Origin of the sequence: Kocuria rosea subsp. polaris (assembly GCF_001483755.1) — a bacterium.
Taxonomy (GTDB): domain Bacteria; phylum Actinomycetota; class Actinomycetes; order Actinomycetales; family Micrococcaceae; genus Kocuria; species Kocuria cellulosilytica.
The window spans coordinates 111652-159100 of record NZ_LQBK01000042.1; the positions used below are offsets into that span (position 1 = coordinate 111652).

44 protein-coding genes (1 of these 44 cut by a window edge) are annotated in these 47449 nt (G+C 74.5%); 18 read left to right on the forward strand and 26 right to left on the reverse strand.

The window, feature by feature from the left end; all coding sequences use genetic code 11:
* The 9 genes from AVL61_RS17015 to AVL61_RS17055 form a co-directional block, all read right to left on the reverse strand.
* Window positions 1-1036, reverse strand: the 5' portion of a protein-coding gene (locus AVL61_RS17015; RefSeq protein ID WP_058875506.1) for an FAD-dependent oxidoreductase. The gene continues 392 nt to the left of window position 1, outside the view; only the first 1036 of its 1428 coding nucleotides appear in the window; it begins with the start codon at window positions 1034-1036; the stop codon falls past the left edge of the window.
* Between the two features lie 99 nt (window positions 1037-1135).
* Window positions 1136-2092: an ABC transporter permease gene (locus tag AVL61_RS17020; protein ID WP_058875507.1), complete on the reverse strand. Its 957-nt coding sequence runs from the start codon at window positions 2090-2092 to the stop codon at window positions 1136-1138.
* Window positions 2082-2846 (reverse strand): ABC transporter ATP-binding protein, encoded by a 765-nt coding sequence (locus AVL61_RS17025; RefSeq protein ID WP_408669433.1) that lies wholly within the window; start codon window positions 2844-2846, stop codon window positions 2082-2084. The genes AVL61_RS17020 and AVL61_RS17025 overlap by 11 nt, the downstream gene beginning before the upstream one ends.
* Window positions 2843-3988, reverse strand: coding sequence for an ABC transporter substrate-binding protein (locus tag AVL61_RS17030; RefSeq protein WP_058875508.1), 1146 nt, complete (start codon window positions 3986-3988; stop codon window positions 2843-2845). The genes AVL61_RS17025 and AVL61_RS17030 overlap by 4 nt, the downstream gene beginning before the upstream one ends.
* 1 nt (window position 3989) lies before the next feature.
* The gene (locus AVL61_RS17035; protein ID WP_058875509.1) at window positions 3990-5372 is read right to left on the reverse strand and encodes a sulfate adenylyltransferase subunit 1; all 1383 of its coding nucleotides are present in this window, start codon (window positions 5370-5372) and stop codon (window positions 3990-3992) included.
* A 2-nt stretch (window positions 5373-5374) separates the two neighbouring features.
* Entirely contained in the window at window positions 5375-6307 is a 933-nt protein-coding gene (gene cysD, locus AVL61_RS17040) for a sulfate adenylyltransferase subunit CysD (RefSeq protein ID WP_058875552.1), read from the reverse strand.
* Between the two features lie 26 nt (window positions 6308-6333).
* A complete protein-coding gene (locus AVL61_RS17045; RefSeq protein ID WP_058875510.1) occupies window positions 6334-7101 on the reverse strand; it encodes a phosphoadenylyl-sulfate reductase in 768 nt (255 codons plus the stop codon).
* On the reverse strand, window positions 7098-8792 hold the full coding sequence (locus AVL61_RS17050; RefSeq protein ID WP_058875511.1) for a nitrite/sulfite reductase: 1695 nt from the start codon (window positions 8790-8792) through the stop codon (window positions 7098-7100). Before AVL61_RS17050 ends, AVL61_RS17045 begins: the two co-directional genes overlap by 4 nt.
* 221 nt (window positions 8793-9013) lie before the next feature.
* Window positions 9014-9493 (reverse strand): YflT domain-containing protein, encoded by a 480-nt coding sequence (locus AVL61_RS17055; protein WP_058875512.1) that lies wholly within the window; start codon window positions 9491-9493, stop codon window positions 9014-9016.
* Between the two features lie 482 nt (window positions 9494-9975).
* On the opposite strand from AVL61_RS17055, the gene AVL61_RS17060 reads away from it, so the two are divergent.
* Window positions 9976-11445 (forward strand): NCS2 family permease, encoded by a 1470-nt coding sequence (locus tag AVL61_RS17060; RefSeq protein WP_058875513.1) that lies wholly within the window; start codon window positions 9976-9978, stop codon window positions 11443-11445.
* 177 nt (window positions 11446-11622) lie between these two features.
* A complete protein-coding gene (locus AVL61_RS17065) occupies window positions 11623-12012 on the forward strand; it encodes a YchJ family protein (RefSeq protein ID WP_058875514.1) in 390 nt (129 codons plus the stop codon).
* A 10-nt stretch (window positions 12013-12022) separates the two neighbouring features.
* Here AVL61_RS17065 and AVL61_RS17070 read toward each other — a convergent pair whose 3' ends face one another.
* The 3 genes from AVL61_RS17070 to AVL61_RS17080 all read right to left on the reverse strand — a co-directional run bounded on the left by AVL61_RS17070 (window position 12023) and on the right by AVL61_RS17080 (window position 14441).
* On the reverse strand, window positions 12023-12388 hold the full coding sequence (locus AVL61_RS17070; RefSeq protein ID WP_058875515.1) for a VOC family protein: 366 nt from the start codon (window positions 12386-12388) through the stop codon (window positions 12023-12025).
* A 9-nt stretch (window positions 12389-12397) separates the two neighbouring features.
* Window positions 12398-13261, reverse strand: coding sequence for an SDR family NAD(P)-dependent oxidoreductase (locus tag AVL61_RS17075; protein WP_058875516.1), 864 nt, complete (start codon window positions 13259-13261; stop codon window positions 12398-12400).
* 139 nt (window positions 13262-13400) lie between these two features.
* A complete protein-coding gene (locus AVL61_RS17080) occupies window positions 13401-14441 on the reverse strand; it encodes an AraC family transcriptional regulator (RefSeq protein ID WP_231738470.1) in 1041 nt (346 codons plus the stop codon).
* 55 nt (window positions 14442-14496) lie between these two features.
* On the opposite strand from AVL61_RS17080, the gene AVL61_RS17085 reads away from it, so the two are divergent.
* Entirely contained in the window at window positions 14497-16164 is a 1668-nt protein-coding gene (locus AVL61_RS17085; protein WP_231738471.1) for a flavin-containing monooxygenase, read from the forward strand.
* Window positions 16161-17126, forward strand: a complete 966-nt coding sequence (locus tag AVL61_RS17090; protein WP_058875517.1) for an alpha/beta fold hydrolase — start codon at window positions 16161-16163, stop codon at window positions 17124-17126. Before AVL61_RS17085 ends, AVL61_RS17090 begins: the two co-directional genes overlap by 4 nt.
* A 36-nt stretch (window positions 17127-17162) precedes the next feature.
* Here AVL61_RS17090 and cysE read toward each other — a convergent pair whose 3' ends face one another.
* Both cysE and AVL61_RS17100 read right to left on the reverse strand, forming a co-directional pair.
* Window positions 17163-17990 (reverse strand): serine O-acetyltransferase, encoded by an 828-nt coding sequence (cysE, locus tag AVL61_RS17095; protein ID WP_197412748.1) that lies wholly within the window; start codon window positions 17988-17990, stop codon window positions 17163-17165.
* Window positions 17991-18112: 122 nt separating this feature from the next.
* Window positions 18113-19054: an ABC transporter substrate-binding protein gene (locus AVL61_RS17100; RefSeq protein ID WP_058875519.1), complete on the reverse strand. Its 942-nt coding sequence runs from the start codon at window positions 19052-19054 to the stop codon at window positions 18113-18115.
* 273 nt (window positions 19055-19327) lie between these two features.
* Between AVL61_RS17100 and AVL61_RS17105 the strand changes: the two genes are divergently transcribed.
* The 4 genes from AVL61_RS17105 (at window position 19328) to egtC (ending at window position 23832) form a co-directional block, all read left to right on the forward strand.
* A complete protein-coding gene (locus tag AVL61_RS17105) occupies window positions 19328-20677 on the forward strand; it encodes a dihydrolipoyl dehydrogenase family protein (protein WP_058875520.1) in 1350 nt (449 codons plus the stop codon).
* 54 nt (window positions 20678-20731) lie between these two features.
* A complete protein-coding gene (locus tag AVL61_RS17110) occupies window positions 20732-21550 on the forward strand; it encodes an alpha/beta fold hydrolase (protein ID WP_197412749.1) in 819 nt (272 codons plus the stop codon).
* Window positions 21551-21650: 100 nt separating this feature from the next.
* Window positions 21651-23003 (forward strand): ergothioneine biosynthesis protein EgtB, encoded by a 1353-nt coding sequence (gene egtB, locus AVL61_RS17115; protein WP_058875521.1) that lies wholly within the window; start codon window positions 21651-21653, stop codon window positions 23001-23003.
* A 4-nt stretch (window positions 23004-23007) separates the two neighbouring features.
* On the forward strand, window positions 23008-23832 hold the full coding sequence (gene egtC / locus AVL61_RS17120) for an ergothioneine biosynthesis protein EgtC (RefSeq protein WP_082697271.1): 825 nt from the start codon (window positions 23008-23010) through the stop codon (window positions 23830-23832).
* On the opposite strand, the gene AVL61_RS17125 is transcribed toward egtC, so the two are convergent.
* Both AVL61_RS17125 and AVL61_RS17130 read right to left on the reverse strand, forming a co-directional pair.
* The gene (locus AVL61_RS17125) at window positions 23784-24947 is read right to left on the reverse strand and encodes an aminotransferase class V-fold PLP-dependent enzyme (protein ID WP_058875522.1); all 1164 of its coding nucleotides are present in this window, start codon (window positions 24945-24947) and stop codon (window positions 23784-23786) included. The genes egtC and AVL61_RS17125 overlap by 49 nt on opposite strands.
* A gap of 37 nt (window positions 24948-24984) precedes the next feature.
* Window positions 24985-25662: a haloacid dehalogenase type II gene (locus AVL61_RS17130; RefSeq protein WP_058875523.1), complete on the reverse strand. Its 678-nt coding sequence runs from the start codon at window positions 25660-25662 to the stop codon at window positions 24985-24987.
* 191 nt (window positions 25663-25853) lie between these two features.
* Between AVL61_RS17130 and AVL61_RS17135 the strand changes: the two genes are divergently transcribed.
* A complete protein-coding gene (locus tag AVL61_RS17135; protein ID WP_058875524.1) occupies window positions 25854-26417 on the forward strand; it encodes an NADPH-dependent FMN reductase in 564 nt (187 codons plus the stop codon).
* Between the two features lie 102 nt (window positions 26418-26519).
* Here AVL61_RS17135 and AVL61_RS17140 read toward each other — a convergent pair whose 3' ends face one another.
* The 4 genes from AVL61_RS17140 to AVL61_RS17155 all read right to left on the reverse strand — a co-directional run bounded on the left by AVL61_RS17140 (window position 26520) and on the right by AVL61_RS17155 (window position 28957).
* Entirely contained in the window at window positions 26520-27392 is an 873-nt protein-coding gene (locus AVL61_RS17140; protein WP_157571487.1) for a spermidine synthase, read from the reverse strand.
* Window positions 27389-27934, reverse strand: coding sequence for a GNAT family N-acetyltransferase (locus AVL61_RS18305; protein ID WP_082697272.1), 546 nt, complete (start codon window positions 27932-27934; stop codon window positions 27389-27391). The genes AVL61_RS17140 and AVL61_RS18305 overlap by 4 nt, the downstream gene beginning before the upstream one ends.
* Window positions 27931-28248, reverse strand: a complete 318-nt coding sequence (locus AVL61_RS17150) for a thiamine-binding protein (protein WP_058875526.1) — start codon at window positions 28246-28248, stop codon at window positions 27931-27933. Before AVL61_RS17150 ends, AVL61_RS18305 begins: the two co-directional genes overlap by 4 nt.
* Window positions 28249-28387: 139 nt before the next feature.
* Window positions 28388-28957 (reverse strand): rhodanese-like domain-containing protein, encoded by a 570-nt coding sequence (locus AVL61_RS17155; RefSeq protein ID WP_058875527.1) that lies wholly within the window; start codon window positions 28955-28957, stop codon window positions 28388-28390.
* A 125-nt stretch (window positions 28958-29082) separates the two neighbouring features.
* Between AVL61_RS17155 and AVL61_RS17160 the strand changes: the two genes are divergently transcribed.
* The 4 genes from AVL61_RS17160 to AVL61_RS17175 all read left to right on the forward strand — a co-directional run bounded on the left by AVL61_RS17160 (window position 29083) and on the right by AVL61_RS17175 (window position 33460).
* Window positions 29083-29340, forward strand: coding sequence for a metal-sensitive transcriptional regulator (locus AVL61_RS17160; RefSeq protein WP_058875528.1), 258 nt, complete (start codon window positions 29083-29085; stop codon window positions 29338-29340).
* 158 nt (window positions 29341-29498) lie between these two features.
* Window positions 29499-31592, forward strand: a complete 2094-nt coding sequence (pta, locus tag AVL61_RS17165; protein ID WP_058875529.1) for a phosphate acetyltransferase — start codon at window positions 29499-29501, stop codon at window positions 31590-31592.
* A gap of 58 nt (window positions 31593-31650) precedes the next feature.
* Window positions 31651-32808, forward strand: a complete 1158-nt coding sequence (locus tag AVL61_RS17170; protein ID WP_058875530.1) for an acetate/propionate family kinase — start codon at window positions 31651-31653, stop codon at window positions 32806-32808.
* A gap of 145 nt (window positions 32809-32953) precedes the next feature.
* Window positions 32954-33460 (forward strand): hypothetical protein, encoded by a 507-nt coding sequence (locus AVL61_RS17175; protein ID WP_157571488.1) that lies wholly within the window; start codon window positions 32954-32956, stop codon window positions 33458-33460.
* 66 nt (window positions 33461-33526) lie between these two features.
* Here the strand turns inward: AVL61_RS17175 and AVL61_RS17180 are convergent, their stop codons facing one another.
* From AVL61_RS17180 to AVL61_RS17190, 3 genes are read right to left on the reverse strand one after another with little or no spacing between them, the layout of a single operon-like run.
* Window positions 33527-34093 carry a MarR family winged helix-turn-helix transcriptional regulator gene (locus AVL61_RS17180; protein ID WP_331457136.1) on the reverse strand — a complete coding sequence of 189 codons (567 nt, stop codon included), beginning with the start codon at window positions 34091-34093 and terminating at the stop codon, window positions 33527-33529.
* On the reverse strand, window positions 34090-34773 hold the full coding sequence (locus tag AVL61_RS17185) for a CE1759 family FMN reductase (RefSeq protein WP_058875532.1): 684 nt from the start codon (window positions 34771-34773) through the stop codon (window positions 34090-34092). The genes AVL61_RS17180 and AVL61_RS17185 overlap by 4 nt, the downstream gene beginning before the upstream one ends.
* Window positions 34770-35957, reverse strand: coding sequence for an LLM class flavin-dependent oxidoreductase (locus AVL61_RS17190; protein ID WP_058875533.1), 1188 nt, complete (start codon window positions 35955-35957; stop codon window positions 34770-34772). The genes AVL61_RS17185 and AVL61_RS17190 overlap by 4 nt, the downstream gene beginning before the upstream one ends.
* A 127-nt stretch (window positions 35958-36084) precedes the next feature.
* On the opposite strand from AVL61_RS17190, the gene AVL61_RS17195 reads away from it, so the two are divergent.
* Window positions 36085-38496, forward strand: coding sequence for a glycoside hydrolase family 31 protein (locus AVL61_RS17195; protein ID WP_058875534.1), 2412 nt, complete (start codon window positions 36085-36087; stop codon window positions 38494-38496).
* Window positions 38497-38553: 57 nt separating this feature from the next.
* Here the strand turns inward: AVL61_RS17195 and AVL61_RS17200 are convergent, their stop codons facing one another.
* Together AVL61_RS17200 and AVL61_RS17205 are read right to left on the reverse strand one after the other, a co-directional pair.
* A complete protein-coding gene (locus AVL61_RS17200; protein WP_058875535.1) occupies window positions 38554-39114 on the reverse strand; it encodes a hypothetical protein in 561 nt (186 codons plus the stop codon).
* Window positions 39115-39212: 98 nt separating this feature from the next.
* On the reverse strand, window positions 39213-40250 hold the full coding sequence (locus AVL61_RS17205) for a zinc-binding dehydrogenase (RefSeq protein WP_058875536.1): 1038 nt from the start codon (window positions 40248-40250) through the stop codon (window positions 39213-39215).
* A gap of 140 nt (window positions 40251-40390) precedes the next feature.
* On the opposite strand from AVL61_RS17205, the gene AVL61_RS17210 reads away from it, so the two are divergent.
* From AVL61_RS17210 to AVL61_RS17220, 3 genes are all read left to right on the forward strand, one after another.
* On the forward strand, window positions 40391-40849 hold the full coding sequence (locus tag AVL61_RS17210) for an OsmC family protein (protein WP_058875537.1): 459 nt from the start codon (window positions 40391-40393) through the stop codon (window positions 40847-40849).
* A 126-nt stretch (window positions 40850-40975) separates the two neighbouring features.
* The gene (gene ppk2 / locus AVL61_RS17215; RefSeq protein ID WP_058875538.1) at window positions 40976-41911 is read left to right on the forward strand and encodes a polyphosphate kinase 2; all 936 of its coding nucleotides are present in this window, start codon (window positions 40976-40978) and stop codon (window positions 41909-41911) included.
* Window positions 41912-41962: 51 nt separating this feature from the next.
* A complete protein-coding gene (locus AVL61_RS17220) occupies window positions 41963-43747 on the forward strand; it encodes an ABC transporter ATP-binding protein (RefSeq protein WP_197412750.1) in 1785 nt (594 codons plus the stop codon).
* Between the two features lie 105 nt (window positions 43748-43852).
* Here the strand turns inward: AVL61_RS17220 and ppc are convergent, their stop codons facing one another.
* A complete protein-coding gene (gene ppc / locus AVL61_RS17225; protein ID WP_058875540.1) occupies window positions 43853-46669 on the reverse strand; it encodes a phosphoenolpyruvate carboxylase in 2817 nt (938 codons plus the stop codon).
* A 213-nt stretch (window positions 46670-46882) separates the two neighbouring features.
* Between ppc and AVL61_RS17230 the strand changes: the two genes are divergently transcribed.
* A complete protein-coding gene (locus tag AVL61_RS17230) occupies window positions 46883-47410 on the forward strand; it encodes a hypothetical protein (protein WP_157571489.1) in 528 nt (175 codons plus the stop codon).
* Window positions 47411-47449 lie beyond the last annotated feature (39 nt).

Below are 47449 nucleotides of genomic sequence, written 5' to 3' on the forward strand. Positions count from 1 at the left end.
GGATCACGCCGCGGCCGTCGTCGAACGGCAGCTCGGGCAGCCGGGAGCCCAGGTAGCCCACCGCGTGGTAGACGGCCTGCACCGGGTAGTCGACGTGCTCGCCGGTGCCGGACACCGAGCCGTCGCCGTTGAGCCGGGTCCGTTCCATGCGCAGGCCCGTGACCCGGCCGTCCTCCCCGAGCACCTCGCGGGGGCTCTGCAGGAAGTGCAGGTGCAGCCGGCGGGAGGCGGTCTTCGGGGCGTCGTCGGCCCGCCACTTCTCGAGCGTCTTGACCATGACCTTGACCTGGTTGTTCTCGGCGATCGCCTGCTCGGAGCCCTCGTCGTAGACGAAGTCCTCGTCGTAGACCACGATGTCGACGTCGCGCGACTTGGCGAGCTCGCGCAGCTCGAGGGGGGTGAACTTCACCTGGGCGGGTCCGCGGCGGCCGAAGATGTGCACGTCCGTGACCGGGGACGCCTTGAGCCCCTGGTAGACGTTGCCGGGGATCTCGGTGACGAGCATGTCGTCGGCGTGCTTGGAGAGCACGCGGGCGACGTCGAGGGCCACGTTGCCGTTGCCGATGACCGCGATCTCCCGGGCCTCGAGCGGCCAGGTGCGCGGGAAGTCCGGGTGGCCGTCGTACCAGGCCACGAACTCGGCGGCGCCGTGCACGCCCAACAGGTCGTTGCCGGGGATGTTCAGCGGGGCGTCATAGACGGCTCCGGTCGCGAAGATCACGGCGTCGTAGTGGGTGCCGAAGTCGGCCAGGGTCAGGTCCCGGCCGAACTCCACGTTGCCGAAGAAGCGGATGTCGCCGCGGCCCAGGATGGCGCGCAGCGCGGTGATGATGCCCTTGATGCGGGGGTGGTCGGGGGCCACGCCGTAGCGGATGAGGCCGAACGGGGTCGGGTAGCGGTCGAACAGGTCGATGCTGACCTCGAGCTCCCCGTTCTGCACGGGCTCGGACTTGGTCAGCATGTCCGCGGCGTAGATGCCGGCCGGGCCGGCGCCGATCACGGCGACGCGCAGGGGGCGGGTGGTGGTGTCAGCCACGTGGGTTCCTTTCGATTGCGCGCACGGCGTCCACCGCGCGCATCGTAGATCGGGTTCAAGGGTAGTGAATCAAGCGCAGAATCTCCTGGGTGGGCAGGGTCACGACCGGTGGCCGAGCAGCCCTCTCCCGCGCAGGAGACGCCGTTCCACGGGGTTGAAGAACAGCAGCTCCACGAGGATGCCGACGGCGAGGATCGCGAGCACCGCGACCATCACCACGGCCATGTTCGACACGGTCCGGCCCTGGGCGAGCAGGGAGCCGAGGCCGAAGCCGATGGAGCCGCCGATCGCGATGAGCTCGGCGCCCATGAGCGAGCGCCACGAGAACGCCCAGCCCTGCTTGAGCCCGGCCACGTAGCCGGGCAGGGCCGCGGGCAGCACGATCCGGCTCGCCATCGTCCAGCCCGAGGCGCCGAGCACGTGCCCGGCGCGGCGCAGCTGCGGCGGGATCTGGTCCACGCCCGCGAGCATCCCGTTGACGATGGACGGGACGGCGCCCATCAGCACCACGAAGTACACGGTGGCGTCGGAGAGCCCGAACCAGATGATCGCGGCGGGCACCCACGCCACGGACGGCAGCACCTGCAGCCCGGAGATGAGCGGGCCCACGGCGTTGCGCAGCCCCTGCCACTGCGCCACGAGCAGGCCCAGCGGGGTGGCGACGGCCACCGCGATCAGGAACCCGCTGACCCCGCGCCACAGGCTCGTGCCCAGGGCGCCCAGCACCGTGCCGTCGGAGAGCAGCGCGGCGGCCTGGCGGGCGACGTCGAGCGGGCCCGGCACCACGTCCGGGCGGGGGCCGAGGACGGCGACGAGCAGCTGCCACAGCAGCAGGGCGAACAGCAGCGCCACGAGCGGCGGCGCCACCTTGGTGCGCAGCACCTCGGCCCCCGACGTGCGGCGGGTGCGCTCGGTCTGCAGGGCGTCGAGCCCCGCGAGCTCGTCGGCGGCGGGACGCGCGCCGGCCGGGGCCGCGGGGGCCTGGGGGTGCGCGACGGCGGGGCGCGCCGCGGCCGGGCGGGCCGGGACGGCGGGTGCGGCGGTCTCAGGCGGCATGGCGGCTGATCTCCTCCCGGAGTCGTGCGGTGATCGTGCGGGTCAGCTCCCCGAGCGTGTCGTCGAGCGACTGGGCGTTGCCCTCGAAGCCGTAGGCGTCGGGGTCCTTCCACGGGCGGGTGTCCCACTCCTGGACGATCCGTCCCGGGCGGGAGGACATCAGCAGCACCCGCTGGCCCAGGCGCACGGCCTCGCCCACGTTGTGGGTGATGAACACGATCGTGCGGCCGGTGGCCCGCCAGATCCGCAGCAGCTCGTCGTGCAGCAGGTCCCGGGTGATGGCGTCCAGCGCGGAGAACGGCTCGTCCATGAGCAGCACCTCCCGCTCCTGGGCGAGGGCCCGGGCCAGGGCCGCGCGCTGGCGCATCCCGCCGGAGAGCTCGTGCGGGCGCTTCTCTCCGGCGTGGCCGAGCCGGACGAGCTCGAGCAGCTCGCGGGCCCGCTCCGGGCGCTCGGCCCGCGGCATGCCGCGCAGCTCGAGGGCCAGCTCCACGTTGCGGCGCGCGCTCAGCCACGGGAAGAGGGCGGCGTCCTGGAACATCAGGGCCGCGCCCTCGGCGGGGACGGTCACGGAGCCTCCGGTGGGCTCCTCGAGCCCCGCCACGATGTTGAGCAGCGTGGACTTCCCGCACCCGGAGGCGCCGAGCAGCGCCACGAACTGGCCCCGCTCCACCTCCAGGTCCACGTCCTCCAGGACCGGGCCGTCCGCGGGGCCGAAGCTCTTGCTCAGGCCCTCGAGCCGGATCGCCGTCACGGTGCCCCCTCCCCCGCCGCGGCGGACGGGCGCACCCGCGCCAGGAACCGCTCGTCCACGAGCCCCTCGAGCGAGGCGTCCTGGGTGGTGCCGGCCGCGACGCCGTCGGCGAGCAGGGCGGGGTAGGCCGCGGGGAGCGGGTCGACCGTCCACTCGAGGGCGTCGAGCGCGTCGATCAGCGTGGCCTGCGGCAGGGCCTCGGTGCCGGCCCGCACGAGCCCGGCGTTGAGGGTGCCGGCCACCTCCACGGGGTCGTCCTCGCGGGCCTCGAGCCAGTCCACGGAGCGCTGCAGGCCGCGGACGAGCCGCTCGACGGTCTGCGGGTGCCGCTCGAGGTAGTCCCGGCGCACCACGAGCACCGTGGTGGGGAACCGGCCGTCCGCCCACAGCTCCCGCTCGTCCACCAGGACGCGGGCGCCCTCCTCCTGGACGGCGCGGGTGGCCCAGGGCTGCGGCAGCCAGCCGCCGTCGATCTGGCCCTGCCGCAGCATCTGCAGGGCCTGCCCGTTGGGCATGGGGGTGATCGCGACGGAGCGCTCCCCGTCGCCGTCGACCTCGTAGCCCTGTCCGGCGAGCCACGTGCGCAGCGCGACGTCCTGGGTGCCCCCGAACTCGGGGGTCGCCAGGGTGCTCCCCGCGAGGTCGTCCGCGCCCGCGACGTCGCCGGTCACCACGAACTGGGCGCCGCCGGAGGCCGCGCCGGCCACGATCGTGAGGGACTCCCCGCCGGACTGCGCGTAGGAGTTGATCGCCGGGCTGGGGCCCACGAACGCGGCGTCCAGGGTCCCAGCGTTCATGGCCTCCACGGCGGTGGGCCCGCTGCCGAAGACCTGGGGGGACAGCTCGGTCCCGCCCAGCTCTCGGGCGAAGAGGCCCTCCTCGACCCCCACCAGGGCGGGCCCGTGCGTGAGGTTGCCGAAGTAGCCCAGCCGCAGCGCCCCGGCGTCGGAGGTCTCGACGGCGGCCTGCTCCCACGCCGCGAAGGTCCCGTCGGCGCGCAGCCACGTGGCGGCGGCCGTGAGGGCGGTCAGGAGCGCGAGGGCGGTCAGCACCAGCGGCCAGCCGGGACGGCGTGCCGCGGCGGGGCGTCCGCCGCGGCCGGCCGTCACCGTGGTGAGGTCCAGCGGCTGCTGCCGGCCCACCTCAGGCGTCCCGCACGAGCCCGGCGGCGAGCGTGTTGCCCGTGGCCGGGTCGACGACCAGGAAGGCGCCGGTGCGCCGCAGCCGGTCGTAGGCGTCGACGGGCAGCGGGGAGGCCAGCCGCAGCCGGACCCGCCCGATGTCGTTGAGCTCGAGGGTCGCCGCGTCCCGCAGCACGAGCTCCTCGAGGTCCAGCCGCCCCTCGAGCTCCGTGACCATGGCCTGGACCGTGGCCGCCCCGTGCTTGACGAGCACGCGGGCGCGGGGCTGCAGGGGCCGCGCGCCGAGCCACGCCACGGAGGCGACGAGGTCCTGGACGGGCTCCGGGAGCTCGTCGTCGGCGCTCGCGACGAGGTCGCCGCGGGCGATGTCGATGTCATCGGCCAGCCGCAGGGTCACGGACAGCGGCGCCGCGGCCTCCGTGAGCTGCTCGCCGGGCAGGGGCGCCCCCGGGGCGGGCGCGGTGCCCGCCACGTCGATGCCGGTGACCGTGGTGCGCCGGCCCGCGGGCAGGACCACGACCTCGTCCCCGACCGCGACGGTGCCCGAGGCGATCTGGCCCGCGTAGCCGCGGTAGTCCCGCAGCTGCTCGGCGTCCGCGCCCGGCGCCGTGCCGCCCTGCGGGCGGATGACGTACTGGACGGGGAAGCGGAAGGGGCGCGCGGTGCCGCGGCCGGACTCGTCCACCGTGGGCAGCTCCTCGAGCACCCGCAGCAGCGGCCGCCCGGAGTACCACGGGGTCCGTGCGGAGGGCTCCACCACGTTGTCGCCCTCGAGGGCGGAGACGGGCACCACGTGCACGTCCTCGACCCCCAGCCGGGCGGCGACGGCGGTGGCGTCCGCGGCGACCCGGTCGAAGACCTCCTGGTCGTAGTCGACGAGGTCGATCTTGTTCACGGCGACCACCACGTGCGGCACGCGCAGCAGGGACACGACGGCCAGGTGCCGGCGGGTCTGCTCGACCACGCCGTGCCGGGCGTCCACGAGCAGCACGACGGCGTCGGCCGTCGAGGCGCCCGTGACGGTGTTCTTCGTGTACTGCACGTGGCCGGGGCAGTCGGCGAGGATGAAGGAGCGGCGGTCCGTGGCGAAGTAGCGGTAGGCCACGTCGATGGTGATCCCCTGCTCCCGCTCGGCGCGCAGGCCGTCGGTGAGCAGGGCGAGGTCGAGCCGGCCCGTCCCGCCGCCGAAGCCGCGCTCGGCGGAGGTGCGGCCCACGGCCTCGAGCTGGTCGGCGAGGATCGCCTTGGCGTCGTGCAGCAGCCGGCCCACCAGGGTGGACTTGCCGTCGTCGACGGAGCCGGCGGTCGCGAAGCGGAACAGCGAGCCGGGGTCGATCGTGGGGAGGTGCTCGGCCGTCGGCGCGGCGGTGCTGGGGGAAGTCATGTCTAGAAGTACCCGTCCTTCTTGCGGTCCTCCATGGCGGCCTCGGAGATCCTGTCGTCCGCGCGGGTGGCCCCGCGCTCGGTGAGCGTGGACACGGCGACCTCGGCCACCACGTCCGCCACGGTCCGTGCCCCGGAGAGCACGGCGCCGGTGCAGGACATGTCCCCCACGGTGCGGTAGCGCACCGTCTGCCGCTCCACGGTCTCGGCCCCGGCCGGCGCCGAGAACTCGCCCACGGCCATCCACATCCCGTCCCGGCGGAAGACGTCCCGCTCGTGGGCGTAGTAGATGGGCGGCAGCTCGATGTTCTCGCGCTCGATGTAGCGCCAGATGTCGAGCTCGGTCCAGTTGCTGATGGGGAACGCCCGCACGTGCTGGCCGGGGGTGTGCCGGCCGTTGTAGAGGTTCCACAGCTCGGGGCGCTGGTTGCGGGGGTCCCACTGCCCGAACTCGTCGCGCAGGGACAGGATCCGCTCCTTCGCCCGGGCCTTGTCCTCGTCGCGGCGGCCGCCGCCGAACACGGCGTCGAACCGGTGCTCCGCGATGGCGTCCAGCAGCGGGAGGGTCTGCAGGGGGTTGCGGGTGCCGTCGGCGCGCTCGAGCAGCCGGCCGTCGTCGAGGTAGTCCTGCACGCTCGCCACGACCAGCCGCAGGCCGAGCCGCTCCACGGTGCGGTCCCGGAAGTCCAGGACCTCCGGGAAGTTGTGCCCGGTGTCCACGTGCAGCACGGGGAAGGGGATCCGTCCGGGCCAGAAGGCCTTGGCGGCCAGGTGCAGCATGACCACCGAGTCCTTGCCGCCCGAGAACAGCATGGCCGGGCGGTCGAACTCCGCCACGACCTCGCGCAGGATGTGGATGGACTCGGCCTCGAGCGCGTCGAGGCTGCTGTGCACGCCGGCCTCCGCGGGGGCCGGGGCGGTGGTCGGGGTGGTCACGTTCGCCTCCGTCGTGGTGGGTGCGCTCACAGGTGGATCCCGCACTCGATCTTGTCCTGGCCCGCCCAGCGGCCCGCGCGCGGGTCCTCGCCCGGGGCCGTGGGCCGCGTGCAGGGGGAGCAGCCGATGGAGAGGTAGCCCTCCGCCATCAGCGGGTTCGTGGGCACGCCGTGGTCCTGCGACCACTCGACGAGCTCGTCGAGGGTCCAGTGCACCATGGGGTTGACCTTGACGAGCTTGTGGGTCTCGTCGAAGGTCACCATCGGGGCGTTGGTGCGGGTCCAGGACTCGTCGCGGCGCACGCCGGTGAACCACACCTCGTAGCCCTCGAGGGACTTCTTCAGCGGCGCCACCTTGCGGATGGCGCAGCACAGGCCGGGGTCCCGGGCGAAGAGGTCCTTGCCGTGCTTCTCGTCCTGCTCGGCCACGGTGAGCTCCGGCAGGGCGTCCACCACGGTGATGTCGAGCATGTGCGCCACGGCGTCCCGGGTGCCGATGGTCTCCGGGAAGTGGTAGCCGGTCTCCAGGAAGAGCACGTCCACGCCGGGCAGCTGCTCGGCGACCAGGGCCGGGAGCACGGCGTCGGCCATCGAGCAGGCCACGGTCACGTTGCGGAGGTCGAAGTTCTCGGCCACCCAGCGGATGGCCTCCTCCGTGGAGGCCTCGCCCTCGGCCGGGACCCTGCCCTCGGCGTCGAGCTCGGCGTGCAGCGCGGCGGCGCCGGCCTCCGCGAGCGCGCGCAGCTGCTGCTCGTCGCGCAGGGCGGGGCGGGTGCCCGTGTCGGTGGTGGTCATGCGAGTTCACTCTCCTCGACCCGGCGGGTCCACTCGGCGAAGCTTTCGTCCTCGGTCCGCTGGGCCAGGAAGCGGCGGACCAGTCCCTCGACGTAGTCGGCGAGGTCGTCCTGGAACACCTTCAGCCCGCGCACGGTCCGGCCCAGCTCGGCCTCGGCCCGGTCGTCGTCGGCGAGCCCGCCGCCCAGGTGGACCTGGTAGCCGGGCTTCTGCCCGCCGTCCTCGGTGGGCAGCAGCTGGCCCTTGAGCCCGATGTCCGCGGTCTGGATGCGGGCGCACGAGTTGGGGCAGCCGTTGACGTGCATCGAGATGGGGTGGGGCAGCTCCACGCCGTCGAGCCGCCGCTCGAGCTCGTCGATGGTGTCCGAGGCGGTCTGCTTGGTCTCGACGATCGCGAGCTTGCAGTACTCGATGCCGGTGCACGCCACGGTCGAGCGGCGGAACGCCGAGGGCTTCGCCTGCAGGTCCAGGGCGTCGAGGTCCGCGACGGCGCTCTCGACGTCGGCCTCCGCGATGTCGAGCAGCACGAGCTTCTGGTGCGGGGTGGTGCGCAGCCGGTCGGAGCCGTACTTCGCCATGACGTCGGCCAGGGCCAGCAGCTTCGCCCCGGAGACGCGGCCCACGCGCGGGGCCACGCCGATGTAGAACCGGCCGTCCTTCTGCCGGTGCACGCCGATGTGGTCGCCCGGGGTGGCCGCCTTCTCCGGCGCGGGGCCGTCGGCGAGCTCGTAGCCGAGGTACTCGTCCTGGAGCACCTGCCGGAACTTCTCGGGTCCCCAGTCCTGGACCAGGAACTTCAGCCGGGCGCGGTTGCGCAGCCGCCGGTAGCCGTAGTCGCGGAAGATGCTCGTGACGCCCTTCCACACCGCGGGGGCCTGCTCCTCGGTCACGAAGGCGCCCAGGCGCTTGCCGAGGAACGGCACCACGGACAGGGCGCCGCCGACCCACAGGTCGTAGCCGGGGCCGAGCTCGGGGTGGACGACGCCCACGAACGCGCAGTCGTTGATCTCGTGCACCACGTCCAGGGACGGGTGGCCGGTGATCGCGGTCTTGTACTTGCGCGGCAGGTTGGAGAACTCCGGGGAGCCGATCCAGGTGGACTTGATCTGCTCGATCACCGGGGTGGGGTCGATGATCTCGTCCTCGGCGATCCCGGCGAGCGGGGAGCCCAGGATCACGCGCGGCACGTCGCCGCAGGCCTCGACCGTGTCCAGGCCGGCGTCCTCGAGCCGGCGCCAGATCTCCGGGACGTCCTCGACGCGGATCCAGTGGTACTGGATGTTCTGGCGGTCCGTGATGTCGGCCGAGTCCCGGGCGAAGTCCGCGGAGATCTGCCCGAGCACGCGCAGCTGCTCGCGGGTGAGGGCCCCGCCGTCGAGCCGGACGCGCATCATGAAGTACTCGTCCTCGATCTCGGCGTCGGACAGGGACCCGGTCTTCCCGCCGTCGATGCCCGGGCGGCGCTGGGTGTAGAGACCCCACCAGCGGAAGCGCCCGTGCAGGTCCTGCGGGTCGATCGACGCGAAGCCGTGCTTCGAGTAGATCTCCTCGATCCGGGTGCGCACGTTGAGCCCGTCGTCGGCCTGCTTGAAGACCTCGTTGGGGTTCAGGGGATCCCGGCCGTCGACCTTCCACTGCCCCTCGGGCTTCGGCTTCCGGGCAGCGCGGGGCGCGCGCGTCGTCTGTGTCATGGCGTCGATTGTTCGCGCGTCCGGCAGGACAGTCACGCCGATCGTCACAAACCGCCATGAACCGTCTCCCCTTGACACAGGGGTGGACAGGACGGCCGTCATGTGCCACGACATCGGGCCCCGGCCCCGCCCGGAGGGGCGGGGCCGGGGCCCGAGGGGCCGTCCGGCGCTGCGCTGTGCTGTACTGCGCCGCTGCGCCGTGCCGTGCCGTGGGCGGGGGCTCAGGCCGTGGGCCGCTCCCCGGCGAGGTGCGCCGCCGCGTCGTCGACGTGCTCGGCGTCGACCAGGACGTCGTAGGCGTCGGCCTCGAAGCCCTGGATGCTGCGGAAGTCCCGGCGCCCGCCGGTCGCCGCGTGGCCCACGAGGCCGAGGACCAGGCCCCAGACAGCGCCCAGGGCCACGCCCCACAGCACCACGCTCAGCCAGGCGCCCACGGCGAAGAGGCCGAGGAGCAGACCCACGAAGAGGCCGAGCCACGCGCCGGAGACCATGCCGTAGAGGGCGGCCTTCCCGTTGGTCATCCGCCCGGTGACCTGCTCGACCGAGCGCAGGCCGGTGCCCACCACCCGGACGTGCTCCACGGGGAACCCGGCGTCGGAGAGCGTGTCGACGATCTCCTGAGCCGCGTCGTAGGTGGGCACGCTGCGGAGGATCCGGTAGTTGCCGGAGGCGGTGGGAGGGATCGGTGAGGGCTGGCTCATGAGGTGTGCACTCCTTCGTGCGGCCGTGCCGCGCGGCGGTGCCGCCGGCCGGCCGCGGTGGTCGATTGGTCGGTGCGGGCGTGCGCCGCGGTTCGTGCGGAGCCCGCCACCACGTCAACGGGCTCCGTCCGGCCGGTGTTCCGCCGGAGCAGGGCCTCCCGGGCCGGTTCCCGGCGCGTGGCCCCGGTCCCCGGCCCGGGAGCCGGGGCGGCCCCGGCGCCGGGGTCGCCCGGCGGCCGGGTGCGCGCCCCGGTTCCGGCGGGACCGCGTCCCGGCTCGCGGCGGGTGTGCGTCCTGGCTTCCGGCGGGTCCGTGCCCCCGGCTCGCGGCGGGTGCGCGTCCCGTCCCGCGGCACGTTCCGGCCGGGACGCGCCCGGACGCGGGCAGGTAGTGTCGTCCCGGTGGCAACGGTGCCGCCGTCAGCCCGGGAGCGCCCCCTCGTGGAGTCCCGCTCCCTCCCGTCGAGTGCCTGAAGGACCACCATGGCATCCTCCGCTTCCGTCTCCACGGAGACTCCCTCCGGCCCGCCGCGCAACGGCCTGGACCGCTTCTTCAAGATCAGCGAGCGCGGCTCCTCGGTGACGAGCGAGGTCCGCGGCGGCGTGGCGACGTTCATCGCGATGAGCTACATCGTGGTGCTCAACCCGCTGATCCTCGGCTACGGACCGGACGGCGCCGGCAACGTCCTGGGCGGCGAGCGCGTCGCCGCGGTCACGGCGCTCGTCGCCGGGGTGCTGACCATCCTCATGGGCGTCGTGGCCCGCGCGCCCTTCGCGATCGCCACCGGCCTGGGCGTCAACGCGTTCCTCGCCGTGACGATCGTGACCACCCCGGAGCTCACGTGGCCGCAGGTGATGGGCCTGGTGGTGTGGGCGGGCCTGATCATGTTCGTCCTGGTCCTCACGGGCTTCCGCACCGCCGTGTTCAACGCCGTGCCGGCCTCTCTGAAGACCGCCATCGTGGTGGGCATCGGGCTGTTCATCGCCCTGATCGGCTTCGTGAACGCCGGCTTCGTGCGCCGCATCCCGGACGCCGCCGGCACCACCGTGCCCGTGCAGCTCGGCGACGGCGGGACGCTGCTCGGCTGGCCCATGCTGACGTTCGTGGTCGGCCTGCTGCTGACCGTGGCCCTCATCGTCCGCAACGTCCGCGGCGCCATCCTGATCGCCGTGGTCGCCACGACGGTCCTCGCCCACGTGCTCGAGGCGGTCGTCCCGTCCGGCTCCTCGGTGGACGCCCCCACCGGCTGGTCGCTGGTCGTGCCCGCGGCCCCCACCTCCTTCGTGGCGCTGCCGGACCTCTCCCTCGTGGGCTCGGCCGCCCCGCTCGAGGCGTTCCAGAGCCTCGGGGCGCTCGCCGCGGCGCTGCTGATCTTCACCATCCTGCTCTCGATCTTCTTCGACGCGATGGGCACGATGGTCGGGCTCTCCCAGCAGGCCGGGCTCGTGGGCCGCAACGGTCAGATCCAGAACGTGGACAAGATCCTGCTCGTGGACGCCGCGGGCGCGATCGCCGGCGGCGCGGGCTCGGTGTCCTCCAACCAGATCTTCGTGGAGTCCTCCACCGGCATCGCCGACGGCGCGCGCACCGGCCTGGCCAACGTGGTCACCGGCGTGCTGTTCCTGCTCGCCATGTTCATCACGCCGCTGGTCAACGTGGTGCCGTTCGAGGCCGTGGCCCCGGCCATGGTCGTGGTGGGCTTCCTCATGGCCAAGCAGGTCGTGCGCATCGAGTGGGACGACTGGGGCCTGTCCGTGCCGTCCTTCCTGACGTTCGCCGTCATGCCGTTCACCTACTCGATCGCGGACGGCATCGGCGCGGGCTTCGTCTCCTACGTCTTCATCCGGCTCGTGCAGGGCCGGGGCAAAGAGGTGCACCCGCTGATGTACGTGGTAGCGGCGGCGTTCGTGGTGTTCTTCGGCAAGGGCGTGGTCGAGGGCTGGATGGCCTGAGCGCCCCCCTCCCCTGCGCGACTCCTCCTGCGCGAGCCCTCCTGCGCGGGTACTCCTTCCGCGAGGTTGCGGACGACGGTGACCGGACGCGTTCCGGTGGCCGTCGTCCGCAACCTCGCGCCCCGGAGCGGGTCCGGGAGCGGGAGCGGGAGCGGGGCCGGTGAGAGGATCGGGGGCATGATCGACGACGACGCCCGCTGCCCCTGCGGCACCGGGGAGACCTACGGCGCGTGCTGCGGCCGCTTCCACGGCGGCCGCCCGGCGCCCACGGCGGAGCTGCTCATGCGCTCGCGGTTCAGCGCCTTCGCCGCCGGGGACGAGTCCTATCTGCTGGCCACGTGGCACCCGGCCACGCGCCCGGACGCGGTGGGCCTGGACCCCGCGCTGCGCTGGACCCGGCTGGACGTCCACGGGACCACGGGCGGCGGCCCCTTCGACGACGAGGACCGGGTGGACTTCACCGCCCACTGGCGCGGCGCGGGCGGCGCCCGGGGGACCCAGCGGGAGAGCTCCCGGTTCCGGCGCGAGGACGGCCGGTGGTACTACGTGGACGGAGTGGTCGCCTGAGCCCGCCGGGTCAGGCGTCCTCGGCATCGGCGAGCACGCAGAACTCGTTGCCCTCCGGATCGGCCAGCACCACCCAGGTCACCTCGGGGCCCTGCCCCACGTCCACGCGGCGGGCGCCGAGGGACTCCAGCCGCGCGACCTCCGCGTCCTGGTCGGTGTCCACCGCGCGCAGGTCGAGGTGCAGCCGGTTCTTGACCGTCCGGGGCTCGGGGACGAGCACGAAGTCGAGGTGCGGGCCGCGGCCCTCCGCGGGCACGATCCCCACGTAGCCCTCGGCCTCGCCGTGGACGACGTAGCCCAGGGCGGCGCACCAGAAGCGGGCGAGGGTCTCGGGGTCCCGGCAGTCGACGGCGACGGCGGACAGCGTGCTGGTCATGCGCCCAGCCTAGGCCCGGCGCCGCCGCCCGGGAAGGCGCTGCAGGAGCCGCGGCGCGTGCCGCAGGACCGGCCAGTAGGAGCCCGGCAGGAGCCGCGCCACGAGGTCCGGCAGCACGGCGCTGGGAGCCACGAGCAGCCGTCCGCGGCGCCGCTCCACCGCCCCCAGGATGTCGGCGGCCGCCCGCTCCGCCGGATAGATCAGCAGCCCCGCGAAGTCCTCGCGGTCCTTCCGGGCCCGCTCCTCGGGCACACCGGCCGGGGTGCGCGCGGTCTCGGCGATCCGGGTCCGGACCCCGCCGGGGTGGACCACGGTGACCCCCACCCGGCCCGCCAGCTCGTGGCGCAGGCCCTCGCTGAACCCGCGCAGGGCGTACTTGCTCGCGGAGTACGCCACCTGCCCGGGCGGGGCGATGAGGCCGAACAGGCTGGAGAGGTTGACCAGGTGGCTGCCGGGGGCGGCGAGCAGGGCGGGCAGCAGCTCGCGGGTGAGCACCACGGGCGCCCGGAAGTTGATGTCCATGAGCCAGTCGAACTCCTCGGCGGAGACCTGCTCGAAGGTCCCGCCCAGGCCCACCCCCGCGTTGTTGACCAGCAGGTCGATCCGCGGGTGCTCGGCGCGGATCCGCCCGGCCACGCCCGGCAGCGCGGACAGCTCGGCCAGGTCGGCGAGGACCGTGCGCACCGGCAGGTCCGGGTGCCCGGCGCGGACCGCCCCGGCGACTCGCTCGAGTCCCGCCGCGTCCCGGTCGAGGAGCACCAGGTGGGTGCCGCGGGCGGCGAGGCCGTGGGCGAGCTGCTCGCCGATGCCGGAGGCGGCGCCGGTGAGCACCGCGGTGGCGCCGGGGAAACGGAAGGGTGCGGACGGGGACACGGGCTGCTCCTGGGGTCGTGGCGGGGGCCGGGACGGGGTCGTGGCGCGGGGCGGGCGCGGGGCCCGCTGTCCAGTGTGGGGGCGGACCCGCGCCGCCGCTTGACCCTCCGCGACAGGAAGTTGACGTCCTGCGACACCGTCAGGCGGCCCGGACGCCCCGGCGGCGGACGTCCCGCGGCGGGGCGCCCCACCATCGGCGGGCGCACCGGGTGAGGGCCGAGGACTCCGAGAGCCCGACCAGCCCGGCGATCTGGCCGAGGGGGACGTCGGTGCTGGTGAGCCAGCGCAGGGCGGCGCTGCGCCGGGTCTCGTCGAGCACGGCGCCGAAGGTGGTGCCCTCCTCGGCGAGCCGGCGCTGCAGGGTGCGGGGGTGCAGGTCCAGCGCCCGGGCCACGGCCTCGATCTCCGGGGCCGCGGTGCCGAGCAGCTGCACCAGCACGCCGCGGACCCGGGGCGCCCACGCGGAGCCGGCCCCGGGGAGCTGGGTGTCGAGGAAGGCGAGCGCCACCTGCCGCACCCCGGCGTCCCCGTGCAGCGGCCGGGCGAGCGTGCTCGTGGGCAGGCGCAGGAGGACCTCGGGGCGGCCGGTGCGCACGGGCGCCCCGAAGAACTCCTCGTAGGCCCGCAGCGGCGCCGCCGGCCGGTGGGCCAGCTCGACCGTGCGCAGCCCGTAGCGGCCTCCCACCAGGGAGGTCAGGGCCCGGTGCAGCAGGCCCAGGCCGAGGTCGGTGCCCTGGGGGCTGCCCCGCCCGGGGTCCCGGGCGGACGCGGCGGACCCGCCGTAGCGCACCGCCGTCACCCCGCGGGCGCCGTAGGGGTCCTGCACCAGCGCCAGCTCGAGGGACGGGGCGTGGACGAACAGGTAGCGGGAGGTGCACTCGAGGGCGTCGCGGACCGTCTCCGAGTGGCGGGCGGCGAGGGCGAGCGGGCCGAGCACGCCCGGGTCCTGCCGGGCGGCGACCCGCAGCCCCAGGTCGGGACAGCCCAGCTCCCGGGCGGCGGTCTCGAGCACCCGTCCCACGGCCCGCTCCGGCACCAGGAGGTCGTCGGTGTCCAGGGCGGCGCGGGGCAGGCCGGCGGCGTCGGCCAGGGCCTCGGCGCTGCCGCCGAGCTCCGCGACCGCGGCGCGGAAGCCGCGCAGACCCGCGGACCGGATGACCGTCATGTCGCCCAGGGTCAAGCATCTGTCGTCCAGCGTCAAGTCTTCCCCCAGGGCGCCGGGTGATCCTGGAACCATGCCAGCACCTTCCACGGCCGGAGGGATCCCCGGCGGGATCCCCGGCGCCATCCCCGCCGAGCCCCTCCGCGACGCCTCCGGCGACTCCCCCGAGAACTCCCGGGGGAGCTCCCGCGGGAACTTCCCCGGTGACCGCTCCGGCGACTCCCCCGGTGACCGTTCCGGCGGGACCGACCACCGGGACGTCGTCGTCGTCGGGGCCGGCCTGTCCGGCATCGGCGCCGCCTACCGCCTGCAGACCGAGTGCCCCGAGCTGTCCTGCGCGGTGCTGGAGGCGCGGGACGACCTGGGCGGGACCTGGGACCTGTTCCGCTACCCGGGCGTGCGCTCCGACTCCGACATGTTCACCCTCGGCTACTCCTTCAAGCCGTGGCGGGACCCGCAGTCCATCGCCGACGGACCGTCGATCCTCGCGTACATCCACGAGACGGCGCAGGAGTTCGGCATCGACCGGATCCTGCGCCTGCGCACCAGGGTGGTCTCCGCCGACTGGTCCGGGGCCGAGCAGCGCTGGACCCTCGGCCTCGAGGTCCGCGACGAGGACGGGGCCGTGCACGAGCGCACCATGACGTGCTCGTTCCTGTACTCGTGCGCCGGCTACTACGACTACGACCGCGGCCACGACCCCGTGCTGCCGGGCCTGGAGGACTTCCGGGGCCGGGTGGTGCACCCCCAGTTCTGGCCCGAGGACCTGGACTGGACGGGCCGGCGCGTGCTGGTGGTCGGCAGCGGCGCCACCGCGGTGACCCTGGTGCCGGCCATGGCCGCCGAGGCCGCGAGCGTCACGATGCTGCAGCGCTCCCCCACGTGGATCAGCGCCGTGCCCGGGCGCGACCGGCGGGCCGACGCGCTGCGCCGGGTCCTGCCCGCGGGACTCGCCCACCGGGCAGTCCGGGCCAAGAACATCCTGTTCAGCACGGCCGTGTACCAGTTCTGCCGCCGCCGCCCGGCCGCGGCCCGGCAGTTCTTCACGTCCCGGGCCGCACGGATGCTCGGCTCGGAGGAGCTCGTGGCCGAGCACTTCACCCCGTCCTACGACCCCTGGGACCAGCGGCTGTGCGCGGTGCCCGACGCGGACCTGTTCAAGGCCCTGCGGAAGGGGCGGGCGGAGGTCGTCACGGACACGATCGACACGTTCGTGCCGGAGGGCGTCCGGCTGAGCGGCGGCCGGGTGCTCGAGGCCGACCTCGTGGTCACCGCCACGGGTCTGCGGCTGCTTCCCTTCGGCGGGATCGTCCTGACCGTGGACGGGACGCCGGTGGAGCTGTCCGAGCAGTTCGTGTGGAACGGGGCGATGCTCACCGGCGTGCCGAACTTCGCGCTGTGCATCGGCTACACCAACGCGTCCTGGACCCTGCGCGCCGACCTCACCCACCGCCTGGTGTGCAAGGTGCTGCGGCACCTGCGGCGCCACGACGCCGGGGCCGTGGTGCCCCGCGCGCGCCGGGAGATGGCCGAGCACCCGCTGCTCGACCTCAGCTCCGGCTACGTCCGGCGCGCGATCGACGCGTTCCCGCGCCAGGGCGACCGGCACCCGTGGCGGGTGCGGCAGAACTACCTGCTGGACTCCGCGACCACGCTGCGCACCCCGCTGTCCCGGACCCTCGACCTCGTCCCCCGCACCGCGGCCCGCCGCGGTGCCCGCCCCCAGGAGGCCCGCGCATGACCGGCCGGCACACCCCGCGCCCGGCGGCGGACGCCGCTCCCGCGGACGCCCCCGCCGGGGACGTCCCGGCCGGGGCGCCGCACACCACGACGACGACGGTGCAGGTCGCCGGACGCCCCGTGCGCATCCGCCGCTCCGGCGCGGCGGAGGCCCCGCCGGTCGTGCTGCTGCACGGCATCGGCCGCAGCCTGGAGGACTGGGCGGCCGCCCACGAGCTGCTGGCGCGGGACCACCGCGTGCTCAGCATGGACCTGCCCGGCTTCGGGCTCACCCCCGCCGGCCCGGAGAAGCCGGGGCTCGGGACGTTCGCCCGCGCCGTGGTCGGCGTGCTCGACGCGCTCGGCGAGGACCGGCCGGTGCACCTCATGGGCAACTCCCTGGGCGGCGCCGTGGCCATGACCGTGGCCGCCGAGCACCCCGAGCGGGTCGCGGGGCTGCTGCTCGCCAACAGCGCCGGGTTCGGCCGGGAGGCCAACGTCTCCGCCCTGCCCATGGTGTGGGCCGCCCTGTCGCGGCTGCCGGTGGTGGGCCGCCGCTTCCGCCCGCTCGCGCGGGCCGCCGCAGTGCGCTCGAACCAGAGCTGCTTCTTCGACCCCGCCCTGGCCACCCCGGAGCTGCTCCGGCACGCGGCGCTGGTGGGCTCCCAGCCGGACTTCCGGGCCACGTTCCTGGGCACCTACCGCAGCATCGGCCTGCCGGTGGTCGGAGTGCTGCCGGGGTGGCGGCGGGCCCTCCTGGAGCGGGTGCGGGCGTCGGGCCTGCCCGTGCTCGTGGTGTGGGGCGACTCGGACGCCGTGCTGCCCGCCCACCACGCCGAGGCTGCGGCCGCGGCCCTGCCGGAGGCCCGGCTGCACGTCTTCCCGGAGACCGGCCACATGCCCCAGATCGAGCGGACCGAGGAGCTGGTGGCGCTGGCCCGGGAGTTCGTGGCCTCGGTCGAGCAGGCTCGCGCCGCCCGCTGACCCCGCCGGGCGCCCCGGCCCCGGCTCATGCAGCCGTCAGATCTCGTAGTCGAGGGACTGGTCCATCGACTCGGCGGGCGGTTCACCGGCCCGGCACCGGACGACACGGGCGGGCACCCCCACCGCCGTGGTCCCCGCCGGGACGGGGGCGAGCACCACGCTGCCCGCGCCGACCTTCGCCCCGTCGCCGACGGCCACGTTGCCGAGCACCTTGGCCCCGGCGGACAGGAGCACCCCCGAGCCGATCTTGGGGTGGCGGTCCCCGGTCTGCTTGCCCGTGCCCCCGAGCGTCACGTTCTGCAGGATCGAGACGTCGTCGCCGACCACCGCGGTCTCGCCGATGACCACCCCGGTCGCGTGGTCGATGAAGACCCCCGACCCGATGGCGGCGCCGGGGTGGATGTCCATCGAGAAGACCTCCGAGACCCTGCTCTGCAGGAACATGGCCGCCAGCGGGCGCTGCCGGTGCCAGAGGTGGTGCGCCACCCGGTGCACCTGCAGCCCGAGGAACCCCTTGGCGAAGAGGTAGGGGACCAGCACGCTGGGGTACGCGGGATTGCGGGCCACGCTGGCCAGCAGGTCCACGGCCGCGCTCTCCGCGATGGCCGGCTCCGCGGCGAGCGCCTCCGTGAACAGCACCACGAGGTCCTCGCGGGTCACGTGCTCGTCGGCGATCCGGTGGGCCATGAGCCCGGACAGGCTCTGCTCGAACGAGTCGCACTCCGCGACGACGGCCCGCATCAGGCCCTCGAGGCTGGGCTCCTGCGGGGACGCCGCGCTCTCCCGGAGCATCTCCCACACCGCGGACACGCCGAGTCGTTCCTTCATCTGCTGCATCGTTGCTTCCTTTCCGTGCTCGCTCACGCTGGCTTCCTCTCCGTCCTCGTTCCGGACCCGATCCGGCGCGGGGTCCCGGGGTCGTGGGCCCGGGTCGGTGTCCGCGGGCCTGCTCCGTGCGTGGGCCCGATCCGTCCGTGGGCCCGATCTCAGTACCCGTTGGCGGAGAGCCACTCCTCGGCCGCCTCGGCCGGGTTGACCTGGTCCTGGCCGCTGACCTTGCGGTTCAGCTCGATGAGGTCCTCCGTGCTGAGCTTGCCGGACAGCTCGTTGAGGGCGTCCACCGCCTCCTGGGGCAGCCGGTCCTCGGCCGTCAGGGGCACCACCTGCTGGGCGATGAAGTTGTTCTCCGGGTCCTCCAGCACCACGAGGTCGTTCTCCACGATCGAGGGGGTGGTGCTGAAGATGTCGGCGACGTCCGCGTTGCCGTCGAGCAGCGCCTGGAGGGTCAGGGGGCCGCCGCCGTCGTTGATCGGCTCGAAGGACTTCGGCACGCACCCGTAGTTCTGCTCGAGGCCGTCGAGGCCGTAGGCCCGCTCGGCGAACTCGGGGGTGGCCGCGAGCACCAGCTGGTCGCAGACCGCCGCCAGGTCGGCGATGCTCGTCAGCCCGTACTGCTCGGCGGTCTCCGGGGTGACCACCAGGGTGTCCTTGTTCTGCGCCTCGGCCGGCTCCAGCACGGTGAGCCCCTCGGGAAGAGCGTCCGGCAGGGCGTCCATGATCTCCTCGGCGGAGCTCGCGGTGGCCTCCGGGTCCGCGAAGAGCAGCAGGTTGCCGGAGTAGTCGGGGATCACGTCCACGGCCCCGTCCCGGACCGCGCCGACGTAGGCCTCGCGGGAGCCGATGCCGAGGTTCATCTCGGTGTCGACCCCGGCGGACTCCAGCGCCCCGGCGTAGAGGTGGGCCAGGATCTCGTTCTCCGGGAAGTCCGCCGAGCCCACGGTCACGGTCCCGGTGGCGCCGTCCTCGGAGCCCTCGTCCCCGGCGAGGGGGTCGCCGCCGCCTCCGCAGGCGGTGAGGCCCAGGAGCAGGGCGGCGCCCAGCACGGGTCCGGCGGCACGGCGGGTGCGGGAGGGGGAAGCTGCGGTCATGGTCGTTCTCCTGGCGGTCGGTGGTCGGGTGGCGAGCCGGCCGTGGGGATCCTCCCTCTGCCGCGCGGCCAGTATATGGGCGCTCCCGGGACCGGGGGCGGTCCCGCCCGGCCGTCCGCTCCCCTGGACCTCCGCGGGGAAAGGTGCACACTGGGGTCGGGCCTGCCGCCACGGCGCTCCCACGGCGCGCACCCCCCGGGACCCAGAAGTTCGATCCAGGAATCCCAGCGCGGAACCCGAGCAGGGATCCGGGCAGGAAGAAGAGGTACAGACATGAGCGAGCACTTCGACGTGGCCGTGCTGGGCATGGGCCCCGGCGGTGAGGTCGCGGCCGGCCGGCTCATCGCGGCCGGGCAGAAGGTCGCGGTCCTCGAGCGGGAACTGATCGGCGGGGAGTGCGCCTACTGGGCGTGCATCCCGTCCAAGACGGTCCTGCGGCCCGTGGAGGCCCGCACCGAGGTGCGGCGGACCCCCGGGATGTCCGGCCCGGAGCCGGACTGGGCCGGGGCCCGCGAGTACCGCGACGTCATGGCCCGGCACCTGGACGACTCCGCCCAGGCCGAGAGCTACGCCGAGCAGGGCGCCACCGTGATCCGCGGAGCAGCACGGATCACCGGTCCGGGCCGGATCCGGGTGGGCGAGCGGGAGATCACCGCCGAGCACATCGTCGTCGCCACCGGCTCCCAGGCCGTCGTCCCCCCGCTCGAGGGCATCGAGGAGATCACCGCGTGGACGAACCGGGAGGCCTACACCGTCCGCGAGCTGCCGGGGCGCGCGGTGATCGTCGGCGGCGGGGCGGTCGGGATCGAGAAGGCCACGTTCCTGGCCGGCTACGGGGTCGAGGTCACCCTCGTCCACCGCGGCCCCCGGCTGCTGGACCGGGAGGAACCCCGGGTGGGGGAGCTCCTGCACAGCTGCCTGGCCGAGGCCGGCGTGGACGTCCGCCTGCGGGCCTCGGCCACCGGCGCCCGGCGCGTGGGCGAGGACAGCGTCCTGACCCTCGACGACGGGACCGAGGCCGCCGCCGACGTCGTCATCCTCGGGACCGGCCGCAGGCCCCGCACCCGGGACCTCGGCTGCGAGGACGCCGGGGCGCAGCTGGGCGAGCACGGCGAGGTGCTCGTCGACGAGCACTGCCGCGCGGCGGAGAACCTGTGGGCGATCGGTGACGTCACCGGCGTCATGCCCTTCACCCACGTGGCCAAGTACCAGGGGCGGATCGCCGCCGACGCCGTCCTCGGCCGGCCCCGACCCGCGACCTACGAGGGGATCCCGCGGGTGGTGTTCGCCGACCCGGAGATCGCCGCCGCCGGGCTGACCGCCGAGCAGGCGAAGCGGCGCGGGATCCGCACCGCGGCCGTGGAGCTGGACCTGGCCCGGTCCCTCGCCCGCCCCTGGACCTACGAGCGGGACCCCCGCGGACACCTCGGCCTGCTGGCCGACGCAGACCGGGGCGTGCTGATCGGGGCGTGGGCGGTCGGGCCGATGGCCGGGGAGTGGATCCACCAGGCCGCGCTGGCCGTCCGCACGCAGCTGCCGCTGGACGTGCTGCGGGACCAGGTCGCCCAGTTCCCCACCTACCACGAGGCCTACCAGGCCGCCCTGGACGAGCTCGACGCCTAGCGGGAGGATCGGAGGAGGACGCCCGTCCCCGGCCCGACAACGAGAGGAACCCCCGTGGAGCACCCCCTGGAGCGCCGGCAGGTCGACGTCGACGGCACCGAGCTGTCGTACCTGACCGCGGGCGACGACGAGGAGCGGCCCCTCGTGCTGCTGCACGGCACCTTCTGGAGCCGGGTCTGGCAACCGGTGCTGCCGGACCTGGGGCGGATCCGCCGGTGCATCGCCCTGGACCTGCCGGGGTTCGGCGCCAGCGCCGGTGAGCTCGATCCCGAGCAGGCGACCGTCCCGGCGCTGGCCCGGACGGTGCTGGACGCCGCGGACGCCCTGGGCGTGGACGACTTCGACCTGGCCGGTCACGACATCGGCGGCGGCATCGCCCAGCACCTGGCCGCCACGACCGACCGCGTGCAGCGGATGGTGCTGATGAACTCGGTGATGTTCGACTCCTGGCCCGTCCCGGCGGTCGAGCGCTTCCGCGATCCCGGGGTCAGGGCCGCCACCACCGTCGAGGACCTGCTCGCGGCCCGCGCCGCGTCCACCCGCCGCAGCACCGTGCGGGAGCTGAGCGACGACGAGCTGGCCGACTACCTCTCCCCCTGGCACGAACCGGCCAGGGTCCGGTCGTGGACGGCGATGGCGGCCGCCGCCGACCCCCGCTGGACCCTCGACGTCGTGCCCGCGCTGCAGCGGAAGGCCCTGCCCACGCGCCTGGTGTGGGGCCGCGACGACGAGTTCCAGAGGATCGGCTTCGCCCGGCGCTACGTCGAGGAGATCCCCGGCGCCGACCTCGTGGAGGTCGCGGGCAAGCACATCCCCACCGAGGACTCGCCGCGGCAGGTCGCCGACGCCATGACCGAGCACCTCACCGGCTGACGCCGGACGCCGGCCGGTGCCCCGCCGACGAGCGGCCGGCGCGCCGGCCCGGCACCGGAGACCTGCTGGACGACACCCCCGAGGACGAGGAGCACGCCGCATGAACCACACCGATCCGCGCACGGACGCCGCAGGGACCCCCTCGGCGCTGAAGGAGCGCATCGCCGCCGAACTGGAGCGGTCGCGCCGCCGTGTGCACGCGCTCACCGCGTGCGACGACGCCGAGCTGCTCGCCCAGCACTCCCCGCTGATGTCGCCGCTGGTGTGGGACCTGGCGCACGTCGGCAGCCAGGAGGAGCTGTGGCTGGTCCGCGACGTGGGCGGGCTGGAGCCCCTGCGCCCGGAGATCGACTCCCTCTACGACGCCTTCGAGCACTCCCGCAGCTCCCGCCCGTCGCTGCCGCTGCTCGACCCGGCGGAGTCCCGCGCCTACATCGGCGAGGTCCGGGCCAAGGCCCTCGACATCCTCGACCGCGTGCCGCTGGAGGGCTCGCCCCTGCTGGAGTCCGGCTTCGCCTTCACGATGATCGTCCAGCACGAGCAGCAGCACGCCGAGACCATGCTCGCGACCCACCAGCTGCGCACCGGGGCGCCGGTGCTGCACGCGGAGCCGCTGGACGCGGCCGTGCGCGCCCCCCGGGGCACGGGCCTGCCGCGGGAGGTGCACGTGCCCGCGGGCTCCTTCACCATGGGCTCCTCCGTGGACCCGTGGGCCCTCGACAACGAACGCCCCGCCCACGAGGTCCACGTGCCCGGCTTCTGGATCGACACGCGGCCGATCAGCAACGCGGACCTCGCGGGCTTCGTGGCGGACGGCGGCTACGACCGGGAGGACCTGTGGAGCCCCGCGGGCTGGGCGCACCGGCAGCGGACGGGGATCAGCGCCCCGGGGTTCTGGCGGCGCGAGGCCGGGCAGTGGTGGCGGCGGCGCTTCGGCGTCGTCGAACCCGTGCCCGGCGACGAACCGGTGCAGCACGTGTCCTACTGGGAGGCCGAGGCGTACGCCCGGTGGGCCGGACGCCGGCTGCCCACGGAGGCGGAGTGGGAGAAGGCCGCCCGCTGGGACCCGGCCACCGGCCGGTCCCGGCGCTTCCCGTGGGGGGACGAGGAGCCGACGACCCGCCACGCCAACCTCGGCGGGACGGCCCTGCGCCCGGCGCCGGTGGGCTCCTGCCCCGCCGGCGCCTCGCCGCTGGGCGTGCACCAGCTCATCGGGGACGTGTGGGAGTGGACCTCGAGCGACTTCCTGCCGTACCCGGGGTTCCGCGCGTTCCCGTACCGGGAGTACAGCGAGGTGTTCTTCGGGCCCGAGCAGAAGGTGCTGCGCGGCGGGTCCTGGGCCACGGACCCGGCGGCCTGCCGCGGCACGTTCCGGAACTGGGACTACCCCGTCCGGCGGCAGATCTTCACCGGCTTCCGCACCGTGCGCGACGCCGCGGCCGAGGGGCGGTAGCCGGGTGTGCCGCCACCTGGCCTTCCTCGGCCCGCCGACGTCCCTGGCGGATCTCCTCCTGGCCCCTGAGCACGGGCTGCTCACCCAGTCCTGGGCGCCGCGGCACCAGCGCAACGGCCTCATGAACGCCGACGGGTTCGGCGCCGGGTGGTACGCCCCCGGTCATGCCGTGCCGGCCCGGTACCGCAGGGCGGTGCCGATGTGGGCGGACTCCTCCTTCGCCGACGTGGCCCGGGTGACCACCAGCAGGGCGGTGCTGGCCGCCGTGCGCTCGGCCACGCCGGGCACCACCCCCGACGAGGCCGCGGCCGCCCCCTACACGGACGGCCGGTGGCTGTTCAGCCACAACGGGCGCGTCGACGGCTGGCCGAGGTCCGTGGAGAAGCTGGCCGCCGCCCTGCCCCCGGTCCGCCTGCTGGGCCTCGAGGCGCGCGTCGACTCCGCCCTGCTCTGGGCCCTGGTCCAGGAGCGGCTCACCGGTGGGGCCTCGGCACCGGAGGCACTGGCCGCCGTGGTCCAGGACGTCTCGGCGCGGACCACGGGCCGGTTCAACCTCCTGCTCACCGACGGCACCACGATCGCCGCCACGGCGGCCGGGGACACCCTGTGCTGGCGCCGGGACGGCTCCGGGACCGTGGTGGCCAGTGAGCCCTCCGACGACGGGCCCGGGTGGCACTGCGTCCCGGACGGGTCCGTGCTCACGGCCACCCGGGAGCACGTGCACGTGGGCCCCATCGCCTCCGCCCGGACCGGGCACGCCCCCGCTCAGGACGGTGCCGCTCAGGACAGTGCGGCAGCCAGCCGGTCGAGCTCCTCCTCGGTGTTGTAGTAGTGCACGGAGGCCCGCACCGCCACGGTCTGCTGCTCGGGGCCCGGGTCCAGGACGTGCTCGGCCGCCGACGGTGGGAGCGGGGCGGTGGAGACGGTGATCCGCTGCCCGGCCAGGTGGGCCTGCACCCGGTCGGGCGGCCGGTCCCGCACGGAGAACGTCACGATCCCGCACCGGACGAGGCCCCGGTCGTGCACCTGCACCGTCGGGACCGCGGCCAGCCGGGCGCGCAGGGACTCCGCCAGCGCGCGGACGCGGTCCCGGATCGGCTCCGGCCCGACCTCCAGGGCGTGCTCTACGGCCCGGCCCAGTCCCAGCCGGGCGGCCACGCCGGTCTCCCAGCTCTCCAGCAGCCGGGCCCGGCCCTCGACGGCGCCGGGCCCCGAGGACCGTCGGTCCAGCAGTTCGGGATCCAGCCGGTCCAGCAGCTCCCGGCGGACGTGGACGAAGGCGGTGCCCCGCGGTCCCCGCAGGAACTTCCGGCCCGTGCCGACCAGGACGTCGCAGCCGAGCTCCTGCACGTCCAGCGGCAGCTGCCCGGCCGACTGGCAGGCGTCCAGGACGAACGGCACCCCGGCCGCGCGGCAGGCCCGGCCCACCTCGGCCGCCGGCTGGACCTGCGCCCCGCCCATGGGCACGTGGGTGAGGGCCACCATCCCGACGTCGCCCCGGTCCAGCTCGCGCCGCAGGTGCGCCACGTCCACCTGGCCGTGCGCGTCGTCGTCGAGCACCACCAGCTCCAGGCCGTCCCGGCGGGCCAGCCGCCGCAGGACCAGGACGTTGTGCCAGTACTCCGAGCGTCCGAGCAGGACGCGCGGGGCGGCCGGCCGGAGGCGGGACACGGCGGCGGCCCACGCGGTGGACCCGCTCTCCAGCACGGCGATCTCCCCGGGCGAGGACCCGATCAGCCGGGCCAGCGACGAGTAGACCGCCTCCAGGCGCTCCGCGGCCTCGGCGGCGGCCGCGTACCCGCCGACCAGCTCCTCGCGGCGCAGGTGGGCGACCACGGTGTCCGCCACGGACCGGGGCATCAGGGAACTGCCCGCGCTGTCCAGGTGGGTGACGTGCGCCGTCCCCCGGGTGTCCTGCCGCGCCGCGTCCACGTCGATCGCCATGGTCCCGTCCTCTCGAAACGGTCGGCCTCCCCCGGGTTCAGCCGCGCGAGCGCGCGAGCTGCTCGGCCAGCGCCGGCAGATCGGGGGCCTCCAGGTCCGGGCGCGCGAAGTACCCGGGGTACTCGGCGCCCGTCCGGTTGATCCAGGCGGTGCGCAACCCGGCCTCGTGGGCGCCGTGGATGTCCCAGGGGTGCACCGCGATCAGCAGCATGTCCTGCGGGTTCGTGCCGCGACGGGTGGCGGCGTAGTCGTAGGCGGACCGGGCCGGCTTCCACGCCGGCGCGTCCTCGACGCTGAGCAGCTCGGAGAAGTGCTCCCGGACCCCGGCACTGCTCAGCAGCGTCTCGGCGACCTGGGCGGCCCCGTTGGTGAGGGTGATCAGCTCGGCGACCTGGTGCAGGGCCTTGACCCCGGCCACCACGTCGGGGTGCACGTCCAGGCTCTTGAAGGTGCCCATGATCCGCTCCACGGACTCACCCGGTGCGGTGACCCCGTGCTCGCTCAGCAGCCGGTGCAGGCTGTCCTGGGCGATCTCGGCGAAGCCGGTGTTCCCGCCGGCGGCCGTCACGGCGAAGCCGTCGCGCAGGATGCCGGCGAACCACGTCCGTGACAGGCCCGCCGCCACTCCTTCCTGCTCGAAGGCCTGACCCAGCGGAGCCAGGTCGGAGAGGGTCTCGTTGACGTCGAACACGATCAGGTCCGGGGTGGTCGCCATGGTGCTGCCTCGCTTCTCCTCGCTGCGGCCCCGGCCCGGAGCGGACCGGCGTGCCGCCGAGCCTACGCGGTGCCGGAACCCGGCGGCACCGGTCTTCCCTTCCCGCGCCCGGTCACTACGCTGAGGAGCGAGGTGCGCCGCACCGTGCGCGCCCCGATCGCACCAGCAGCCGAGGCCGAAGGAGTCGCCCTGTGACCCGTATCGCCGTCATCGCCGGAAGCACCCGCCCCAACCGCAACGCGAGGACCGTCGCCGACTGGGTGCACGAGCACGCCCAGGACCGCACCGACGCGCAGTTCGACCTGGTCGACATCGCCGACCAGCACCTGCCGCTGCTCGACGAACCGATGCCCCCGGCCACGGGGCAGTACTCGAAGGAGCACACCAGGGCCTGGGCGGAGAAGATCGCCTCCTACGACGGGTTCGTCTTCGTCACCCCGGAGTACAACCACTCCGTCCCGGCGGCGCTGAAGAACGCCGTGGACTACCTGTACGCGGAGTGGAACAACAAGTCGATCGGCTTCGTCAGCTACGGCAGCGCCGGCGGCACCCGCGCCGTGGAGGCCTGGCGGCTCATTGCGGCCGAGCTGCAGATGGCCGACGTCCGTGCCCAGGTCTTCCTGCCGTTCGGCTCCGAGTTCGACGACGACTTCGCCTTCACGCCCACCGAGGAGGCCGCCGGCGCGCTGCAGACCGTCTTCGACCAGGTCGTCGCCTGGGCCGAGGCGCTCGCGCCCCTGCGCGGCCGGCCGTAGGGCCGGCGCCCCGCCGCGAGCGGGCAGCGGACGGCGCCCGCCCGCCGGCGCCGCCCCGGGAGCACGGGGCGCGCCGGACCGCGCGCAGGGTGCGCGCGGTGCTCAGGGGTCCCGGCGCGGCGGGGTGCCGCCCGTGAACGAGCGCACCCACGCCTCGTCCTTGTACTGGGCGGGCACCGCGCCGCCCAGCAGCTCCCGGCCCAGCGCGGCCGCTCCGGGCGAGCCCTCCAGCGGCAGCGGCGCGGCGGAGGCGGCGAGCACGATGTTGCCGTAGCGGCGGCCCTTGAGCATCGCCGGGTCCGCCACGGCGGCGACGTGCTCGAAGACCTCGGACAGCGCGGCGAGCTCGGCGCGGGCCCCGGCGAGGTCCCGGGTGTCGCCGCAGTTGAGCACGTACAGCCCGCCAGGGGCCAGGACGCGCCGGACGTGCCGGGCGAACTCGACCGTGGTCAGCGGCTCGGGGGTCACGGCGCCGGCGAAGACGTCGCGGACCACCACGTCCCGGGTGGCGGGGCTCAGCGACTCCGTGACGGCCCGCGCCTCCCCCACCCGGATCCGCAGCAGCGGGGCCCGCGGGAGGTCGAACCACTCCCGGACCAGCTCGGCGAGCCGGCCGTCGAGCTCGACCACCACCTGCCGCGCCGCAGGGTGGGCATGGGCGAGGTACCGGGCCAGGGAGCAGGCACCGCCGCCGAGGTGCAGGACCCGCAGCCGCTCCGGATCCAGGTGGACGTCCACGTGGGTGTGCACGAGCGCGGCGATCCAGCGCATGTACTCGAAGTCGAGCCGCTCGGGGTGCTCCGGGTCCACGTGGGAGGAGGGGACGCCGTTGACGTGCAGCACCCAGGAACCGGGGGCGTACGCGTCCGGCACCAGTTCGGCGGTTCCGGTCGAGATCTCGTAGGACCCGGCCGCCGGGCCGGTGGGCCCAGCGGGCGCCGGCACGGCCCGTGAGCGGCGGGACGCCCGGCTCACGCGGGTTCCCTCCGCAGCATCCGGTGCATGTGCTGCCCGGCCCACGGCCCGCCGGCGGGGAAGGACTCGGCCAGGGCCCGGAAGCCGTGCTTGGCGTAGAAGCGCTCGGCGCGGGCGTTGCCGTCCATGATCCACAGGTAGGCGTCCGCGGGGCCGAGCGCGGCCTCCAGCAGCGCGGCGCCGAGGCCCGTGCCGTGGACGGCCCGGCGCACGTAGAGCTGGAACAGCTGCCGGGGGACCAGCGGGGCGGGCACCCCGGCGCGCCCCTCCCACGCGGCAGGGGCCGGGCCGGCCGAGACCAGCCCGAGCGCGGTGCCGTCGTCGTCGTCGACGGCGAGAAGGGTGCGCACGTGCGGGTCGGCGAGGAGGGCGCGGTCGTAGCCGGCGGTGCGCCCGGCGGCGGCCTGCTGCCGGTCGGCGAAGGCGTCGCCGAAGAGCGGCCGGTAGGTCTCGTCGAGGCAGTGCAGGTGCAGGGCGGTCCAGGCCTCGGCGTCGGACGGCCCGGCGGCCCGCAGGGGGACCGCCGCGGGGACAGTGCTCAGGACTCTATGGCCTGCCGCTGGATCGCGGCCTCGAGGCGCTCGACCTTGCCCTGCAGCTCACCGGTGTGCCCGGGGCGGATGTCGGCCTTGAGCACCAGGGAGACCCGGGGCCCGTAGTCGCCCACCACCTCGGTGGCGCGCTTGACGACGTCCATGACCTCGTCCCACTCGCCCTCGATCGTGGTGAACATGGCGTCGGTCTCGTGCGGCAGGCCGGACTCGCGGACCACGCGGACGGCGGCGGCAACGGCGTCGTGGACGGAACCGCTCGGGTTCTCGCCACCGGACGGGGAGACGGAGAAGGCAACCAGCATGCCCCCATCCTCCCACCCGGCGGCGTCCGGGTGAACCCCGGGGACGACGACGGCCCCGCCGCCACGCGGACGGCGTGGCGGCGGGGCCGGTCGCAGGGCCGGGCGGCCCGTGGCTCGGCGCCGGATCGATCCCGGCGGCTCACTGGGCGGCGAGCTGCTCCAGCACGGCGTCCTTGGAGGGATCCTTGGCGCCCTGGTTCCAGGGCATCTTCGAGAGCACGTTGGCCATGGCGCAGGTGTTGGACAGCGCGGAGTACGCGAGGCCTCCGCCGACGCCCGCGGCGACGGCGCGCAGCTTCGGCGAGACGAGCTGCCCGCCCACGACGCTCGCCAGCACGAGCGAGCCGGCGACCATGCGGACCTGGCGGTCCATCGCCCAGGTCGAGGCGCCGCGGACGACCGCGCCGCCGGCCTTCTCGAAGTCGTCGACGGTGCCGTCGACGACGTAGGCGTTCTCGGTGCCGACCGAGGAGAGGATCTCCTGGGCGCGGGAGGCACGGGCGCCCGAGCGGCAGATCAGGGCGACCTTGCCGCCGAGGGCCTCGGCGATGTCCTTGGCGTGGTCGGCCACGAGGTCGACGGGGACGTTGTAGGCGCCGTCGATGTGCTCGGCGGCGAACTCGGCGGCGGAGCGCACGTCGAGGACGGCGACCTCCTCGCCGGAGTCGATCCAGGACTTCAGTTCGGCGGGGGCGACTTTCGAGGTCATGCGGCAGTTCCTTCCGGAGGTGGCGGTGGGTGTGACTCCATGATGCACCATACCCCCCTGGGTATGCAAGATCCCCCAGGGGGTATACAATGGTGGAAGCCCACCACCACACCCAGGAGCGCCCCGTGCAACTCGATCCCCAGGACCTCACCCCCACCATCAACCGCCTCAAGCGGGCCCAGGGCCAGCTCGGCGCCGTCATCCGCATGCTCGAGGAGAGCCGCGACTGCAAGGACGTGGTGACGCAGCTGTCCGCGGTCTCCCGCGCCCTCGACAAGGCCGGCTTCAGCATCATCGCCACGGGCCTGGACCAGTGCCTGCGCCAGGAGGACCCGAGCCTGGACAAGGCCGAGCTGGAGAAGATGTTCCTCTCCCTGGCCTGATCCCCGGCCTGATCCCTGGCCTGGGCGGGACAGTCCGGGCGGACGGCCCCGCCCAGGGGCAACGGTGCGACCACCGGCGCGATTCCCGCCGGGACCTCCGGGGGGCGGGCCCTACACTGGGCACGGACCCAGCCCGACCGTCGGAGGACCCCGCCACCATGACCCAAGGCATCTACGTCAGCGCCATGACGCCGCAGTCCGGCAAGTCGCTCGTGGCCCTCGGCCTGGCCGACTCGCTGTTCCGCAAGACGGACCGCCTGGGCTACTTCCGGCCCGTCCACCTCGGGGAGACGCCGGCGGAGGACCCGATGGTGCAGCTGATGAAGCGCAACTTCGACCTCCCGGACGAGCGCTGCCGCGGCGGCATCTCCCTGGCCCGCACCCGCGAGCTCCTCGCCGCGGGGGACCACGACGAGCTGGACGCGATGGCCGTGACCGTCTACGGCGAGATGGCCCGGCACTGCGACGTGGTCGTGGTGGACGGCACCGACCTCCTGGCGCACAACGCGGCCACCGCCGAGTTCGACATGAACGCCCGGATGGCCAACAACCTGGGCGCCTCCGTCCTGGCGGTGATCGGCGCCGACGAGTCCGAGAGCCCCGAGGACGTGCTGAACGCCATCGAGGTCACCCGCGCCGAGCTGAACCAGGTGCGGTGCGACATCTTCGCGGTCATCGTCAACCGGGCCCGCCCCGACTGGGTGGAGCGGATCGAGCACAACGCCGCCCGCGGCGTGCGGGGCCTGCCCGTGTACGTCATCGCCGAGAACGAGGCGGTGGCCGCCCCCACCGTGGCCGAGCTGCGGGACCGGCACGGCTTCGGGGACGGCCCGTCCACGGTCTCCCTCGACCGCGACGTCAAGGGCGTGAAGATCGCCGCGATGACCGTGGGCCACTACCTCGAGCAGCTCGCCGACGGCGACTTCGTCATCACGCCGGGAGACCGCTCCGACATCGTCGTCGCGTCCCTGGCCTCCGCCCTCTCCCCCGCCCTGCCCGTCCCCTCGGGGATGCTGCTGACGGGCGGCTTCGACACCGAGGGCCGGATCCGGGAGCTCACCGCCGCGGCGCCGTTCCCCGTGCTGACCACCGGGCTGGACACCTACCGCGCCGCCCGCGAGGTGTCCCGGACCCGGGGCACCCTCTCCGGGGCGCACCCGCGCAAGGTCGCGGCCGCGCTCGGCGAGTGGGCCCGGCGGGTGGACGGCGAGGAGCTGGTGAGCCGGCTCGACCTGCCCCGCCCCGCCAAGCGCACGCCCCTGCGCTTCCTGCACGAGCTCGTCGAGACCGCCCGGGCGGAGCGGAAGAACATCGTGCTGCCCGAGGGCGAGGACCCCCGCATCCTCCGGGCCGCCGAGATGATCCACCGCCGCAACTTCTGCGACCTCACGATCCTGGGCGACCCCGGGCGGATCGCCCAGCTGTGCCAGACGGAGGGCATCAACCTCGACTTCACCGAGGACGGGCTGACCCTCGTGGACTTCGAGCACGACGAGGAGCTGCGCGAGAAGTACGCCGGGGAGTACGTGCGGCTGCGCGCCCACAAGGGGATGCAGCAGGAGACCGCCCTGGAGCGGATGCTCGACGGCTCCTACTTCGGCACCATGATGGTGCAGCTGGGGGACGTGGACGGCATGGTCTCCGGCGCCGCGCACACCACCGCCAACACGATCCGGCCCGCCCTGGAGTTCGTGAAGACCTCCGAGGGCGTGAAGATCGTCTCCTCCGTGTTCTTCATGCTCCTCGAGGACCGCGTGCTGGTCTACGGCGACTGCGCCGTGAACCCCAACCCGGACGCGCAGCAGCTCGCGGACATCGCGCTCGCCTCCGCCCGCACCGCCCGCCGCTTCGGGGTGGAGCCGAAGGTCGCGATGCTGTCCTACTCGACCGGCGGCTCCGGCTCCGGCGAGGACGTGGACAAGGTCCGGACGGCCACCGACATCGTGCGCGGCGCCGACCCGGAGCTCGAGGTCGAGGGCCCCATCCAGTACGACGCCGCGGTGGACGCCTCGATCGCGGCCTCCAAGCTGCCCGGCTCCACCGTGGCCGGCCGGGCGACCGTGTTCGTCTTCCCGGACCTCAACACCGGGAACAACACCTACAAGGCCGTCCAGCAGTCGGCCGGCGCCGTGGCCGTGGGCCCGGTGCTGCAGGGGCTGCGCAAGCCCGTCAACGACCTCTCGCGCGGCTGCACCGTGGACGACGTCGTCAACACGGTGGCGATCACCGCGATCCAGGCGCAGGGCATGTGAGCCGGCCCGGCACCGCGTGCCCCACCGTCCCCGTCCGCACCGCCCCAGGGAGTCCTCCATGCTCGTGCTCGTCGTCAACTGCGGCTCGTCCTCGCTCAAGTACCAGGTCCGGGAGCTCGAGGCCGGTGCGGACGGCGGGACGGTGCTCGCCTCCGGGCTGATCGAGAACATCGGCAGCTCGCAGATCGAGGACCACACGCAGGCCCTCGAGCTGCTCGCCCAGCGCCTCGAGGTCGAGCTGGAGGGGCGCACGATCGACGCCGCGGGCCACCGCGTGGTGCACGGCGGCGAGCGCTTCTCCGCCCCGGTGCTCGCCACGAACGAGATCATCCGCGACATCGAGCGGCTGGTCCCGCTGGCGCCCCTGCACAACCCCGCCGCCGTCCTCGGCCTGCGGGCCGTGCAGAAGACGTGGCCGCACCTGCCGCAGATCTGCGTGTTCGACACCGCCTTCCACCGCACGATGCCCGAGCACGTGTGGCGCTACGCCGTGCCGGAGGAGTTCTACGAGCACTGGGGCATCCGCCGCTACGGGTTCCACGGCACCTCCCACGACTGGGTGACGGGGCGGGCCGCGCAGTTCCTGGGCGTTCCGCGCGAGCGCTTCAGCTGCGTGGTGGCGCATCTGGGCAACGGCGCGTCGGTGACGGCGGTCAAGGACGGCGCTTCCTACGACACGTCGATGGGCTACACCCCCCTGGCGGGGCTCGTCATGGGCACCCGCACCGGGGACCTGGACCCGTCCGTGGTCACCGCCGTCCTGCGCCGGGACCCGGGGATGACCGCCGAGCGGCTCGACGCCGTGCTCAACAAGGAGTCCGGCCTCCGGGCGATCGCCGGCGACCACGACATGCGTGCCGTCCAGGAGGCCGCGGACCGCGGCGACGAGCGCGCCGAGCTCGCCCTGGAGATGGCCGCCCACCGCCTGGCGAAGTACGTGGGCGGCTACCACGTGGCCGTGGACGGGGCGCAGGCGCTGGTCTTCACGGCCGGCATCGGCGAGAACGCCTCGGCCTTCCGGGCCCGCGTCTGCTCCCGCCTGGGTGCCCTCGGCGTCGTGCTCGACGACGACGCCAACGCCGCCCGCTCCCGGGAGGTCCGCCGGATCTCCGCGCCGGACTCCGCGCTCGAGGTGCTCGTGGTGCCCACCGACGAGGAGCAGGCGATCGCGGCCGCGACCGCGGCCCTCGTGGCGGGCGGCCGGCCCGGCGCCTGAGCGGCTCGGGGCGTCACGGTCCGCCGCACAGGCCGCAACCGGGCCGTCAGGTGTTCGCGAAAGCGATTCCGGCGGATAGGTTCGGTGCTGGGCCCTGCCCGGGCCCCTTCCCCGTGACGGATCCTTGCGCCAGGAGGCACCGACGATGTCCCAGCAGCCCCACGAACCGCGGGCCCACGGCGGCCCGCCCCCGCCCGGAGCTCCGCCCTACGCGAAGGACCGCTCGCCCCGGCCTCCGGTGACCGCCGACCTGCGGCTGCTCCTGCGGCTCACCGTGGCGTCCTTCGTGATGGCGCTCCTCGGCAGCGCGGTGGGCTTCCTCACGGCCCCGGAGCAGGCCACGGCCACGGCGCTGGGCCCGGCGTTCGACACGATCGTCCTCGTCGGCTCCGTGCTGCTCGGGCTCGGCGTCACCGCCGGGCTCTACGCCCTGGTGTACTTCCCGCTGCGCGAGCAGCGGCAGTGGGCGTGGATCCTCGGCATCGTCCTCGCGTCCATGGCGCTCCTGGGCACCCTGGCCAACGCCGCGCTGCTGCTCGTGGTGCCCGCCGGCGTCTCGGCCGGTCTCCTGACGGGCGCGCTCAAGGCGGTCGTGGACGTGGCCTGGCTCGTGGTGGCCGTCCGCCCCGGTGTGCGAGCCGCCCTGCGCTGACCGGGCCGCGCTGCGCCGATCGGATCAGGCCGGGCTGCCGGCCCGGATGCCGCGGGCGTCCCGCCCTCAGCCCAAATTCCGGGCCAGCCGCTCCATGACCGCCGCCAGCCGTTCGGCGTCGTCCCCCTCGAGCGCGCCGAGGAACAGCTCCTCGACGTCGCGGGCGTGGGCGGGCCGCAGGCGGCGGAAGGCTCGCTGCCCCTCGTCGGTGAGCTCGGCCTCGAGCCCGCGCGCGTCCTGGGCGCAGCGCCGCCGCCGCACCCAGCCGCGCTTCTCGAGCACGCCGATCTGGTAGCTGAGCCGGCTCGGGGAGAACACCATCCGCTGGGCCAGCTCCCCCATCCGCAGCCGGTGGCCCTCCGCGTCGGTCAGCAGCAGCAGGACCTGGTAGTCCATGAGCGAGCAGCCGTGCTCCTTGAGCCGGGCCTCGATCTCGGTGGTGAGCCGCGCCGTGGTCTCGAAGTACAGCTGCCAGACCTGCCACGGGCGGGAGCTCTCCTCCGGCGCGCCCTCCGCAGGAGCGCCCTCTGCAGGAGCGCTCTCCGCAGGGGCGCCGGCGGAGGGGGGCCCCGCGGAGGGAGGGTCCGTGGAGGGAGCACCCGCGGACGCGGCGCCGCCCGGCAGGGCGGTCACCGTCCGGCCCGGGCGAGCAGGTCCGCGAAGTCCGGGACCTGCTCGTACCCGTCCTCCCGCTGCGGGCGCCGGGCCCCGGCCGGAACGGTGCCCGCCGTGCGCCCGGCAGGCTCGGCGCCCGGGGCGACCGCGCGCGCCAGCTGGGCCCCGGCCCGCCGGATCCGGGCGTCGAGCGTCTCCCCGGCCCAGTCCTCGGTGGCCGCGTACACCCCCATCGGCAGCACCAGGGCCTTGAGATGGGCGAACAGCGGGCGCATGGCCGAGTCGAGCATCAGGGAGTGCCGCGCGGTGCCGCCGGTGGCCGCCACCAGGACCGGCAGGTCCTCGAGGACCCCCTCCTCGAGGAGGTCGAAGAAGGACTTGAAGAGTCCCGAGTAGGAGGCCTTGTACGTCGGCGTGGCCGCGATCAGGGCGTCCGCCCCGGTGACGGCCTCCAGCGCGCTCCGCAGCTCCGGACCGGGGAACCCGGTGAGCAGGTGGTCGGCGATCGCATGGGCCAGCGGGCGCAGGTCCACGCGCTCGATCCGCACCGGCGTCCCCTCCAGGGCGTCGCGGGCCGCCTCGGCGAGGTGGCCGGCCAGCAGCGAGGTGGCGGACGCGTCCGACATCCCGGCCGAGACCACCGTCAGGGTGAGCGGGCGCGCCGCGCCGGGCTCCGGCGTCGTCGTGGGGGCGCTCATCGGCGGGCCCCCTCCGCGGTCGTCCCCGCGCCCCGCTCCGCGGCCTGCGCGGCGCGGGCGCGCCCGGCGGGCGAGTCCTCGGCGCCGCCCGGCACCGGGTCCTGGCCGTCGCGGCGGCGGGCCACCAGCGAGGCGTGGGTCGGGGCCTCGGGCACGTGGGCGGGCTTGAGCGCGGCGAACTCCCGGCGCAGCACCGGCACGACCTCCTCGCCGAGCAGGTCGAGCTGCTCCAGGACGGTCTTCAGCGGCAGGCCCGCGTGGTCCATGAGGAACAGCTGGCGCTGGTAGTCGCCGGCGTAGTCGCGGAAGGCGAGGGTCTTCTCGATGACCTGCTGCGGGGAGCCCACGGTCAGCGGCGTCTGCGTGGTGAAGTCCTCCAGCGAGGGTCCGTGGCCGTAGACCGGGGCGTTGTCGAAGTAGGGGCGGAACTCCCGCACGGCGTCCTGGGAGTTCCGGCGCATGAACACCTGGCCGCCCAGGCCCACGATCGCCTGGTCGGCGGAGCCGTGGCCGTAGTGCTCGTAGCGGGCCCGGTAGAACTCCACCATCCGCCGGGTGTGCTCGGCGGGCCAGAAGATGTTGTTGTGGAAGAACCCGTCGCCGTAGTACGCGGCCTGCTCCGGGATCTCGGGGGAGCGGATGGACCCGTGCCACACGAAGGGAGGCACGTCGTCGAGCGGGCGCGGCGTCGAGGTGAAGCCCTGCAGGGCGCTGCGGAACCGGCCCTGCCAGTTCACCACGTCCTCCCGCCACAGCCGGTGGAGCAGACCGTAGTGCTCGACCGCCAGGGGGATGCCCTGGCGGATGTCCTGGCCGAACCACGGATAGACCGGGCCGGTGTTGCCCCGGCCCATGGTGAGGTCCACGCGCCCGCCGCTCAGGTGCTGCAGATAGGCGTAGTCCTCGGCGATGCGCACCGGGTCGGTGGTGGTGATCAGCGTGGTGGCCGTGGACAGCTGGATCCGCTCGGTCTGCGCCGCGACGCTCGCCAGCAGGATCGGCGGATTCGCCGGGGCCACGAACGGCGGGTTGTGGTGCTGGCCCGTGGCGAAGACGTCCAGGCCCACCTCCTCGGCCTTTTTCGCGATCTCGACCGTGGCCCTGATCCGCTCGTGCTCGGTGGGGGTGCGCCCCGTGGTGGGGTCCTCGGTGACGTCCCCGATGGTGAAGATGCCGAACTGCATGCCGTCCTCCTGCTCCGCGGCGGCGCCCGGCCGGACATCCCCGCACAGTTGCTTCAAATTTGAACTACTCCGTACAAGGAATCCCCGGGGCGGGTTATTCCCGCCCCGGTTCGCCTAGGGTGGACGCATGCCCCTCCCCCACTTCCGTCCCGCCGGCACCGGGGCCGTCGACCCGGACGCCGTGGTCGCCGGCGAGCACTACCGCATCAGCGTGCTGAGCCCCGGCCTGCTGCGCCTGGAGCACAGCCCCAGCGGGCGCTTCGAGGACCGCCCGTCCGCGTTCGCCCTCGACCGCCGGTTCCCGGTGCCGGACTTCCGGGTGCGGCGCACGGCGGCCGGGATCGAGCTGGTCACCGAGCGGATCCACCTCAGCTACGACGAGCGGGCCTTCAGCCCGACCGGACTGTCCGCACAGATCCGCGGCGGCGTGACCAGCTACCACAGCGTGTGGCGCTACGACACCCCGGTCCCCACCCTGGGCGGGACCGCGCGCACCCTGGACGAGGCGGACGGGCCCATCCCGCTCGAGCCGGGCATCACCTCCCGCGAGGGCTTCGGGGTGGTCGACGACTCCGCCTCGGTGCTGCTCACGGAGGACGGCTGGTACGCGCCGCGCGCCGGCGAGGAGGGGGCCGTGGACCTCTACCTCTTCGGCTGGGGCCACGACCACCAGCAGGCGCTGCGGGACTTCTACGCCCTGTCCGGACCGCAGCCCGTCCTGCCCCGCTGGGCGCTCGGCAACTGGTGGAGCCGCTACCACGCCTACGACGACGCCGAGTACCGGCAGCTGGTCGCCGACTTCGACCGGCACCGGCTGCCGTTCTCCGTGCTGGTGGTGGACATGGACTGGCACCTCACCGACGAGCACGTGGAGCGCCGGCACGGCTCGGGCTGGACGGGCTACACCTGGAACCGGGAGCTGTTCCCGGACCCCCGGGACTTCCTCGCGTGGGCGCACGAGCGCGGCTACCGGGTCACGCTCAACCTGCACCCGGCCGACGGGGTGCGCTCCTTCGAGGACGCGCACCCGGCCATGCTCGAGGCCCTGGGCCGGGATCCGGGATCGGAGGAGCCGGTGGCCTTCGACGTCACCGACCGGGAGTTCGTGGCCGCGTACTTCGAGGTCCTGCACCGCGGCCTGGAGGCCGACGGCGTGGACTTCTGGTGGATCGACTGGCAGTCCGGGCCGCACTCCCGGCTGCCGGGCGTGGACCCCCTGTGGGTGCTCAACCACTACCACTTCCTGGACTCGGGGGCGGACGGGTCCCGCCCGCTGACGCTCTCCCGCTACGCCGGTCCGGGCAGCCACCGGTATCCGGTGGGCTTCTCGGGCGACACCGTCATCTCCTGGGCGTCCCTGGCCTTCCAGCCGTACTTCACGGCGACGGCGGCGAACATCGGCTTCGGCTGGTGGAGCCACGACATCGGCGGGCACGTCTTCGGCGCCCGCGACGACGAGCTGGCCACCCGCTGGCTGCAGTTCGGCGTGTTCTCGCCGATCCTGCGCCTGCACTCGGGCGACAACGACTTCATCGCCAAGGAGCCCTGGCGCTACCGCTCCCCCTTCGCGGAGGTCATGGAGCGCGGTCTCCGGCTGCGGCACCGGCTGGTCCCCTACCTGCACACCGCGAACCGGGCCGCCGCGGTGGAGGGCGTCCCCCTGGTGCGCCCGCTGTACTACGAGCACCCGGAGGCGGAGCAGGCCTACCGCTACGGGCACCAGTACCTGTTCGGGTCCGAGCTGATGGTCGCCCCGGTCACCTCCCCCGCGGACCCCGTGGTCACGCGCGCGGCGGTGCCGGTGTGGCTGCCGGAGGGGTCCTGGACGGACCTGTTCACGGGCGCCGTCTACGACGGCGGGCGGGAACTGGTGCTGCACCGCCGCCTGGAGGACGTCCCCGTCCTCGCCCGGGCCGGCGCCGTGGTGCCCCTCGCCGGGTCCGACGACGACGCCGCGCCGGGCGTCGGCAATCCCGCCGAGCTGGAGGTCCTCGTGGTCGCCGGCGCCTCGCACGCCTCCGCCCTGGACGAGGACGACGACAGCGGCGACGGCCGCGATCCGGGCCGCTGGGCGCGCACTCCGCTCGCCCTCGACGTCGCCGCCGGGGAGCTCACGGTCGGCCCGGCACGGGGCCACCTCGACTGCCTGCCGGCGGCGCGCGCCTGGACCCTCACCCTCATCGGGTTCGAGGAGCCGGCGGAGCTCACCGTGACCGTGGACGGAGGGACGGTCCCGGCGCGGACCGTCCGGCACGGGGACGCCGTGCGCGGACACCGCACCTCCGTCGTCGTCGAGGGCGTGGCCCCCGGGGCGCGGATCGTCGTGCGGTCGGCCGCGCTGCGCACCGTGGCCGCCCCGGACCTCGCGGCCCGCGTGTTCGACCTGCTCAACGACGCGCAGATCGGCTACGACGTCAAGGAGCGGGTGCACGAGGCCGTGCAGCGGGATCCCGTGGGGGCGCTCGGGCAGGCGAGCGCCCTGGGCGTCGAGGGACCGCTGCTGAGCGCGCTCACGGAGCTGGTGCTGGCGAGGCGGTGACGGGCCGGGCACGGTCCCCGGCCCGCGGGACCGGAGCCCGGCGGCACGCCACGGGGATCAGCACCCCGCCGCGGAGCCGTCCTCGTCCGGGCCGAGCTCCACGACGAGGATCGGCAGCCGCAGCCGCTCGGGGGTGAAGGACACGACCCTGGCGTGCGGGATGCCCTGCTCGCGGACGAAGCGGCAGGCGACCAGCCCGTGGTCCCGGTTCTGGCCGATCATCAGCAGCCAGTGCCGGCCCGCGGCGTCCAGGGCGTGGGCCTGGTGGTCCAGGTCCCGTCCGGCCGGGTCCTGCCGCGTGCTGCGCTGGGCGAACCGGGCCGCGTAGGCCCGCATGTCCGCCTCGGTGCGCAGCAGCCCGGCGGCGACCCGCCGGAGGTCCTGGGTCCTCAGCTCGGGGACGATCTGCTCCTCCCGGACCGCCCCGGCACGCTCCCCGGGCGCCTCGTCGGCGGTCCGGTGCCCGGGGTGGACGATGCGCTCGATCCGGCGCAGGCGCTCGTCGTCCTTGTGCAGCTCCTGGTAGTCGCTGATCAGCGCCTCGAGCTCGGCGTCCAGGGGATGCGGCTCGGGCTCCGGGGGGTCGTCGCCGTCGCGCGCCGGTCGTGGTGGGGGCAAGCCGGCCTCCTGGTCGCTGGGCACTGAGTCCCATCATCAACGGTGCCGCTGCGCGGCGTATTCCGCCCCGGACGCCCGCAGGGCCGGCGCGGGCGCGCCTACAGCGCGGGGTCGATCATCGTCATGCCGGCCACCGGCGTCGTGTCGAACACCGGCAGCAGCGCCGCGGCCTCCTCGAGCCCGATGGTCCGTTCGACGAGTCTCTGCGGCTCCAGGGCGCCCTGCTCGATGAGCCTCATCATGTCCGGATAGTCGGCGGCCGCCATGCCGTGGCTGCCGAGCAGGTCGAGCTCCCAGCCGATGACCCGCGCCATCGGCACCCGCGGGTGGCCCTCGACCGGCGGCAGCAGCCCGATCTGGACGTGCCGCCCGCGCCGGCGCAGGCTGAGCACCGCATCGGCGCAGGTCTGCTCGCTGCCCACCGCGTCGACGGCGACGTGGCTGCCCCCGCCGGTGAGGTCGGCGACGGCCGCGGGCACGTCGGTCCCGGCCGCGGGCAGCGTGTGCTCCGCGCCGAGTCCGCGCGCCACGGCGAGCGCTTCCGGGTTGCGGTCGACCGCGATGACCCGGGCGCCCAGGGCCCGCGCGATCATCACCGCGCTGAGTCCCACTCCGCCGGCACCGACCACGGTCACCCACTCCCCGGCGGCGACCTGCGCCCGCCCGGCCAGGGCCCGGTAGGCCGTGGCGAACCGGCATCCCAGCCCGGCCGCGGTCGCGAAGTCCACGTGCTCGGGGACGGCCACGAGATTCGTGTCGGCCGCGCGCAGGGCGACGTGCTCGGCGAACGACCCCCAGTGGGTGAACCCCGGCTGCTCCTGCTGGGGACAGACCTGCGCGTCACCGGACCGGCACCACTCGCACCGGCCGCAGCCGCAGACGAACGGGACGGTCACCCGGTCCCCGGTCCGCCACCGCCGCACGCCCGCGCCCACCGCGGCGACCACTCCGGCGAGCTCGTGCCCGGGGACATGGGGCAGCGCGATCTCGTCGTGCCCGGCCCAGGCGTGCCAGTCGCTGCGGCACAGGCCCGTGGCCATCACCCGCACGACCACCCCGCCGGGCGGGGCCGTGGGCTCGGCCACCTCACGGACCTCGGGCCGGCTCCTGAACGCATCGATGACCACGGCACGCATGCCCCCACTCTCCCACGGCCGCGCGGCCCCGGCAGACGGCGTGCCGGTGACCTGCGTGTGTCAGGGGGCACCGGGCAGCACGCCGGCCGGACGCACCGGGGGTCCGGCGCCGGGGGCGGTGGGCTTGGCATCATGGACCCATGAGTGAAACCCCGGACCCCACCCCGCGCTCCGTCGAGCTGACCCGCACCGCCACCGGCCGCTACACCGCCCGCAACCCGGCGGGGGCCGAGATCACCTTCGGCCGCGGCGAGAACCTGCTGTCCCCCGTGGAACTGCTGCTGGCCGCCATCGCCGGGTGCTCCGCCATCGACGTGGACGTCGCGACCGCCCGCAGCGCCGAGCCCTCGGAGTTCCGGATCGAGGCCACGGGGCGGAAGATCGTCGAGGAGAGCGGCGCGAACCGCCTGGAGGACCTGAACCTCTCGTTCCACCTGTCGTTCCCCGACGACGCGGCCGGCCGCAAGGCGGCCGGCATGGTCGAGCGCCTCGTCGGCCTCTCCCACGACAAGTACTGCACGGTCTCGCGGACGGTGGAGCACGGGACCGCCGTCGGCCACGACCTCAGCGTGGGCCTCGACGGCGCCGACGGCCGGTAGGCGTCCGCACCTGCGGGGGACCGTGCTCCGGCCGGTCCCCCGGGAGTCATGTGCCCGCCGTCCGCACGGGTCAGGACGGCCGGGCCTACACTGCGCTGAAGAGACCCGACCGGAGAGGAACGGCCGATGCCCGACGGAAAACGGCAGTGGATGCCCGCCGACCAGTGGGCGGTGCGGGAGAACCTGCGGGAGTTCATCGACCACCTCACGCAGATGGGCTACACCGTGCCCCACGGGCACGAGGAGGACCCGGACCTGATCGATCCGGGGGGCTCGGCGGTGGAGACCTGGCGGGAGGAGCATCCCTACGACGAGCTGATGAGCCGGGAGGAGTACGAGCTCGAGAAGTACCGGCTGCAGATCGAGCTGCTGAAGTTCCAGTACTGGGGCCAGGACCACGACCTCCAGCACGTCATCGTGTTCGAGGGCCGCGACGCCGCCGGCAAGGGCGGGACGATCAAGCGCTTCACCGAGTACCTGAACCCGCGCGCGGCCCGCGTCGTCGCGCTCACCAAGCCCTCGGACCGCGAGGCCGGGCAGTGGTACTTCCAGCGCTACATCCGCCACCTGCCCACCGCCGGGGAGATGGTGCTCTTCGACCGCTCCTGGTACAACCGCGCGGTCGTGGAGCCCGTGATGGGCTTCTGCACCCCGCAGGACTACGCCAGGTTCATGAGCCAGGCCCCGGTCTTCGAGAAGATGCTCGTGGACTCGGGCGTCCACCTGACGAAGTTCTGGTTCTCCGTCACCCAGCAGGAGCAGCGCACCCGGTTCGCGATCCGCCAGATCGACCCCGTGCGGCGCTGGAAGCTCTCCCCGCAGGACCTCGCTTCCCTCGACCGCTGGGAGGACTACACGGACGCCAAGGAGGAGATGTTCCTGCGCACCGACACCGACCACGCCCCGTGGACCACGGTGAAGTCCAACGACAAGAAGCGGGCGAGGATCAATGCGCTGCGCTTCTTCCTGGACCAGTTCGACTACGAGGACAAGGACCCGTCCGTGGTCCACCCCGCCGACCCGCTGATCGTCCGCCGCGGCCGCGACGCCGTCGGCGACTGAGCCCGGCACCGTGGAGACCTGGCCGGCGGGTCGACGCCGGCGTTCCCGACCGTGACGGCGCCGGCCGAGGAGGGGCAGGCGCCGCGGGGTCGTCTGCGCGACCTGGCGGGCTATCTCGCCGAGCACCGCGGCGTCCTGGGCGTGGTGCTGGTCCTGTCCGTGCTGGGCGCGGGGCTGTCCCTCGGGCAGCCGGTGGTCGTCAACCGGGTCATCGGCTCCATCGGCACCGGCCGGCCCCTGGCGCCGCTGGTGGCCGCACTCGTGCTCCTGGTGCTCGGGGCCGCCCTGGTGGGCGCGGTGCAGCGGTACCTGCTCGAGCGCACGGCCGAGGGCGTGGTGCTCTCCGCCCGCCGGCGGCTCGTGGGGCACCTGCTGCACCTGCCGGTGCGGGAGCACGACGCCCGCCGGGCCGGGGACCTGGTCTCCCGGGTCGGGTCGGACACCACCATGGTGCGGGCCGCCCTGACCGGCGGGCTCGTGGACGCCCTGGGCGGGGCGCTGGTGTTCGCCGGCGCGCTGGTCGGGATGGCGCTGCTGGACCCGCTCCTGCTCGGCATCACGCTCGGCGTCGTGGCGGTGGCCGTGCTGGCCGTGGTGGTCGCGTCGGCCCGGATCCAGTCCCTCACCCGCTCGGCCCAGGAGGCGGTGGGACGGCTCGCCGCCGGCGTCGAGCGCGCGGTGTCGGCGGTGCGCACCATCCGCGCCGGCGGGGCCACCGACCGCGAGGTGGCCCGGCTGGAGGCCGATGCGGTGTCCGCCTACGGCTTCGGGGTGCGCGTCGCCGGTGTCGGCGCCGTGCTCTGGCCGATCAGCGGGCTCGCCGTCCAGGGCTCCTTCCTGGCCGTCCTCGGCGTGGGCGGCTACCGGGTGGCCTCGGGCGCCCTCGCGATCGCCGACCTGGTGACGTTCATCCTGTTCCTCTTCATGATGGTCATGCCCCTGGGGCAGTTCTTCTCGGCCATCACCACGGTCCGCACCGCCCTGGGCGCCCTGGGCCGCATCCAGGAGATCCTGGACCTGCCCCGCGAGGACGCGGGCGACGACGTCCCCGACCGGGCGGGCCCGGCGTCCGGCGCCCGGGCCGGTGCCGCGGCAGACAGCCGGCGTCCCCTCGAGCTGGTCTTCGACCGGGTCACTTTCGCGTACGGGACGGGCCGCCCCGTGCTCGACCGGCTCAGCTTCACGGTCCCCGCCGGGTCGACCACCGCGATCGTCGGGCCGTCGGGGGCGGGCAAGTCCACCCTGCTCGCCCTGGTCGAGCGCTTCTACGACCCCGTGGCCGGGTCGATCCGGCTCGGCGGCACCGACGTGCGCGCCGTGTCCCGCGCCGAGCTGCGGGCCCGGATCGGCTTCGTGGAGCAGAACGCACCCGTGCTGGCCGGGTCCCTCCGGGAGAACCTCGTGCTCGCCGCCCCCGAGGCCGACGAGGAGTCCTGCTGGGCGGTGCTGGACGCCGTCAACCTCCGGGAGCGCGTCCGGTCGCACCCCGAGGGCCTGGACGCCACCGTCGGGGACGACGGCGCGGGCCTGTCCGGCGGTGAGCGCCAGCGCCTGGCCATCGCCCGGGCCCTGCTCGCGGACACCCCGCTGCTGCTGCTCGACGAGCCCACCGCCAGCCTGGACTCCCGCAACGAGAAGGCCCTGCAGACCGCGATCCGCTCCGCCGCGGCCGGGCGCACGGTGCTCATCGTCGCCCACCGGCTGTCCACCGTCGCCGGGGCCGACCGGATCGTGGTGCTCGACCGGGGCCGGGTGACGGCCGTGGGCACCCACGACGAGCTCCTGGGCACCTCGGAGCTCTACCGCGAGCTGGCCCGCCACCAGCTGCTCGCCTGACCGATCGTAGGAGCGTCCGGCGGACCGCCGCTGCGCCCTCCGGCGCGGAGCACCGCCCGGGGAGGCGCGGCAGGTCACGCGCTCCGGCCGCCGCCGCCCGGCCGGTCAGCCGGTGTTGCGCAGGCCGGCGGCCACGCCGTTGATGGTGATGAGCAGAGCGCGCTGCAGTCCTTCGTCGACCTCCTGGCCCTCGGCGTCCTGCTGCCGGATCCGGCGCAGCAGCTCGACCTGCAGGTAGGAGATGGGGTCCAGGTACTGGTCCCGCACCTCGAGCGTCTGCTGCAGGGTGGGGTTGCCGTCCAGCAGCTCCTGCTGCCCGGTGAGCCGGGCGAGCTCGTCGAGGGTGAGCTCGTACTCGCGGCGGATCACCTCGAACACGTGCTGGAGCCGCTCGGGCACGAGCGCCCGGACGTAGTGGGCGGCGATCTCCAGGTCGGTCTTGGCCACGGTCATCTCCACGTTGGAGATCACGGAGCCGAAGAAGTGCCAGCGCTCCAGCATGGTGCGCAGGTCCTCCTCCATCCCCGCCTCGCGCGCGGCCCGCAGTCCCGAGCCCACCCCGAACCAGCCCGGCACGATCTGGCGGGACTGCGTCCAGCCGAAGACCCACGGGATGGCCCGCAGCCCGGACAGCCCCTTGTCCGAGGACGGGCGCTTGGCCGGGCGGGAGCCGATGTTCAGCGCGCCGAGCTGCTCCACCGGGGTCGCGGACAGGAAGTACTCCGGCAGGTCCGGGTCCTCGACCAGGCCCTGGTAGGCGGCGAAGGCGGCGTCGCTGACCACGTCCATGACCTCGCCCCACCGGGTGAGCTCCTCCTCGGTGGAGCGCGGGTCCTGGTGCAGCGCCGTGGCCCGGAGCACGGCGGCCAGGGACAGCTCCAGGTTCTCCCGGGCCAGCGTGGGCAGGGAGAACTTGTCGCTGATCACCTCGCCCTGCTCCGTGAACTTGATCTCCCCGGCCAGGACGCCGCTGGGCTGGGCCAGGATGGCGTCGTGGGTGGGCCCGCCGCCGCGGCCCACGGACCCGCCGCGGCCGTGGAAGAGCCGCAGCCGCACCCCGTGCCGGGCGGCGACGTCGCGCAGCCGGCGCTCCGTGCGGTGGATCTCCCACCGGCTGGTCATCACCCCGGCCTCCTTGTTGGAGTCGGAGTAGCCGAGCATGACCTCCTGGACGTCCCCGCGCGCGGCGACCACCCGCCGGTAGGCCGGGTCGGAGAGCAGCTCGTCGATGACCTCCGCGGAGCGGCGCAGCTCCTGGACGGTCTCCAGCAGCGGCGCGAAGCCGAGGGTGGCGCGGTCCTGCTCGCCCGTGAGGTCCACCAGCCCGGCCTCGCGGGCCAGGATCACGGGGGCGAGGATGTCGTCCGCGTCGCGGGTCATGGACACGATGTACGTCTCGACGACCTCCTCGCCGTAGGTCTCCTGGGCCCGGGCGATCTCCCGGAAGACCGCGAACGTCCGGTCCGCGTCGCCGTCGAGGTGCACGGACCCCGTGGCGAGCCCCGGCGGGGCGAGGGGCCGGCGGCCGGCGAGCTCCCCGGAGAGCACCGCGGCGCGCGCGGCGCGGTCCATGTCCGCGTAGGGCTGCTCGAGCTCCCCCAGCCGGTCGAGCAGCTGCCCCACGGCCTCGTGGTGGGCGTCGGCGTGCTCCCGGACGTCGAGGGTGGCCAGGCCCAGGCCGAAGCCGGCGATGGTGCGGGTCGCCGCGGCCAGGGAGCCGTCGGCCGCGAGCGCGCCCGCGTGGTGGCGCAGCGAGCGGGCCACCACGTCGAGGTCGGCCACGAGCTCGGCCGTGGTCCGGTAGTCCCGGCCCGGCTCGTGCGCGGTCTCCTCCGCGAACCGGCGGCGCGTGTTGATCAGCTTGGCCTTGATGCAGGTGAGCTTCAGCCGGTAGGGCTCCTGCGCGTTGAGCTCCAGCACCCGCGGGTCCAGGCCGGGCAGGTGCGCCACGTCCCGCTCCACGGACTCCTGCAGCTCGGGATCGACCTCGACGATGGCGGTGGAGGGGGACAGCCGGGAGACGAGCACGTCCAGGAAGCTCAGGGCGATGTCCACGGCCGCCTGGCCCTGGAGCTGGAGGACGCGGCGGGTCATCTCGGGGGTGACGTTGGGGTTCCCGTCCCGGTCCCCGCCGATCCAGGACCCGAAGCGCAGCGGCGGGGGGCCGGCCGGCAGGTGCACGTCGTGCTGCGACAGCTGGTCCTCGAGGTCCGCGAGCAGCACGGGCATGGTCTCGGTGAGGACCTCCCGGAGGTAGTACAGGGCGTTGCGGGCCTCGTCGAGCGGGGTGGGGCGGTTCTGGCGCAGCTCGTCGGTCTGCCACAGGAGCTCGATCAGCTCGGCCAGGCGCCGGTCCTGGCTGCGGCGCGCGGCGGAGCCCTCGGGGGTCTCGAGGGCCAGGATGTCGGAGAGGTGCCGGATCTTGGTCAGCACGGACCGCCGGGAGGCCTCGGTCGGGTGCGCGGTGAACACCGGCCGGACGTCGAGGCTGCCCACCGCCTCCCGCAGGGCGTCGGAACCGGCCTCGGCGGCGACGTCGGTGACGGCCGCGGCGAGCCACCCCTCGTCCTCGGGGCGGCGGCCGAGCACGCGCACGCGGTGCACCTGCTCGGCGGCGTTGGCGAGGTGGAAGTAGTGGGCGAAGGCCCGCACCAGGTCCGTCGCCCGGTCCAGGGGCAGGGAGCCGAGCAGGTCGCGGACCCGGGCCGCGGCGTCGTCGCCCCCGGAGGTCTTGGCGTCCTTCGCGTCCTTGGTGAGCCGGCGGACCTGCTCGACCAGCTCCAGCAGCTCCGGGCCGCGCTGGCGCGCCAGGGTCTCCCCCAGCAGGGTCGTGATGCGGCGGACGTCCGCGCGCAGCGGGGCGTCGATCACCCCGGACGGGCGGCGGTCGGGGGCTGCGGGGCGGTCGTGCTGGGTCGTCATGTCGCGGCTGCTCCTGGCTGGTCGGTCGTCGCGGCGGCGCGCGCGACCGACGAGCGGTCGCGCCGTCGGTGCCTGTCGTGCCAGCCTACCCCGCGTGATCCACGTCGCACGGAGGTGTTCCCGCCGGGGGTATGGGAACACCCGTGCCGGACGGGCCCGGGGGCGGTAGGTTCGGCGGTGAGCACACCCCGCACCCGCCAGGAGGCACCGTCCATGAGCCAGCACCCGCACGGTCCCGGTGGTCCGCACCGCGCGGGCGGCGGGCAGCCCCCGCATCTCCCCGGCGGACCGGGTCCCGGGCTCGTTCCGCCCCGGCCCCCGATGACCCCCCAGCTGCGGCTGCTGCTGCGGCTCACCCTGCTCTCGCTCGGGGTGAGCGTGGCGAACGGCCTGGTGGAGGCGGCCGCGGGGCCCAGCACGCTGCCCGGGATGGAGGACGTGGTCCGGGTCCCGGGCCTGCCCGGGGGCGGGCTGGCCGCGGCCGTGACGCTGTTCGGCGTGGTGCTGACGGCGGCGCTCTACGCGCTCGTCTGGTTCCCGCTGCGCGATCAGCTGCAGTGGGGCTGGGTGCTGGGCCTCGTCTTCTGCTCCCTGGCCGTGCTGGGCGACGTCTTCGACCTCGCCGTGTACCTCCTGGGCGGGCACCTGCTGCCCGGGCTGAGCACCGTGGTCCTGGTGGCGGTCAACGTCGTGTGGCTCGTGGCGGCGAGCCGTCCCGGGGTGCGCGCGGCGCTGCGCTGACTGTGAGGATTCCTTTTGCAGCCTGATGGTGCTGGGCTG

Excerpts from the sequence above, each read along its gene's own strand:
- AVL61_RS17060 (WP_058875513.1), top strand. The coding sequence starts at position 9,976 with ATGGCATCCTCCGCTTCCGTCTCCACGGAGACTCCCTCCGGCCCGCCG.
- ppk2 (WP_058875538.1), top strand. The coding sequence starts at position 40,976 with ATGCCCGACGGAAAACGGCAGTGGATGCCCGCCGACCAGTGGGCGGTG.
- AVL61_RS17070 (WP_058875515.1), bottom strand. The coding sequence starts at position 12,388 with ATGACCAGCACGCTGTCCGCCGTCGCCGTCGACTGCCGGGACCCCGAG.
- AVL61_RS17055 (WP_058875512.1), bottom strand. The coding sequence starts at position 9,493 with ATGAGCCAGCCCTCACCGATCCCTCCCACCGCCTCCGGCAACTACCGG.
- AVL61_RS17090 (WP_058875517.1), top strand. The coding sequence starts at position 16,161 with ATGACCGGCCGGCACACCCCGCGCCCGGCGGCGGACGCCGCTCCCGCG.
- AVL61_RS17085 (WP_231738471.1), top strand. The coding sequence starts at position 14,497 with ATGCCAGCACCTTCCACGGCCGGAGGGATCCCCGGCGGGATCCCCGGC.
- AVL61_RS17185 (WP_058875532.1), bottom strand. The coding sequence starts at position 34,773 with ATGAGCGCCCCCACGACGACGCCGGAGCCCGGCGCGGCGCGCCCGCTC.
- AVL61_RS17050 (WP_058875511.1), bottom strand. The coding sequence starts at position 8,792 with ATGACACAGACGACGCGCGCGCCCCGCGCTGCCCGGAAGCCGAAGCCC.
- AVL61_RS17130 (WP_058875523.1), bottom strand. The coding sequence starts at position 25,662 with ATGGCGACCACCCCGGACCTGATCGTGTTCGACGTCAACGAGACCCTC.
- AVL61_RS17150 (WP_058875526.1), bottom strand. The coding sequence starts at position 28,248 with ATGCTGGTTGCCTTCTCCGTCTCCCCGTCCGGTGGCGAGAACCCGAGC.
- pta (WP_058875529.1), top strand. The coding sequence starts at position 29,499 with ATGACCCAAGGCATCTACGTCAGCGCCATGACGCCGCAGTCCGGCAAG.
- AVL61_RS17175 (WP_157571488.1), top strand. The coding sequence starts at position 32,954 with ATGTCCCAGCAGCCCCACGAACCGCGGGCCCACGGCGGCCCGCCCCCG.
- AVL61_RS17045 (WP_058875510.1), bottom strand. The coding sequence starts at position 7,101 with ATGACCACCACCGACACGGGCACCCGCCCCGCCCTGCGCGACGAGCAG.
- AVL61_RS17035 (WP_058875509.1), bottom strand. The coding sequence starts at position 5,372 with ATGACTTCCCCCAGCACCGCCGCGCCGACGGCCGAGCACCTCCCCACG.
- ppc (WP_058875540.1), bottom strand. The coding sequence starts at position 46,669 with ATGACGACCCAGCACGACCGCCCCGCAGCCCCCGACCGCCGCCCGTCC.
- AVL61_RS17125 (WP_058875522.1), bottom strand. The coding sequence starts at position 24,947 with ATGGCGATCGACGTGGACGCGGCGCGGCAGGACACCCGGGGGACGGCG.
- AVL61_RS17170 (WP_058875530.1), top strand. The coding sequence starts at position 31,651 with ATGCTCGTGCTCGTCGTCAACTGCGGCTCGTCCTCGCTCAAGTACCAG.
- AVL61_RS17195 (WP_058875534.1), top strand. The coding sequence starts at position 36,085 with ATGCCCCTCCCCCACTTCCGTCCCGCCGGCACCGGGGCCGTCGACCCG.
- AVL61_RS17100 (WP_058875519.1), bottom strand. The coding sequence starts at position 19,054 with ATGACCGCAGCTTCCCCCTCCCGCACCCGCCGTGCCGCCGGACCCGTG.
- AVL61_RS17205 (WP_058875536.1), bottom strand. The coding sequence starts at position 40,250 with ATGCGTGCCGTGGTCATCGATGCGTTCAGGAGCCGGCCCGAGGTCCGT.
- AVL61_RS17065 (WP_058875514.1), top strand. The coding sequence starts at position 11,623 with ATGATCGACGACGACGCCCGCTGCCCCTGCGGCACCGGGGAGACCTAC.
- AVL61_RS17105 (WP_058875520.1), top strand. The coding sequence starts at position 19,328 with ATGAGCGAGCACTTCGACGTGGCCGTGCTGGGCATGGGCCCCGGCGGT.
- AVL61_RS17190 (WP_058875533.1), bottom strand. The coding sequence starts at position 35,957 with ATGCAGTTCGGCATCTTCACCATCGGGGACGTCACCGAGGACCCCACC.
- AVL61_RS17155 (WP_058875527.1), bottom strand. The coding sequence starts at position 28,957 with ATGACCTCGAAAGTCGCCCCCGCCGAACTGAAGTCCTGGATCGACTCC.
- AVL61_RS17230 (WP_157571489.1), top strand. The coding sequence starts at position 46,883 with ATGAGCCAGCACCCGCACGGTCCCGGTGGTCCGCACCGCGCGGGCGGC.
- AVL61_RS17210 (WP_058875537.1), top strand. The coding sequence starts at position 40,391 with ATGAGTGAAACCCCGGACCCCACCCCGCGCTCCGTCGAGCTGACCCGC.
- egtB (WP_058875521.1), top strand. The coding sequence starts at position 21,651 with ATGAACCACACCGATCCGCGCACGGACGCCGCAGGGACCCCCTCGGCG.
- AVL61_RS17020 (WP_058875507.1), bottom strand. The coding sequence starts at position 2,092 with ATGCCGCCTGAGACCGCCGCACCCGCCGTCCCGGCCCGCCCGGCCGCG.